Annotated in this window: 41 protein-coding genes; 19 read left to right on the top strand and 22 right to left on the bottom strand. The window is 73.1% G+C overall.

The features are described from left to right. Positions 1-17 precede the first annotated feature (17 nt). The 3 genes from C5508_RS08080 to C5508_RS08070 are packed head-to-tail and all read right to left on the bottom strand — an operon-like array spanning position 18 to position 3258. Positions 18-1139, bottom strand: coding sequence for an exosortase/archaeosortase family protein (locus tag C5508_RS08080; protein ID WP_104524430.1), 1122 nt, complete (start codon positions 1137-1139; stop codon positions 18-20). Continuing rightward, positions 1136-2566, bottom strand: coding sequence for a glycosyltransferase (locus C5508_RS08075; protein WP_104524429.1), 1431 nt, complete (start codon positions 2564-2566; stop codon positions 1136-1138). The genes C5508_RS08080 and C5508_RS08075 overlap by 4 nt, the downstream gene beginning before the upstream one ends. After that, a complete protein-coding gene (locus C5508_RS08070; RefSeq protein ID WP_104524428.1) occupies positions 2563-3258 on the bottom strand; it encodes a PIG-L deacetylase family protein in 696 nt (231 codons plus the stop codon). The genes C5508_RS08075 and C5508_RS08070 overlap by 4 nt, the downstream gene beginning before the upstream one ends. A 172-nt stretch (positions 3259-3430) precedes the next feature. Between C5508_RS08070 and C5508_RS08065 the strand changes: the two genes are divergently transcribed. Then, positions 3431-4657 (top strand): MFS transporter, encoded by a 1227-nt coding sequence (locus C5508_RS08065; RefSeq protein ID WP_104524427.1) that lies wholly within the window; start codon positions 3431-3433, stop codon positions 4655-4657. Between the two features lie 111 nt (positions 4658-4768). Here the strand turns inward: C5508_RS08065 and C5508_RS08060 are convergent, their stop codons facing one another. The 11 genes from C5508_RS08060 to C5508_RS08015 form a co-directional block, all read right to left on the bottom strand. Continuing rightward, entirely contained in the window at positions 4769-5803 is a 1035-nt protein-coding gene (locus C5508_RS08060) for an ABC transporter ATP-binding protein (RefSeq protein ID WP_104524426.1), read from the bottom strand. Next, complete coding sequence (locus C5508_RS08055) at positions 5800-6819, bottom strand: ABC transporter ATP-binding protein (RefSeq protein ID WP_104524425.1); 1020 nt, start codon at positions 6817-6819, stop codon at positions 5800-5802. Before C5508_RS08055 ends, C5508_RS08060 begins: the two co-directional genes overlap by 4 nt. Then, on the bottom strand, positions 6816-7778 hold the full coding sequence (locus C5508_RS08050; protein ID WP_104524424.1) for an ABC transporter permease: 963 nt from the start codon (positions 7776-7778) through the stop codon (positions 6816-6818). Before C5508_RS08050 ends, C5508_RS08055 begins: the two co-directional genes overlap by 4 nt. Further along, entirely contained in the window at positions 7775-8701 is a 927-nt protein-coding gene (locus tag C5508_RS08045; RefSeq protein ID WP_269801776.1) for an ABC transporter permease, read from the bottom strand. The genes C5508_RS08050 and C5508_RS08045 overlap by 4 nt, the downstream gene beginning before the upstream one ends. A gap of 11 nt (positions 8702-8712) precedes the next feature. After that, a complete protein-coding gene (locus C5508_RS08040; protein WP_104524422.1) occupies positions 8713-10236 on the bottom strand; it encodes an ABC transporter substrate-binding protein in 1524 nt (507 codons plus the stop codon). Positions 10237-10392: 156 nt separating this feature from the next. Then, on the bottom strand, positions 10393-10548 hold the full coding sequence (locus C5508_RS19870; protein ID WP_198597958.1) for a hypothetical protein: 156 nt from the start codon (positions 10546-10548) through the stop codon (positions 10393-10395). Between the two features lie 11 nt (positions 10549-10559). Further along, on the bottom strand, positions 10560-11297 hold the full coding sequence (locus C5508_RS08035; protein WP_104524421.1) for a class E sortase: 738 nt from the start codon (positions 11295-11297) through the stop codon (positions 10560-10562). Positions 11298-11372: 75 nt separating this feature from the next. Then, positions 11373-12587, bottom strand: coding sequence for an acyl-CoA dehydrogenase family protein (locus tag C5508_RS08030; RefSeq protein WP_104524420.1), 1215 nt, complete (start codon positions 12585-12587; stop codon positions 11373-11375). Positions 12588-12675: 88 nt separating this feature from the next. Then, positions 12676-13530 (bottom strand): MaoC family dehydratase, encoded by an 855-nt coding sequence (locus C5508_RS08025; RefSeq protein WP_104524419.1) that lies wholly within the window; start codon positions 13528-13530, stop codon positions 12676-12678. Beyond that, positions 13530-14900 carry a 3-oxoacyl-ACP reductase gene (locus tag C5508_RS08020; protein ID WP_104524418.1) on the bottom strand — a complete coding sequence of 457 codons (1371 nt, stop codon included), beginning with the start codon at positions 14898-14900 and terminating at the stop codon, positions 13530-13532. The genes C5508_RS08025 and C5508_RS08020 overlap by 1 nt, the downstream gene beginning before the upstream one ends. A gap of 119 nt (positions 14901-15019) precedes the next feature. After that, positions 15020-16327 (bottom strand): acetyl-CoA C-acetyltransferase, encoded by a 1308-nt coding sequence (locus tag C5508_RS08015; RefSeq protein ID WP_104524417.1) that lies wholly within the window; start codon positions 16325-16327, stop codon positions 15020-15022. A 60-nt stretch (positions 16328-16387) separates the two neighbouring features. On the opposite strand from C5508_RS08015, the gene C5508_RS08010 reads away from it, so the two are divergent. The 3 genes from C5508_RS08010 to C5508_RS08000 all read left to right on the top strand — a co-directional run bounded on the left by C5508_RS08010 (position 16388) and on the right by C5508_RS08000 (position 20035). After that, positions 16388-17131, top strand: coding sequence for a TetR family transcriptional regulator (locus C5508_RS08010; protein WP_104524416.1), 744 nt, complete (start codon positions 16388-16390; stop codon positions 17129-17131). Then, positions 17128-19179 (top strand): acyl-CoA dehydrogenase family protein, encoded by a 2052-nt coding sequence (locus C5508_RS08005; protein ID WP_104524415.1) that lies wholly within the window; start codon positions 17128-17130, stop codon positions 19177-19179. Before C5508_RS08010 ends, C5508_RS08005 begins: the two co-directional genes overlap by 4 nt. Before the next feature lie 124 nt (positions 19180-19303). Continuing rightward, positions 19304-20035 carry a trimeric intracellular cation channel family protein gene (locus tag C5508_RS08000; RefSeq protein ID WP_104524414.1) on the top strand — a complete coding sequence of 244 codons (732 nt, stop codon included), beginning with the start codon at positions 19304-19306 and terminating at the stop codon, positions 20033-20035. A 6-nt stretch (positions 20036-20041) separates the two neighbouring features. Here C5508_RS08000 and C5508_RS07995 read toward each other — a convergent pair whose 3' ends face one another. After that, positions 20042-22780, bottom strand: coding sequence for a SpoIIE family protein phosphatase (locus C5508_RS07995; RefSeq protein WP_104524413.1), 2739 nt, complete (start codon positions 22778-22780; stop codon positions 20042-20044). A gap of 165 nt (positions 22781-22945) precedes the next feature. Between C5508_RS07995 and C5508_RS07990 the strand changes: the two genes are divergently transcribed. The 4 genes from C5508_RS07990 to C5508_RS07975 all read left to right on the top strand — a co-directional run bounded on the left by C5508_RS07990 (position 22946) and on the right by C5508_RS07975 (position 26310). After that, positions 22946-24046, top strand: coding sequence for an EAL domain-containing protein (locus C5508_RS07990; protein WP_104524412.1), 1101 nt, complete (start codon positions 22946-22948; stop codon positions 24044-24046). Between the two features lie 51 nt (positions 24047-24097). Next, entirely contained in the window at positions 24098-24271 is a 174-nt protein-coding gene (locus tag C5508_RS07985; protein ID WP_104524411.1) for a DUF1059 domain-containing protein, read from the top strand. A gap of 189 nt (positions 24272-24460) precedes the next feature. Continuing rightward, complete coding sequence (locus C5508_RS20480) at positions 24461-24910, top strand: HU family DNA-binding protein (RefSeq protein ID WP_269801775.1); 450 nt, start codon at positions 24461-24463, stop codon at positions 24908-24910. A gap of 143 nt (positions 24911-25053) precedes the next feature. Beyond that, complete coding sequence (locus C5508_RS07975) at positions 25054-26310, top strand: serine hydrolase domain-containing protein (protein WP_104524434.1); 1257 nt, start codon at positions 25054-25056, stop codon at positions 26308-26310. A gap of 77 nt (positions 26311-26387) precedes the next feature. Here the strand turns inward: C5508_RS07975 and C5508_RS07970 are convergent, their stop codons facing one another. Then, entirely contained in the window at positions 26388-26849 is a 462-nt protein-coding gene (locus C5508_RS07970) for a MaoC family dehydratase (protein ID WP_104524410.1), read from the bottom strand. 70 nt (positions 26850-26919) lie between these two features. Between C5508_RS07970 and folP the strand changes: the two genes are divergently transcribed. The 5 genes from folP to C5508_RS07945 all read left to right on the top strand — a co-directional run bounded on the left by folP (position 26920) and on the right by C5508_RS07945 (position 31429). Beyond that, entirely contained in the window at positions 26920-27780 is an 861-nt protein-coding gene (gene folP / locus C5508_RS07965; protein ID WP_104524409.1) for a dihydropteroate synthase, read from the top strand. Positions 27781-27908: 128 nt separating this feature from the next. Continuing rightward, complete coding sequence (locus C5508_RS07960) at positions 27909-28334, top strand: PaaI family thioesterase (RefSeq protein ID WP_104524408.1); 426 nt, start codon at positions 27909-27911, stop codon at positions 28332-28334. 81 nt (positions 28335-28415) lie between these two features. After that, on the top strand, positions 28416-30008 hold the full coding sequence (locus C5508_RS07955; RefSeq protein ID WP_104524407.1) for a 4-coumarate--CoA ligase family protein: 1593 nt from the start codon (positions 28416-28418) through the stop codon (positions 30006-30008). A gap of 110 nt (positions 30009-30118) precedes the next feature. Beyond that, on the top strand, positions 30119-30409 hold the full coding sequence (locus C5508_RS07950; RefSeq protein WP_104524406.1) for a DUF1905 domain-containing protein: 291 nt from the start codon (positions 30119-30121) through the stop codon (positions 30407-30409). 33 nt (positions 30410-30442) lie between these two features. Next, entirely contained in the window at positions 30443-31429 is a 987-nt protein-coding gene (locus tag C5508_RS07945) for an NAD(P)H-quinone oxidoreductase (protein WP_104524405.1), read from the top strand. A gap of 79 nt (positions 31430-31508) precedes the next feature. Here the strand turns inward: C5508_RS07945 and C5508_RS07940 are convergent, their stop codons facing one another. Beyond that, positions 31509-32732 carry a cysteine desulfurase-like protein gene (locus tag C5508_RS07940; RefSeq protein WP_104524404.1) on the bottom strand — a complete coding sequence of 408 codons (1224 nt, stop codon included), beginning with the start codon at positions 32730-32732 and terminating at the stop codon, positions 31509-31511. A gap of 108 nt (positions 32733-32840) precedes the next feature. On the opposite strand from C5508_RS07940, the gene C5508_RS07935 reads away from it, so the two are divergent. Then, on the top strand, positions 32841-33392 hold the full coding sequence (locus C5508_RS07935) for a bacterial proteasome activator family protein (protein WP_104524403.1): 552 nt from the start codon (positions 32841-32843) through the stop codon (positions 33390-33392). Positions 33393-33517: 125 nt separating this feature from the next. Further along, a complete protein-coding gene (locus C5508_RS07930; RefSeq protein WP_104524402.1) occupies positions 33518-33790 on the top strand; it encodes a DUF4190 domain-containing protein in 273 nt (90 codons plus the stop codon). 133 nt (positions 33791-33923) lie between these two features. Here the strand turns inward: C5508_RS07930 and C5508_RS07925 are convergent, their stop codons facing one another. From C5508_RS07925 to serS, 4 genes are all read right to left on the bottom strand, one after another. Next, positions 33924-35570, bottom strand: a complete 1647-nt coding sequence (locus C5508_RS07925) for a methyl-accepting chemotaxis protein (protein WP_104524401.1) — start codon at positions 35568-35570, stop codon at positions 33924-33926. A gap of 76 nt (positions 35571-35646) precedes the next feature. After that, positions 35647-36456, bottom strand: coding sequence for an HAD family hydrolase (locus tag C5508_RS07920; protein WP_104524400.1), 810 nt, complete (start codon positions 36454-36456; stop codon positions 35647-35649). Between the two features lie 11 nt (positions 36457-36467). Then, positions 36468-37367, bottom strand: coding sequence for an HAD family hydrolase (locus C5508_RS07915; protein WP_104524399.1), 900 nt, complete (start codon positions 37365-37367; stop codon positions 36468-36470). Then, positions 37364-38665, bottom strand: a complete 1302-nt coding sequence (gene serS / locus C5508_RS07910; protein WP_104524433.1) for a serine--tRNA ligase — start codon at positions 38663-38665, stop codon at positions 37364-37366. Before serS ends, C5508_RS07915 begins: the two co-directional genes overlap by 4 nt. A 174-nt stretch (positions 38666-38839) precedes the next feature. Here serS and C5508_RS07905 point away from each other — a divergent pair, with 174 nt between their 5' ends. The 3 genes from C5508_RS07905 to C5508_RS07895 all read left to right on the top strand — a co-directional run bounded on the left by C5508_RS07905 (position 38840) and on the right by C5508_RS07895 (position 41144). After that, complete coding sequence (locus C5508_RS07905; RefSeq protein WP_104524432.1) at positions 38840-40285, top strand: GuaB1 family IMP dehydrogenase-related protein; 1446 nt, start codon at positions 38840-38842, stop codon at positions 40283-40285. A 91-nt stretch (positions 40286-40376) separates the two neighbouring features. Beyond that, positions 40377-40724 carry a metallopeptidase family protein gene (locus C5508_RS07900; protein WP_104524398.1) on the top strand — a complete coding sequence of 116 codons (348 nt, stop codon included), beginning with the start codon at positions 40377-40379 and terminating at the stop codon, positions 40722-40724. Between the two features lie 90 nt (positions 40725-40814). Next, positions 40815-41144 (top strand): GroES family chaperonin, encoded by a 330-nt coding sequence (locus tag C5508_RS07895; protein WP_232796997.1) that lies wholly within the window; start codon positions 40815-40817, stop codon positions 41142-41144. A 64-nt stretch (positions 41145-41208) separates the two neighbouring features. On the opposite strand, the gene C5508_RS19495 is transcribed toward C5508_RS07895, so the two are convergent. Further along, complete coding sequence (locus tag C5508_RS19495; RefSeq protein WP_157944027.1) at positions 41209-41427, bottom strand: hypothetical protein; 219 nt, start codon at positions 41425-41427, stop codon at positions 41209-41211. 183 nt (positions 41428-41610) lie between these two features. Between C5508_RS19495 and C5508_RS07890 the strand changes: the two genes are divergently transcribed. Next, on the top strand, positions 41611-42332 hold a 722-nt coding region (locus tag C5508_RS07890), incomplete at its 3' end, for a ketopantoate reductase family protein (RefSeq protein WP_104524397.1).

Below are 42332 nucleotides of genomic sequence, written 5' to 3'. Positions count from 1 at the left end.
TTTATTGTGGTTACGTGTTATGTTGTTGTGTGTCTGTTTTTTTTGCGTATGCGGCGCCCCGCGTAAGTAACACTGTCGTCTTCGTCGGCAGCGTCAGATGGGTATAATGGACAGGTCCGGACGACGTCGCCGTCCACTCGCACCGTCCGGCGGCTGAACAGCCAGCCGCGGGCCCACAGGCGCACGGCGGCGATCCGGTCGTTCGTCACCGGCTCCCACTGGCGCGCGGCGACCGCGTCGGCGAGGGCGTCCAGCACCTCGGGGTCCTCCTCGTACGTGGCGATCGCCAGCAGGGAGGCGGTGTGCGCGCCGAGGCCGTCGGCCACCAGCGCGCACGCGGTCTCCGCACGCTGCGCCGGCGGCAGGTGCCCGATGCGGTAGTCGATCCGGCCGGCCTCGCGGCGGCCGGCCAGCCGGCGGGATGCCCACCGGGGCAGCAGGTAGCGGTACACGTAGCTGGTCAGCGAGGCCCGCCGCTCGCCGCCCGCCGCCTCGACCTCCTCGGCGCGGTAGCCCAGGCCCGGGCGCGCCCAGCTGGTCGGCCGCCCGGCGGTGTGCCGCCCGACGACGTCCTGCTCGGCCCGCCCGGCGCTCGGCAGCGTGAAGTGGACCATCACGAGGAAGCCACCCAGGGTGGCGGCGAGCGTCCACACCGTGCCGACCCAGTCGTGGAAGAGCACCATGGCCGGCTCGCCCCAGTGCACGCCGGCGAGGGCGGAGGCGATCAGCCGGAGGTCGTTGGCGGCCACCACGGCGACCAGGCCGACCGCCAGCCCGAGCACCGCGTGCAGGCGCCGTCCGCGCAGTACCGCGAAGGTGAGCGCGGTGAGGCCGATGACGGTGAGGATGGACGAGCAGGACGTCGTCACCTCGCCGTCGAGCACCTCGCCGTCCCGGAACATCAGGATGTGGCCCGGGAAGACGTCGGAGACCCGGTCCTCGCCGAAGAAGCGCAGGATCGCCACGGTCCAGCTGGCCTCGTGCTCCTTGAACCAGGTCGCGCCGTAGTGATAGCCGAGCAGGCAGATGGCGACGGTGATGCAGAGCTCGACCAGCACCGCCGCGCGGCGCCGGGCACCACCGCGGACGACCACGCGGCCGCGGATCGAGCGGGGCAGGGGCGAGGTGGAGTCGCTCATGCTGATCCACCCGCCGGCGCCGGCGCGACCGTGGAGGTGCCGCCGGACCGGGTGGTCTTCACCCAGGTGTAGGAGCGCCCCAGCATGCCGTCGAGGTAGGCGCGGGTGGTGATCCAGATCGAGAGCGCGAACGCGGGCAGGAACCCCAGTAGGGACCAGGCGGCCCGGCGCTCCACCCGGCCCACCAGCAGGCCGACGGTGAGCTCGGCCAGCGGACCGACGAACAGCAGCATCGACAGCGGCAGCAGGCCGATGATCGGCTCGTCGCCGATGCCGAACGCCCGCAGGACGGTGAGCAGCACGCCGATGCCGCTGAGCACGGGCACGTGGTAGCCGAGCAGGAACAGCAGCGACTCCGCCTTCTCGAGCACCGTGAGGTGCCGCGAGCGGAGCATCGCCCAGGTGTAGTCGCGGAAGCACTTCTGGTGGCCGCGGGCCCAGCGGTAGCGCTGCGTCCAGAAGCGCTGGGCGGTGACCACCGCCTCCTCGTAGTCGATCGCCGAGACGTCGTAGCGGACCCGCTGCCCGGAGAGCAGCACGCGCAGCGTGAGGTCGGTGTCCTCGGTGACCGTCTCGGTGTTCCAGCCGCCGAGCGCGCGCAGGGTGGACATCCGCACGGCACAGTTCGCGCCGCCGTACGCGGGCAGCTCGAACAGCGCCTGCCGGCCGTACTCGTTGACGAGGTAACCGGACAGGAAGTCGACGAAGACCGTGGTGGCCATCGTCGACTCCTGGCCGTTGCGGATCACGCACCGGCCCATGACAGCGCCGACCGAGGGGTCGCGGAAGTGCCGGACCAGGCGGCGGAGCGCGTTGGGATCGGGCTCGTGGTCGGCGTCGAAGACGAGCACCACCTCGGCGTCGACGGTGGCCAGCGCGTCGTTGAGCGCGCCGGACTTGCCGCCACCTGAGTTCGGGGCCCGGTGCAGCACGCGGAGCCGGGGCTCCTTCGCCGCCCAGGCGTCCAGCCGCGCCCCGGTGCCGTCGTCGGAGCCGTCGTCGACCACGACGAGGGTGAGCTTGTCCGGCGGGTACTCGAGGCCGAGGAGTGCGGTGATCATCCCGTCGACGACGAGTTCCTCGTTCTTGCAGCCGACGAAGACGGCGACCTCGGGCGTGTAACCGTCCAGGTCGACGTCGGGGGCCAGCAGGTCGGCCTCGGCCCAGCGCGCGGCCGAGACGGCGAACGCGAGGTGCCGGAAGAAGAAGACGGCGAACACGATGTTCAGGGCGCCGGCGAGCACGCCGAACGTCGAATCGGCCCCGAAGGCGAGGATGGCGGCGGTCACCGCGACGACGTAGCCGGCCAGCACCAGCCGTCGTCCGTCGGGCCGCGCCCCGTGCGCCGACCCGCCCGCCGGCACGGGGCCGGCGGGCGGGGCAGCGGGGGCACGGCCGTCGGGGACGACCGCCTGGGCCGGGCTCATCGCGTGGCAGCCGCCGTGCGGTGAGGTGCCGGGACGACACGGGAGGACACCCGTCGGCGGTCGGCGGGCCGAGGCGCCGGGGCGAGGTCGAGGACCATGCGGGTGGGCTGGAAGGCCTCGGCGAAGCCGATGCGGGCCTGGGCCCCCCAGTGCCGGGCGGAGGCCTGAACCGCGTCGGGCTCCACCATCGGGGAGTTCTCGACTTGCGAGGTGTGGGCGGCCAGCGCCGCGAGCTTGCCCGACAGGTGGGCGGTGACGTCCACGAACACGGTCGGGGTGAAGCTGAGGGTCGAGGGGCTCTGGTAGTGCAGCACGCGGGCGAGCCGGCGGGCGGCGGAGAGCGTGGCCGCGGCGGCGGCACGGTGGTCCTGGTGGCTGTCCTCCGGAGCGTGCACGTAGACCAGGTCGGCCGCGGTCTCGGCCAGCGCCTGCTCGACGACCGCCACGGTGCCGATGTCGGCGACCATCGAGCAGTCGACCAGCCCACCCCATCGCAGGCCTGCGCCGAGCACGGCGGCCGCGGAGCGCTGCTCGAGGTGCCGGTTGGCCGTGCCGGGGCCGCTCTCCCCGCCGGTCATGACGAGCATGGTGACGAGGTCACCGGCGGCGGCGTGCGCGAGCAGCGTCGCACCGCACCCCAGCTCGACGTCGTCGGGATGTGCCCCGACGGCCAGCACAGACTTGCCTGCCATGGTCTCTTCCTGTCGACCAGATGTCCTGGGCGGACTGCCCAGTTCCTCACTCGCTCGGATGATCGACACATCGCGCGGGTTCCTGAAGTGCGAACTTCCCCCTGATCTGCGCGAACGCCCCGCCGCCCGACCCGGCGGTGCCGCGACCAGGGCCAGGGACCAGCATGGAGCCATGACGAGGGCCGGGACGCAGGACGAGAACCTCGCCACCGATCGCCGGCGCCCGGGCTGGCTGCTCGCCCTGCCCGCCGTCGTCCTCGTCCTCGTCGCGCTGTGCCTGCGCGCACCGTTCGCCGCCGTCGGGCCGCTGCTCGGCGAGCTGGGCGACGAGCTGTCGCTGTCCACCGGAGCACTCGCCGTCGTCACCGCGCTGCCTCTGGTGTGCTTCGGCCTGGTGTCGCCGTTCGCGCCGGCGCTCGCCAGCCGCCTGGGGGTCCACCGGGCGGTGCTGCTCGGCGTCGTCGTCCTCGCCGTGGGTGTGCTGCTGCGACTGGCGGGAACACCGGGGCTCTACGTCGGCACGGTGCTGCTGACCGGCGGCATCGCGATTGCCAACGTGCTGCTGCCCGCCGCGGCCCGCGCCGAGTACGGCGCCCGCAGCGCCCTTGTGCTGGGCATGATCACCGCCTCGATGGCGGCGTCGGCGAGCATCGGCGCCGGCTTCGCACAGCCGCTGGCCGACGCCGCCGGCAGCGCCGTCACCGGGCTGCTCCTGTGGGGTGTCCTCGTGCTCGCCGCCCTCGTCGCCATGGCCGCACTGACCCGTGCCCGGCGCGGCGCGCCCCGCCCGCCGGCCGCCCCGAGCGGCGCGCGCACCGCCGTGCTCCGCGACCGCGTGGCGCTGGCGGTCACCCTGTTCTTCGGGCTCCAGTCCCTGTCGTTCTACTCGATGCTCACCTGGCTGGCCGACATCCTCGAGGCGCAGTCCGGCACCTCACCCGTGGCGGCCGGCGCGATCCTGGCGCTCGCCGCCGCGCTCGGGGTGCCGGCGTCGCTCGTCGTCCCCCCGCTGGCGGCCCGCCGGCCGAGCCAGCGCACCTGGATCCTGGTCGGCACCCTGCCCGTCCTCGCCGGGCTCGTGGGCCTGCTGGTCGCCCCCGAGGCGGCACCGGTGCTGTGGGCGCTGCTCTACGGGGTGGGCACCGGGGTGTCGTTCCCGCTGGCGATGACGCTCATCCTGCAGCGCACCCGCGACGTCGGGCAGACCGGACGGCTGTCGGCGTCGGCGCAGAGCGTCGGCTACCTGCTGGCCGCCACCGGGCCGCTCGGCGTCGGCGTGCTGCACGAGGTCACCGGAGGGTGGGAGCCCGGGCTGGTGCTGCTGCTGGTCGTCGTCGCGGGCCAGCTGCTCATCGGCCTCGCCGCCGCGCGTCCCCGGCTGGTCGGCCCGGCCGTCTGAGTTCCGGCTCCCTCGGCCGAGTGAGCACTTGATGCCGAGGGACACGCCGCGCCATGGCATGTCGGCCGACGACAAGTGCACACTCGGCGGCCGTCCGAGCCGCCGCCGGGTTCAGGGCTGCGCGGTGACGCCGTCCGGCGCGGTCGCCGGCGTCCCGACGACGCCGTGCAGGTGGCAGGCCGCGAGCTGACCGGGCGCCCCGGCCGGCTGCAGCGCGGGATCGACGTCGTCGCACGGCTCGAACACGTACGGGCACCGGGTGCGGAACCGGCAGCCGCTCGGGACGGCGGACGGCGACGGGACGTCGCCGCGCAGCACGATCCGCTTCCGCTGCCGTTCCAGGGCCGGGTGCGGCAGCGGCACCGCCGAGAGCAGCGCCTGCGTGTAGGGCATCTGCGGGTCGGTACCGACCGCGGCCGCCGGGCCGATCTCCACGACCCGCCCCAGGTACATCACCGCGATCCGGTCGGAGATGTGCCGGACGGCGGACAGGTCGTGCGAGATGAACAGCAGCGTGAGCCCGAGCTGCCGTTGCAGTCCGCGCAGCAGGTTGAGCACCTGCGCCTGCACGCTCACGTCGAGGGAGGCGATCGCCTCGTCGCAGACCAGGAAGTCCGGCTCCCCCGCGAGCGCCCGCGCGATGCCCACGCGCTGCCGCTGGCCCCCGGAGAACTCGTGCGGGTACCGGCCGGCCACCGCCGGGTCCAGGCCGACCAGCTCCAGCAGCTCGCCGACCCGCTGGGCCCGCTCGCTGCGGCCCGAGCGCAGCCCGTGCACCTCCAGCGGCTCGCTCACCGTCTGGGCGACGGTGCGCCGCGGATCGAGGGAGGCGAACGGGTCCTGGAAGACCATCCCCGCCCGGCGCCGCAGCTCGCGCAGCCCCCGCCCGCTCAACGAGGTGATGTCGGTGCCCGCGAAGTCGATCGTGCCGCCGGTGGAGGGGATCAGCCGCAGCAGCGCGTTGCCCAGCGTCGACTTCCCGCAGCCGGACTCCCCCACCAGCCCGAGCGTCTCGCCGCGCAGGATGTCGAGGTCCACGCCGTCGACGGCGCGCAGCACTCCCGCCTGCTTCCGGCGCAGCCCTTGCCCGCGCACCGGGAAGTGCACCTCGAGCCCGCGGGCCCGCACCAGGACGTCGTCGCTCACCCCGCCCGCCCCCCTTCCGGACCTTCGGTGCACCAGGTGGCCGCGCGGTGCGGCAGCGTCGCGGCCGCGGAGCCGATGACCGCCAGCGGCGGCTGCTCGTGCTCGCAGCGCGCGTCCCCGCGCACCGGGCAGCGCGGCCAGAACACGCAGCCCTTCGGCAGGTCGGTCGGCGGCGGCGGGGTGCCCGGCACGGTCGCCAGGTCGGGGACGACGCCATCCACCGGTTCGGCCAGGTCGGGCAGGGCGCCCAGCAGCCCGCGCGTGTAGGGGTGGGCCGGCCGCTCGAGGACGTCGTCGACCGTGCCGTCCTCCACGCAGCGCCCGCCGTACATCACCAGCACCCGGTCGGCGATGCCCGCGACGACGCCGAGGTCGTGGGTGATCCAGATGACGCCGGTGCCGCGCTCGGCCTGGAGCTTCTCGACCAGGTCGATGATCTGCGCCTGCACGGTGACGTCGAGGGCCGTCGTGGCCTCGTCGGCGATCAGCAGCGCCGGGGAGTTGCTCAGCGCGATCGCGATGACCACCCGCTGCCGCATCCCGCCGGAGAGCTCGTGCGGATAGCGGTCCAGCGCGCGCTCGGGATCGGGCAGGCCCACCTCGCCCAGCAGGTCGGCGGCGCGACGGCGGGCGGCGGCCTTGTCGACGTCGCCGTGCGCGCGGATCCCCTCGATGAGCTGGCGGCCGATGGTGAGCACCGGGTTCAGCGAGGTCATCGGGTCCTGGAACACCATGCCCGCGCCCGGGCCGCGCACCTGGCGCAGCCGCTCCGGCTTCATCGTGAGCAGGTCCTCGCCCTGCAGCAGCGCCCGCCCGCTGACGGTCGCCACCCGCGCCGGCAGCAGGCCCAGCAGGGCCAGCACCGAGACGCTCTTGCCACTGCCGGACTCCCCGACGACCGCGACCGTCTCGCCCGGCCCCACGGTGTAGGACAGCCCGTTGACGACGTCGGCGGGGCCGCGCGGCGTGCGCAGCCGCACCCGCAGGTCCGACACCTCCAGCACCGGTGCGGTCACCGGTCGCCCCCCTCCTCGGAGCCGGCGGGAGCCGCCCCGGATGCCGCGCCCATCAGCGTCCGCTGCCGCGGGTCCAGGACGTCGCGCAGGCCGTCGCCGAGCAGGTTGAAGCAGAGCACCGTCAGGAAGATCGCCATCCCGGGGAAGAAGGCCAGCCACCAGGCGATCTGCAGGTACCCGCGCCCCTCGGCCAGCATCAGGCCCCACGAGGGGTTCGGCGGCTGCGTGCCCAGCCCGAGGAAGGACAGCGCCGCCTCGGCCAGGACGGCGAATGCCAGGCTGATCGAGGCCTGCACGATGATCGGCGGCGCGGCGTTGGGCAGCACGTGCCGGGTGAGGATCCGGAAGTCCGAGGCCCCCACCGAGCGGGAGGCGCGCACGTAGACCTCCTCGCGGACGCCCAGCACGCTGGCGCGGGTCACGCGGGCGAAGATCGGGATGTAGACGATGCCGATCGCCAGCGCGGTGTTGCCCGACCCGGGCCCCCGGACGGCGAGGACGGCGATGGCCAGCAGCACCGCCGGGAAGGCGAAGAGCATGTCCATGAACCGCATCAGGACGTCGTCCACCCACCTGCCGTAGTAGCCGGCGAGCAGACCGATGGCGCTGCCGATCACCAGCGCGATGCCGACGGCGAACAGCCCCACCCGCAGCGACACCGCCGCCCCGAGGATGACCCGGCTGAAGATGTCGCGGCCCAGGTCGTCGGTGCCGAACAGGTGCTCGCCGCTGGGCGGCTGCAGCCGCTCGTCGACGTCGATCTCGTTGGGACCGGTCGGCGCCAGCGTCTCGTCGAGGATCGCCACGAGGATCACGCCGAGGAGCAGGGCCGCCGCGACGGCGGCCGTCGGGTTGCGCAGCAGCAGTCCGAGGGTCTCCCGCCAGCGCGGCCTGGCCGGCTTCAGGGGAGCGGTGGGCTTCGGCGCGCTCGATGCAGCAGGACCCGGCTGGGAGGTCATCGGCGGATCCGCGGGTCGATGGCGGTGTAGAGCAGGTCGACCACCAGGTTGATGACGAGGAAGACCAGCGCGAACAGCAGGATCGCGCCCTGCAGCACCGGGTAGTCGCGGGCCTCGACCGACTGCAGGGCCAGCTGCCCGAGCCCCGGCCAGGAGAAGACGATCTCCACCACGACCACACCGGAGAGCAGGTAGGCCAGCTGGACGCCGGTCACCGTGACCAGGGGCAGCAGCGCGTTGCGCACCACGTGCCAGGTGAACACCTGCCGCGTCGGCAGCCCCTTGGCCTGCGCCGTCCGCACGTGGTCGGCGCCCAGTGCCTCCAGGACGCTGGACCGGACGAACCGGGTGATCACCGACCCGGAGACGACGCCGGTGACGACCGCCGGCATGACCAGGCGGGCCAGCCACCCGCCCGGGTCCTCGGACAGCGGCACGTAGCCGCCCGTCGGCAGCCAGCCCAGCGTTCCGGCGAACACGAGGATCAGCACGATCGCCATCCAGAAGTCCGGCACCGAGATGCCGATCTGGCTGAGCACTGTGGCCACCCGGTCCACGACCGAGCGGGGCCGCAGCGCCGACAGCGTGCCCAGCGGGATCGCGATCACCAGCGCCACCAGGATCGACGCGAAGGCGAGCGTCAGCGTGGCCGGCAACCGCTCGGCGATGAGCGAGGTCACCGTGTCACCGCTGCGGAAGCTCACGCCCAGGTCACCGCCGAGCGCCCGGGCGAACCAGGTGAAGAACTGCTCGACCAGCGGCCGGTCCAGGCCCGACCGCTCGCGCAGGGCGTCGTAGGTCTCCTGGGAGAAGCGGGTACCGAGGGCGAGCCGCACCGGATCGCCCGGTACGAGGTGCACCAGGGCGAACACGATGACGCTCACGCCGGCGAGGACGACCAGCGACTGGCCGACCCGCCGCAGCAGGTAACCGGTCAGGGCAGCTCCACGCCCTCGAAGTTGATGGCCTTGTCGGCCCGGATCTCGTAGCCGGACAGCCCCGGCGCCCAGGCCTGCACCACGTCGGGGTTGTAGAGGTACAGGTAGGAGACGTCGTCGACGATCAGCCGGGTGGCCTGGTCGTAGAGGTCCTTGCGGGACTTCTCGTCGGTCTCGGTCGAGGCGCGGGTGAGCAGGTCGTCGACCTGCGGGTTGCTGTACTTCTGGTAGTTGCTGGCCCCGCCGGTGATGTGCTGGGCGTGGTAGAAGTCGAACGGGTCCACGTTGCCCAGCCAGCCGAGCATGAAGGCGTCGAAGTCGCCCTGGGACTGGCGGTCCAGCCAGGTCGCGAAGTCCGTCGTCTGCACCTCGACCTCGATGCCGATGGGCTCCAGCTGGCTGGCGATGACCTGGGCGGCGGTGACCGTCTCGGGGTACTCGTCGGTGACCATCAGGCCCATCCGGATCGGCGTGGGGACCCCCGACTGCTCGATCAGCTGGCGGGCCGCCTCGACGTCGACGTCGAAGGGCGCGTAGTCGGTGTGGAAGAAGCTGTCCTCCGGAATGGCCGTCTGGTTGGGCTGCGCGGCGTCGAACCGGGCCGCCTGGGTGACCGCCTCCCGGTCGACGGCCGTGGCGATCGCCCTGCGCACCTGTGGGTTGTCGAACGGTGGCCGCGCGAAGTTCATGCTCATGTACCAGTAGTCGACGCTCGGCGTGGTGGCGAGCTCCACGGAGTCGTCACCGCCCAGGGCGTCCACCTGCTGCGGCGGGATGTTGTCGGTCCACTGGACCTCGCCGTTCTGCAGCGCGGTGAGCGCCGCCGCCGGCTCGGTGATGTAGCGGAACTCGACGCCGTCGATGCTCGGCGCCTGCCCCCAGTAGTCCTCGTTCGCGGTGAGCACCGTGCTGCTGGCGCTGGAGCTCTCCAGCCGGAACGGGCCGGTGCCGACGGCCTCGGTGGTGAGGTCGACGTCCTCGGCCGCGCCCTCGGGGATGATCGCCATGCCCTTGAACGAGCCGATCAGCGCCGGCAGGTTCGGAGTGGGCTGGGTGACCCGGATGACGACGGTCTGCGGGCCGTCGGCCTCGACCGACTCGACGGTGGCGAAGCGGTAGGAGTTGCTCAGCTCCTCGTCGATGATCCGGTTGTAGGAGTAGACGACGTCGGCGGAGTCGAACTCACTGCCGTCGTGGAAGGTGACGCCCTCGCGGAGGGTGAACCGCCACTCCAGGTCGTCCTCGCTGGTCGTCCACTCCGTCGCCAGGCTCGGCTCCATCGTGAGGTCCTCGGCGTTGGGGACCACCAGGGTGTCGTAGACGTTCTCCAGCACCTGGAAGCTCGCGTAGGCGTTGGTGACGTGCGGGTCGAACTGGTCGGGCTGGGCGCTGACCGCGGCGATCAGCACGTTGTCACCGCCGCTCCCGCCACCGGTGTCCACGCTGTCACCGCCCCCGCTGCAGGCGGTGAGCGACAGGGCGCCGACGGCGGCGAGGGCGAGCAGGCGGGTGGAACGCACCGGGGAACCTCCGAGGTCGAGGAGACGTCGTCCGTCCTCCGACCCTGGACCCGTCCGCGCTGGTCCGCGACCCGAGACCGGAGCTGCGGCGAATCGTTGCGCGGCTGTGACCGTTCCGTCACACCCGCCCGGCGCATCTCCCCGCGCCGGGGGGGCTCAGTCGACGGTGACGTCGTTGAAGGGCAGGTGCGGCTCCACCCACGGGAAGACGACGAACAGCAGCAGCGCGCACACCGCCGCGACCAGCACGAGCGCCTGCAGCGTCTTCAGCCCCGTCCCGCCGGGCAGGTGACGCCAGATCCAGCCGTACACGTGTGCTCCCCTCAGCCCTCGAACAGCGCCGGCGGGCCGTCGGGCAGGTCCGCCTTGGGCAGCGCCCCGCCCTCCAGCCGCGCGTGGATGATCAGCCGCTCACGGGCGGAGAACCGCGGATGACAGGTGGTCAGGGTCAGGTACGACCCGGTCGGCCCGGATGCCGCCTGGTTCGGCGTCGGGGCGATGACGTCGACGTCGGCCGGCCGGACGATCTGCCGGCCCGGGATGCCGCTGGGATCGGCGGCGAGATCGCCGGTGGCCGGGTCGCCGAGCACCCGGTAGACGAACCAGCTGTCCGCGGTCTCCACCACGATGGGGTCGCCGGGCCGCATCGCGTCCAGCTCGAGGAACGGTGAGCCCTTGCCGACCCGGTGCCCGGCCAGCGCCACGTTCCCGGCCTCACCGGGCATCGCCGTCCCCTCGTAGTGCCCGGGTCCCTGCGACAGCTCGGCCTCGCTGGTGCCCTCGAGGATGACCCGGGCGTAGTCCTCGCCCAGCCGCGGGATGCGCAGGACGCCGAAGGCGTCGCCGATCTCCACCTGGCGCAGCTGCCGGGTCTCACCCGGCGGCTGCTGCCACTGCTCGCGCAGCTCCTGGGTGAGCTCGTCCTGCCGCCGGCCGGTGAGGTAGTCGGTGACGTACAGCTCGTAGACGACGAAGAGCAGCAGCACCAGTCCGCCGGTGATCAGCACCTCGCCGATCCCCCGGACCACGGACCGCCAGCCGCCCGTCCCCTCGCCGTCCACCTGACTCCCCCGCGTCGTCCGTCTCGTCCGTCTCGTCCGTCTCGTCGCGCCGACTCTAGGCGGACCGATCCGCGATCAGCGGATGTGCACGCCGGAGATCGTGCGGGCGATGACCAGGCGCTGAATCTCCGAGGTCCCCTCGAAGATCGTGTAGATCTTCGCGTCGCGCGCCATGCGCTCGACCGGGTACTCGCGGGTGAACCCGTTGCCGCCCAGGATCTGCATGGCCTTCTCGGTGACCCGGACGGCCGTCTCGCCGGCCACCAGCTTGGACATCGACCCCTCGGCGGCGGTGAACTGCTGCCCGTTGCGCGCCATCCACGCCGCCCGCCACACCAGCAGCCGGGCGGCGTCGATCGAGGTCTTCATGTCTGCGAGCAGGAACGCGATCGCCTGGTTCTCGATGATCGGGCGACCGAACTGCACCCGGGTCTTGGCGTACTCCAGCGCGTAGTCGTAGGCGGCGCGGGCCACCCCCACCGCCTGGGCGCCGACCGCGGGGCGGGTGCGCTCGAACGTCGCCATCGAGGGCTGCGTGCGGCCGCTCTTCTGCCCCTCGCGGGCCCGCGCCAGCCGCTGCTCCAGCTTCTCCTTGCCGCCGAGCAGGCAGTCGCCGGGGATGCGGCAGTCCTCGAGCACGACCTCGGCTGTGTGCGAGGCGCGGATGCCGTGCTTGAGGAACTTCTGCCCCTGCGAGATGCCCCTGGTACCCGGCGGGACGACGAAGCTGGCGTGCCCGCGGGCCTTCAGCTCCGGGTCGACGACGGCGTTCACCACGTGGATGTCGGCGATGCCGCCGTTGGTCGCCCACGTCTTGGTGCCGTTGAGCACCCACTCGTCGGTCGTCTCGTCGTAGACGGCGCGGGTGCGCATCGCGCCGACGTCTGACCCGGCGTCGGGCTCCGACGAGCAGAAGGCGGCGACCTTCGGCTCGGACTCGGTGCCGAACATCGCGGGGATCCACTGCCCGACCTGCTCGTCGGTGCCGTTGGCCCGCACGCTGGCGGCGGCCAGCGTCGTCCCCACGATCGCCAGCCCGATGCCGGCGTCACCCCAGAAGAGCTCCTCCATGGTGAGCGGGATGCCGAGCCCGGACTCGTCGAACCACTGGGTGGCGAAGAAGTCCAGGCTGTAGAGCCCGATCTTGGCGGCCTCCTGCAGCACCGGCCACGGGAAGTCCTCCCGCTCGTCGTACTCGCTCGCCGCCGGGCGGACGACGTTCGCGGCGAACTCGTGCACCCACTTCTGCAGCTCTCGCTGGTCCTCGGTGAGGTCGAACGAGACAGGCATGGGAGGAGTCTTCCTTCAGTCCGGCTCGCTCGTCGGCCCCGTGGGAAGGCTCACTGCGAGCTTGCGAGTGGTGAGAGGAACGGGCCTTCTAGAGCGGGCGGACGGTGGCGAGCAGGTGCTCGGTGCCGCTCTTCGCGTTCCGGACCGCGGCGTCCCAGCCGCCGCCGGTCGCCGCCGTCGCCAGGGTGACCGTCGAGGGGAGGAACAGCGGCTTGCGGAAGCCGACGTCGACGGTGAACGCCTCCGGCAGCCGGTTCTCCACCGCCGCGAGCACGCGGGCCTTGACCCACATGCCGTGCGCGATCGCCCGCTTGAAGCCGAACGCCTTGGCGGTGAGGCCCGACAGGTGGATCGGGTTCACGTCGCCGGAGACCTTGGCGTAGCGGCGTCCCGCGTCGTCGGGGATCCGCCAGGTGGCCACCGGGTGGCCCAGGTCGCCGACGTCCACCGTCACATCGGAATCCGGTGCACCGGCCGGTGCCTTCGCGCCGCGCGCCAGGTAGGTGGAGCGGCTCCGCCACACCTCCGCGCCGCCGGCCGAGACCGACGCGCACAGGTCGACGGTCGCGCCGCTGCGGTGGCTCGCGAACCGCTCCGCCCACACCTCCAGGTCGAGGGTCTCGCCCGAGCCGATCGGCCGGACGGCGTCGATGCGGTTGCGCACGTGCACCAGCCCGGGGAGGGCCAGCGGGAACGCGCGGTCGCTCATCAGCGCCATCTGGAGCGGAAAGGTGAGCATGTGCGGATAGGTCGCCGGCAGCGTGTCGCTGAGCGGGAACCGGCACACCCGGGCGTAGTCGGCCAGGCTCCCGGGCTCGACGGTCACGCCGGTGCGGGCCAGCCGCGTGTCGGGCAGGTCCCCGCCGCGGCCGCGCGCGGTGAGCGCGGCCCTGGCGAAGAGCGCCGCCATGTTCGGCGGCGCGTCCAGCACGGTGGTGCCCATCAGGCGCCCAGCATCGACTGGCCGCAGACCCGCACCGTCTGGCCGTTCACGCCCGCGCTGCCCGGCTGCGACAGCCAGGCGATCGTCTCGGCGACGTCGACCGGCAGCCCGCCCTGCTGCAGCGAGTTGATGCGCGAGCCGACTTCACGGGTGCCCAGCGGCATCTTCGCCGTCATCTCGGTGATGATGAAGCCCGGCGCGACGGCGTTGATGGTCGCGTTCCGCTCCGCGAACTGCGGGGCCCAGGCACGCACCATGCCGATGACGCCGGCCTTGGACGCCGCGTAGTTGGTCTGACCGCGGTTGCCCGCGATGCCCGACTGGGAGGAAACGCAGACGATCCGGGCGCCGTCGTTGAGCACGTCGCCGTCGTCCAGCAGTGCCTGCGTGATGTCCAGCTGCGCCTGCAGGTTGACCGCCATCACCGAGTTCCAGCGGGCGGCGTCCATGTTCACCAGCAGCTTGTCGCGGGTGATGCCGGCGTTGTGCACGACGATGTCCACGCCAGGTCCTACGCCCGCGTGATGCCGCTCGCGCAGGTGCTCGACCAGCCGCTGCGGGGCGTCGGAGGCGGTGATGTCGAGCTGCAGCGCCGTTCCGCCGATCTCGTTCGCGACCTTCGCCAGGCTGTCGCCGGCGGCCGGGATGTCGACGGCGACGACGTGGGCGCCGTCGCGGGCCATGACCTGGGCGATGGCCGCGCCGATGCCCCGGGCGGCACCGGTGACGACGGCGACCTTGCCGGCCAGCGGCTTCTCGGCGTCCTCACCGGTGGGCACGTCGGCCGGCGACAGCGTGAGCAGCTGGCCGTCGACGTAGGCGGAGCGGCCGGAGAGGAAGAACTTCAGCGGGCTGGCGACCGACGCCTCGGCGCCCTCGGGCACGTAGACCGCGTTCGCCGTCGAGCCGTTGAGCAGCTCCTTGCCGATCGAGCGCACCAGCCCGTCGATCGCCTGCCGCGCCGCGGCCTGCGCCGGGGAGTCAGCGGCCTGCGGCGGGTCGGCGAGGATCAGCACGCGGCCACTCGGGCGCAGCCGCTTGATCGCCGGGGCCAGGAAGTCGTGCGCGCTGGCGAGGTCACCGGGCGAGGACAGGCCCGTGGCGTCGAGGACGACGGCGCCGAGCTTCTCCCCGTCGGTCGAGCCGTCGGCCGTCACCGGCGACAGCACTGTCACCCCGGCGTCCTTGAGGACGGCGGAGACGGTGTCGCGCAGCCGGCCCTGGCCGGCCGAGCCGATGACCACCGGGCCCGGCAGCAGCGGCTGTCCAGGCTCGTAGCGGCGCAGCACCGCCGGCCGCGGAAGGCCCAGCTGCTTGGTGATCGTGGTGCCGAAGCCGGAGTTCGCGAAGTTCGTGTACCAGTCAGCCACTGGATGTCCTTCCGGTCGAGTTGCGGTCGTCCGGGTCGAGCCGGGCGGCCGTCCGTGGAGCCGCGCCACGGCGCGGCTCCACGTCAGGTGTCGAGGGTTGAGCCGGTCAGCGGCAGGGATCAGGACTCGAGGATGGCGACGACGCCCTGGCCGCCGGCGGCGCAGATGGAGATCAGGCCGCGCTTGCCCGGACCCGCCTGGTGCAGCGTCTTGGCCAGCGAGGCGACGATCCGGCCGCCGGTCGCGGCGAAGGGGTGCCCGGCCGCCAGCGACGAGCCGTAGACGTTGAGCTTGGAGCGGTCGATCGAGCCCAGCGGGGCGTCGAGGCCGAGCTTCTCCTTGCAGTACGCCGGGTCCTCCCAGGCCTTCATCGTCGCGAGCACCGTGGAGGCGAAGGCCTCGTGGATCTCGTAGAAGTCGAAGTCCTGCAGGGTCAGGCCGTTGCGGGCCAGCATCTTGGGCACGGCGTAGACCGGGGCCATGAGCAGGCCCTCGCCGCCGTGCACGTAGTCGACCGCGGCGGTCTGCGCGTCGACGAGGTGGGCCAGCACCGGCAGGCCCTGCTCGGCGGCCCACTCGTCGGAGGCCAGCAGCACCGCGGAGGCGCCGTCGGTCAGCGGCGTGGAGTTGCCGGCGGTCATCGTGCCCTCGGCGCCGTCGGGGAGGGCACGCCCGAAGACCGGCTTGAGCTTGGCCAGCTTCTCCAGCGACGAGTCCGGCCGCAGGTTCTGGTCGCGGGTGAGGCCGAGGAACGGCGTCACCAGGTCGTCGAAGAAGCCGCGCTCGTAGGCGGCGGCCATGTTCTGGTGCGACCGCACGGTGAGCTCGTCCTGCTCCTCCCGGCCGATCTCCCACTCGTGGGCGGTGAGCTGCGCGTGCTCGCCCATCGCCAGGCCGGTGCGCGGCTCGGCGTTGCGCGGGATCTCCGGGGCGATCATGCCGGGGCGGATCCGCGCGATGGCCTTGAGCCGGTCCTGCAGCGTCTTCGCGCTGTTGAGCGAGATGAGGATGCGGCGCAGGTCGTCGCCCACGGCGAGCGGGGCGTCGGACGTGGTGTCCACGCCACCGGCGATGCCGGACTCGATCTGCCCGAGGGCGATCTTGTTGGCGACCAGGATCGCGGCCTCGAGGCCGGTTCCGCAGGCCTGCTGGACGTCGTAGGCCGGGGTGCTGGCGTCGAGCCGGGAGCCCAGCACCGACTCACGGGTCAGGTTGAAGTCGCGCGCGTGCTTGAGGACGGCGCCGGCGACGACCTCGCCCACCTGCTCACCCTGCAGACCGAAGCGGGCGACCAGCCCGTCGATGGTCGCGGTGAGCATGTCCTGGTTGGACGCCTGCCCGTACGTCGAGTTGGACCGCGCGAAGGGGATCCGGTTCCCGCCGACGATGGCGGCCTTGCGAGTCGCCGGCTTCGAGTTGCTCGCCATGGTGACCTCCGTGGTCGGTGGGGTTGGCCGGTACCGAGGGTACGCGGTACTGTGTGTCACATGAAAGCCGAGGCGGTGAGACGTACGTCGCAGGTCGGTGCCTCGCACGACAAGATCGCGCAGGACAGCGACCCGCGCGACTCGAAGCCGGCCGCTACCCGCGATCGACGGAACTCACGTTGGGACGAGCACCGCCGGGCCCGTCGCGAGCAGCTCGTCCACGCTGCTCTGGCGGCCGTCGGACGGCACGGCGCCGGCGTGGGCATGGAGGAGATCGCGGCCGAGGCAGGCACCAGCAAGACCGTCGTCTACCGGCACTTCGCCGACCGATCAGACCTGCACGTCGCCGTCTGCGGCCGGGTCGCCGCACAGCTCCTGCCCCGGCTGCGCGAGGCGATGGAGAGCAGCGACGACCCGCGCCGGATGACCGCCGCGGCGATCGACACCTACCTGACCTTCCTCGAGGCCGATCCGGAGGTCTACCGCTTCGTCGTCACCCCCCAGCCGGGGAGCGACGCGGTGGACCCCGTCGGCAGCCTCGCCGACCTCGTCGGCGACCAAGCGGCGGCGCTCATGGCCGTGGCCCTCGAACGGGCCGGCCGGAACCCGGCGGCCGCCGGCGCCTGGGGGCACGGCCTCGTCGGGCTCGTGCGCTCGGCCGCCGACTGGTGGCTTCGCGCCGGGCGCTCCATGCTCCGCACCGAACTCACCGCACACCTGACCGAACTCGCCTGGGCCGGAGTGTCCGGCGTCGTGACCCAGCAGCCCGGAACCGGGACCACCGCCACCTTGGAGGAACAGTGACGAGCACCCTTCCCGCGTCGGTCGACCCGAAGGTCCTCCAGGGGACCCTGGACGGCCGATGGGCCCACGTCCGGCGGGACGCCCGCGAGAACCTGGGCGACCGCGACTTCCTGCCGGTGTACGGCGAGTCGATGGCCGAGGCCCGCGAGCGGGTGACCCGGGCGGCCAAGAAGCTGGCCGACTCCGGCCGCGTCGGCTTCGGCTTCCCCAAGGAGTTCGGCGGCGAGGCCGACTCCGGCGCATCGGTGACCTCGATCGAGATGCTCGCCTTCGCCGACCTCTCCCTCATGGTCAAGGCCGGCGTCCAGTGGGGCCTGTTCGGCGGTGCGCTGGAGCTGCTCGGCACGCGCGAGCACCACGAGAAGTACCTGCGCGACGTCATGAGCTTCGACCTGCCCGGCTGCTTCGCCATGACCGAGACCGGTCACGGCTCCGACGTCCAGCAGCTGCGGACGACGTGCGTCTACGACCCCGAGACGCAGACCTTCGACCTGCACACCCCGCACCAGGCCGCGCGCAAGGACTACATCGGCAACGCGGCCAAGGACGGGCGGATGGCCGTCGTCTTCGCCCAGCTGGTCACCCGGGGCAAGAACCACGGCGTGCACGCCTGGCTCGTGCCGATCCGCGACGAGCACGGCAACCCGATGCCCGGCGTCACCATCGGCGACGACGGCGCCAAGGCCGGCCTGCTCGGCGTGGACAACGGCCGGCTGTCCTTCGACCACGTCACCGTGCCGCGCGACATGCTGCTCAACCGCTACGGCCAGGTCGCCGAGGACGGCACCTACACGTCGAGCATCGAGAACGAGACCCGCCGCTTCTTCACCATGCTCGGCACGCTGGTGCGTGGCCGCGTCAGCGTCGGTGGCTCCGCCGGGTCGGCCACGAAGCTGGCGCTGGACATCGCCGTCCGCTACGGCGACGTCCGCCGCCAGTTCGCCGCCCCCGGCGAGGACCGCGAGATCGTCATCAACGACTACCTCGTGCACCAGCGCAAGCTGCTCCCCGCGCTGGCCAAGACCTACGCCCTGCACTTCGCCCAGGGCGAGCTCGTCTCGACCATGCACGACGTGCAGACGGCGGTCCACGTGCACGGCCAGGAGATCGACGAGCAGGCCCAGCGCGAGCTGGAGTCCCGCGCCGCCGGGCTCAAGGCCGCCCAGACCGCGCACGCCACGGCCACCATCCAGATGTGCCGCGAGGCGTGCGGCGGCGCCGGCTACCTGCAGGAGAACCGGCTCCCCCACCTCAAGGCCGACACGGACGTCTTCACCACCTTCGAGGGCGACAACACCGTCCTGCTGCAGCTGGTCGCCAAGGGCCTGCTGACCGGCTACCGGGACGCCTTCGGCTCCCTCGACGGCTGGGGCCGGGTGGGCTTCGTCGCCGACATGGTGCGCGAGACCGTCCTCGAGCGGACGGCGGCGCGTGCGCTCATCCAGCGGCTCGTCGACGCCGTCCCCGGTCGGGACGACGAGGTGCCGATGCTGGACCGCGGCTGGCAGCTCAAGATGTTCGAGTTCCGCGAGAAGCACTCGCTCGAGGGCGCGATCCGCCGGCTGCGGAAGAACTCGACCACCGAGGGCATGGCCCCGTTCGACATGTTCAACTCGGTGCAGGACCACGTGCTCAAGTCGGCGCAGACGCACATCGAGCGGATCGTCCTGGAGGCGTTCGTCGCCGGTGTGGACCGCACCGACGACCCGGCCGCCAAGCAGCTCCTCGACACGCTGTGCGACCTGTACGCGCTCTCCACCATCGAGGCGGACAAGGCCTGGTTCCTGGAGCACGGCCAGCTGACGCCGGCCCGCGCGAAGACGCTGACCTCGACGGTGAACCAGCTGCTCCGCGAGCTGCGGCCGCACCTGGTCACGCTGGTCGACGCCTTCGCCATCCCCGCCGACTGGAAGGCCGCGGCGATCCTCGAGGAGGAGGCCGGCCGCCAGGAGGCCATGGCCGCCCGCGACGCCGAGCTCCGGGTGATCAACGGGGAGACCACGCCCGAGGGCACCGCCACCGACGTCGACGTCCCGCCCGGCCAGTAACGGCCCGAGTGGGCAGTTGCGGTCGCGCGACACGCCGTCTACCGGCGTGTCCCGCGGTGGCAACTGCCCACTCGGCGGGGACGCGGAAGGGGACGGCGAGGCGGGACCGGGAGAATGAGCGGTCGTGGAGATCGTCGCTGCGGCCGAAGCCCTGCACGTGCCGGCCGCCGTCGACCTCACGGCGATCGTCATCGGCGCCCTCACCGGCGGTCTGCTGGCCGCCCGTGAGGGGTTCGCCGTGTCCGGGGTGCTGCTGCTCGCCGTCAGCGGCGGGCTCGGCGGCGGGCTGATCCGCGACGTCCTGCTCGCCGAGGGCCCACCGGTCGCCCTGACCAACCAGGCCTACCTGCCGACGGTCGCCATCACCGCGATGGTGACGTTCTACTTCTCCGGCTGGCTCTCCCGGCTCACCGGGCTCCTCGTCGTCCTGGACGCCGTCACGCTCGGCTTCTTCACCGTGATCGGCGCCCAGAAGGCGCAGCTGGCCGGGCTGCCCAGCGCCTCGGTGGTCTTCGTCGGCACGGTGACGGCGGTCGGCGGTGCGGTCATCCGCGACGTGCTGCTGGCCCAGCGGGCGGAGATCGTGCAGCCGGGCCCCTACAACGCCGTGGCGGCGCTGATCGGCGCCACCGCGCTGACCCTGCTCGCCGGCCCCCTCGGGCTCGACCCGCTGCCGGTGGCGGCCCTGGTCATCGCGCTCGTGGCGGGCCTGCGGGTGTTGTCGGTGTGGCGTGGCTGGGAGGCGCCGGTCGCCGTCGACCTGCCCGAACGCGCCCGCGGACGCCTCGTCCGCCGTCGGCAGCAGCAGGGTCCCCGGCGCCGTGCGGGTTCGGCACTGTTCCGCCGCCGCGACTGAAGCCGGTCAGGCCTCGGGGCGCACGCGCACGGCCAGGACGGCGACGTCGTCCTCCGCGCCGGGCAGGAACATCTGCTCCAGCACGCGGTCGCACAGTTCGCCCAACTCCAGCCCGGCGCACCGGCCCAGCACCTCCAGCAGCTGGTCGGTGCCGGCATCGATGTCGCGGTCGCGCCGCTCCACCAGGCCGTCGGTGTACAGCAGCACCGTGGAGCCGGGCGCCAGGACGGCGACGTGGTCCTCGCGGACGGTCTCCGGCGCCACCCCGAGCAGCAGGTCGGCCTGCTTGCCGTCGAGCAGCACCACGCTGCCGTCGGAGGCCAGCAGGACCGGCGGCGGGTGCCCGGCGTTCGCCCAGCGCAGCCGCATCCGGCCGGCGTCGTCGTCGGTGTCGGGCTCCAGCTGTGCGAGCAGCGCCGTCGCCATCGTGTCCAGCGCCAGGCCCTGGACGGCGCGGTCGAGCTCGGACAGCACCTCGGCCGGGGACCCGCCGCTGGAGTAGCTGATGCCGCGCAGGAGGCCGCGCACCTGCCCCATGGCCGCGGCGGCCCGGGTGTCGTGGCCGACGACGTCGCCGATCGCCAGCACCGTCGTGCCGCCGCGCTGGAGGAAGGCGTCGTACCAGTCGCCGCCGATCTCGGCGCCCTCGGCGGCCGGCACGTACCGCACGACGATCTCGCTGTGCTCCGGCTGCGGTGGGTCGGTGAGCATGCTGCGCTGCAGCGCGTCGGCCAGGTCGCGCTGCTGGCTGTAGAGGCGGGCCTGGTGCAGCGCCAGCCCGGCGCGGCGGCCGATCTCGACGGCGGTGTCGACCTCGGCCGGGCCGAGCGGGCCGCGCTCCTCCCCGGCGAACAGGCCCATCGCGCCGAGCGCCTGGCCGCGGGCCACCAGCGGGACCACCACGCTGGAGGCGGCCCCCAGCCGGGCGAACCGCTCGCGCACGGCGGGATCGGGCAGCGCCCGCGTCACGTGGTCCCAGTCGATGTGCGGCATGAGCACGGGACGGCCGGTCGCGGTGACGGTGCGGGCGGCGGCATCCTCGGTCATCCCCGCCACCATGCCCCGCACGTACTCCTCGACCTCGGGACGGCGGGCGGGGTCGCGGTGGCCGGTGGCGACGTCGTGCAGGCGGCCCTGCTCGTCGGTGACGACGATCCAGCACCAGTCGCCCAGATCGGGCACGACCAGCGAGGCCAGTTGCTCGATCTGCTGGTCGATCTCCAGCGTGCCCGACAGCATCCGGCCGGCCTCGGCCAGGAGCCGCAGCCGCTGGTTGGCCTCGGACATGGCCGAGACTGCGGCGTCGCGCTCCGCGTCGGCCTGCAGCCGGGAGACGCTGAGCGCGATCTGCGCCGCCAGCGCCTCCAGCACCTCCACGTCGTCAGGGACGAACTCGTGGTCCACGGTCCAGACCGCCAGGAAGGTGCCCAGCACCCGCCCCTCGACGCGCAGCGGCACCGCCGCCATGGCCCTCGGCCCGAGCAGCTCCACGACCGGCTGCAGCGCGGGGAAGCGTGTGACCGCCGTGGGCATGTCGCTCAGCAGCAGCCGCCGGCCGTGCCGGGCCACGTGCTGGGCGGGGAGGGCGTCGTCCAGGGGAAGGATGACGCCATCGGCCAGGTCGGGGGCGTCCGGGTGCTCCGCGCGCACGACCGCGAGCAGGTTGCCGGTCATGTGCAGGCGGAGCGGCCCGCCCGGCGCGTCGAAGACGGCGAGCGCGCTGGACTTCGCCCCGAGGACCTGTGCGCCACGCAGCACGACGTCGGCCAGGTGCTCCATTCGGGCGGCGTTGGCCAGTTCGGCGGCGACCTCGGCGACGGCAGCGGCACGCTGTACCGCGGTGAGGCGCTGCTCGGCCTGCCCGCGGGCCTCGGTGATGTCGAGCGCCGTCCCCAGCACCCGCGCGGCCGCACCGGTCGCGTCGGCCACCACGCGGCCGCGCGCCAGGACCCAGCGCACCACGCCGTCCTCGCGCAGGGCGCGGAACTCGACGGTGTAGTCGGCGCGCTGCTCGACGGCGACGCGCATGGCCTCGTCGATGGCGGCGTGGTCGTCGGGGTGGACGTGCGTGGCGAGGACGTCGTCGAGCGAGTTCAGCTCGACCGCGGAGTCCAGGCCGAAGATGGCGGCGCACCGGTCGTCCCAGTGGATGACCTCGGTGCGCAGGTCCCGCTCCCAGATGCCGACGGAGCTGGCCTCCAGGGCCACCTCCAGCCAGGCGCGGGAGGTGCCGACCGCCGACTGTGCGGCGGAGAGCTCCAGCTCGGCCACGACGGAGAGGGCCAGCTGCTCGAGGAGCTCGGCGGCGTCGGCGGACCAGTTCCGGGGTTCCGGGTCGTAGACCGCCAGCGCGCCGATGACCTGTCCGGAGGCCGCGACGAGCGGCGCGCCGAGGTAGGACAGGACCTCTCCCGAGGTGACGGCGGGCAGGTCGCGCACCCGCTCGTCCTCGGCCGCCGCCGGGATGACCAGCGGCACACCCTGGCGCACGGTGATGGCCGACAGCGCCCCGGTCAGCAGCGCCGGGCCGCCCACCATGCCTGCCGGGAGACCGTGCCCGCCGACGACGACGTCGTGATCGGTGAAGAGCGTGACCTTCGCGTGCCCGACCCCGAGGACGCGGGCGGTCAGCGCGGAGAGCCGGTCGAACGCCGCGGGTCCGGGGACCTCGAGCAGCAGCCGACGGGCGGCGGCGACGCGGAGGGCATCGGTGAGCGGGTCGACCGCGGGCTCGGGCGTGGACACCGCGCTCCCTCCGCCGGTCGCGCCCCCCAGCGGGGCGTCGGACCCACATGCTGGCACGCCGGGGCAGCCTCCCCCGAACGGTGGGCGTGGAGCGGCAGGTCCCCCCTCCGGGGGAGGGCACGACGGGGGCTCAAGTCCGCCGGCTCATCGCCCGATGACCTGGGCATGATCGGCACGCGGACGGCCCGCCTCCCTGACTGCCGCCCGCTGCTGGCCGACGCCGACGACCTCACCCTCGTCTTCCAGCCGATCGTGGACCTCGCCGCCGCCTCCGTGGCGGGGTACGAGGCGCTGGCTCGTTTCCCCGGCGCCGCCGGTCCGGACGTCTGGTTCGCCGCCGCCGCCGACGCCGGCATCGCCGCCGAGCTCGAGGCGCTGGCGATCCACAAGGCGCTGGCCGTCGTCGACCGGCTGCCGGCCAACACCTTCCTGACGGTCAACGTCAGCCCCCACCTGCTCGGCGCCGACGTCATCCAGCGCGCCCTGGCCAGCCGGGACGACCTGCGGCGCGTCGTCGTCGAGCTCACCGAGCACACCCCGGTCGACGACCTGACGGCCCTGCTCCGGCAGACCGAGGCGCTGCGCGAGCGCGGAGCGCTCATCGCCCTCGACGACACCGGCAGCGGCTACTCCGGGCTCCAGCAGATGGCCGCCCTGCGCCCGCAGCTGGTCAAGCTCGACCGCGCCCTGGTCGCCGACGTCGACTCCGACCCGGTGCGCGTCGCGCTGGCCGAGATGGTGGGCGAGTTCGCCGGCAAGATCGACGCCTGGCTGCTGGCCGAGGGCATCGAGACGCCCGCCGAGCTGGCCGCCTTCAGCCGCCTCGGCGTCCCGCTGGCCCAGGGGTGGCTGCTCGGCCGCCCCTCCCCGGACTTCCTGCCGCTGGCCCCCGAGGTCGAGCGGCTGGTGCGCACCCAGGTGGCCCGCGCGCGGCTGACCGAGAGCGTCGCCAGCCTCCTGCGCCCGGTGCGCCAGTGCGTGATGGGCGTGGACGAGCTCCCCGAGGTGCCCCCCGCCGTGCTCGTCGGCGAGCACGGCGAGCCGACGGCACTGCTGCTCTCCGACCCGCGGACCCTCGAGGTCCACACGGCTCCGGTGTCGCTGCGCGTCCACCCCTCGACCGACATCGGCGACGCGCTGCAGCGGGCCCTGACCCGACCGCCGGCGCAGCGGTTCGACCCCGTCGTCTGCACCGACCCGGCCGGCTCCGTGCTCGGCCTGGTGCGGATCGAGGACCTGGCGACGGCCGTCCTGGCCGCTCGCTGACCCCTGACCCCGGCGACCGCCCGGCCGCCGGCCCAACCCCTGAGGAGACCCATGAAGCGATTCGCCTGCGGCGACGTCATCCCTGGCTGCGACGCCACCTTCACCGCCCCCGACGAGGGCGGCATCTTCGCGCAAGTGGGGCCGCACGCCGCATCCGCGCACGGCGTCACCGATGTGACCCCGGAGCTGCAGTCCGCCGTCCGGAGCCTCATCCGCACGGCCTGAGTGCCCGGTGGCCCGCTCCCCGCCCCCTGACCCGGGCAGGAGGCGGGCTCCGTTCTGTCCGGGCTCGACACCCTTGCCCGAGGCCGGGCCCCGGAGCGCCGCGACCGTCGACCGGCGTGAGACGGGTGTGACCTCCGTGGTGTTCCGCGGCCCCCTGAGCACCCCCCACTGGCCAGATGACCGGGCGACATGGCAGCGTTCCTCCCGATTCGGCCCCGGCGCACGGGGTCGGATGCCCGGCCCCTGGCGCGCCCCGCGCCGACCCGGGCCCCCACCGGCGCTCCGTGCGCCGGGGGGAACGAGCCGGCTGCGTGCCCAACCCGTGGCACCGCCACCGCCTACGAGAGGAAGCACATGAACAAGGCCGAACTGGTCTCCGCCATCGCCAAGCGCGCCGATGTCCCCGCCTCGACGGTGGACTCCGTCCTGGCCGGGCTGCAGGACGAGCTCGTCGACGCCATCACCCGCGGCGAGAAGGTCGCCGTCTCCGGTCTCCTCACCGTCGAGCGCACCCAGCGCTCCGCGCGGACCGGCCGCAACCCGCAGACCGGTGAGTCGATCGACATCCCGGCCGCCAACACCGTGAAGGTGACCGCGGGCTCGAACCTGAAGAAGGCCGCGAGCTCCGTCCCGGTCTGATCCGGACGGCTCTCCCCGCACTCCCGTCGTCCGCCGCCGGGCGGACGCCGCGACCCTGTGTCCGGGCTCACGACGACGTGAGCCAGGATGCCGGTCGAGGCGTCGCCCGGCGGCGGACGGCGTCCGGAGACCCGGAGGTGGACGTGAGCGACGTTCTGCAGGTGGACACAGATCCGGCCGAGGTCGGTATGGATGCCGGCCGGCTGGCCCGCGTCGACCAGCGGATGGCCCGCTACGTCGAGGACGGCCAGCTCCCGGGCTTCCTGCTGACCGTCGCCCGGCACGGGAAGCTCGTGCACGTCGGCTCCGGCGGCTCCCGGGACGTGGAGAACGGCCGCCCGGTGGAGCTCGACACCCGCTGGCGCATCTACTCGATGACCAAGCCGGTCACCTCGGTCGCGGCGATGATGCTCTACGAGGACGGCGCCTTCCAGCTCACCGACCCGATCTCGCGGTGGCTCCCCGAGTTCGCCGAGAGCCGCGTCTACGTGGCCGGGTCCGACCAGAAGCCGATCACCGAGCCCCTGATGGAGCCGATCCGGGTCTGGCACCTGCTCAGCCACATGTCCGGGCTGACCTACGGCTTCCACCGCGCGACCGTGGCGGACGCGATCTACCGCAACAACGGCCACGAGTGGGGCACCCCGCCCGGTGCGGACTCCGCCGAGGTCTGCCGGCAGTGGGCCTCGATGCCGCTGCTGTTCCAGCCGGGCAGCGAGTGGAACTACGGCGTCTCCACCGACGTCCTGGGCCGGCTGGTCGAGGTCGTCTCCGGGCAGCCGCTGGACGAGTTCTTCGCCGAGCGGATCTTCGCCCCGCTCGGCATGACCGACACCTCCTTCGGGCTCCGCCCGGACGACGACGTCGACTCCCTCGCCCGCCTCTACGCCGCCGTGCCCGGTTCACCGGGCGGCGCGGCGACCGGCTTCGTGCCCATCGACGCCATGGGCGAGGCCGCGCACTCCAAGCCCGCGTTCCTCTCCGGCGGAGGCGGCCTGGTCTCCACGGCCGCGGACTACCTGCGCTTCGTGGAGATGCTGCGCCGCGGCGGCTCCTACGACGGCGGTCGGCTGCTGGGTCCCCGCACGCTGGCGCACATGCTGCGCAACCACCTGCCCGGCGGCCTGGACCTGGAGAGCTCCGGGCGGCCGCTGTTCGCCGAGACGCCGCTGCGGGGGGTCGGGTTCGGCCTCGGGTTCTCGATGGTCATCGATCCGGTGCGCTACGGCGTCGTCTCCAGCGTGGGCGACTACAGCTGGGGCGGCGCGGCCTCGACGGCGTTCTACGTGGACCCGGTCGAGGACCTCACCATCACCTTCTACACGCAGCTGCTGCCCTCGAGCACCCTGCCCATCCGCAACTACCTGCGCCAGCTGGTCAACCAGGCGATCGTCATCTGACGGCCCTGGGGCATGGGAAGCGATACACCCGTTCTCGCGCTCGAAACGGGTGTATCGCTTCCCATGCCTAGGGCCCGTTACAGGTAGCGGCGGTAGACGACGGTGGCGACCATCGCCGGCTTGCTGCCGCCCTCGATCTCCACGGTGACGGCGAGGCTCATCTGGATGCCGCCCTCGAAGGGGGTCGCGGCCTCCATCGTCGCGCCCGCACGCACCCGGCTGCCCACGGGCACCGGCGAGGGGAAGCGCACCTTCTCGGTGCCGTAGTTGACGCCCATGCGGAAACCGCTGATCTCCACGATCTGCGGTACCAGAGAGGGCAGCAGCGACAGCGTCAGGTAGCCGTGGGCGATCGGGCCGCCGAACGGGCTCTCCTTCTTCGCGCGCTCCGGGTCCACGTGGATCCACTGGTGGTCACCGGTCGCGTCGGCGAACTGGTTCACCTGCTCCTGGGTCACCGTCACCCAGTCGCTGTGGCCCAGGTGCCTGCCCACCAGGCCCTGGACCCCCTCCACGCCTTCGGCCGTCGTCTGCGCCATCAGCTCTGCCTCCTCGGGTACGACTACGTTGGCGAACTCCACCACACGCCACGATCGGACGGGGAGCGGGTTGCTGCGACTGGGGGCCCTCGACGTGCCCGACGGCCGGTTCGTGGTGATGGCCATCGTCAACCGCACTCCCGACTCGTTCTACGACCGCGGCGCCACCTACGAGCTGTCGGCCGCCGTCGAGCGGGTGGGCCAGGTGGTGGCCGAGGGCGCGGACATGGTCGACGTCGGCGGCGTGAAGGCCGCACCGGGCGAGGACGTCTCCCCCGCCGAGGAGGTGCGCCGCACGGTCGACCTGGTGGCCGCCATCCGCGCCGCGCACCCCGCGCTGCCGATCTCCATCGACACCTGGCGCGCGGAGGTCGCACGGGAGGCGCTGGCCGCCGGCGCCGACGTCGTGAACGACGCCTGGGGCGGGGTGGACCCGGAGCTCGCCGCCGTCGCGGCCGAGGCCGGGGCCGGGATCGTCTGCACGCACGCCGGCGGGCTGCCGCCGCGCACCCGCCCGCACCGGGTCACCTACGACGACGTCGTCGCCGACATCGTGGCCCGCACGACGGCGCTGGCGTCGGCCGCCGTCGAAGCCGGCGTGGACCGCGACCGGGTCATGGTCGACCCGGGGCACGACTTCGGGAAGAACACCCGGCACTCACTGGAGGCCACCCGGCGCCTGGGCGAGCTGGTGGGGACCGGCTGGCCGGTGCTGATGGCCCTGTCGAACAAGGACTTCGTCGGCGAGACCCTCGACGTCCCCCTCGAGGAACGGCTCACCGGCACCCTGGCCGCGACGGCGGTCAGCGCGTGGCTCGGCGCCCGGGTGGTCCGCGTGCACGACGTCGCCGCCACCCGGCAGACCCTGGACATGGTGGCCTCGATCCAGGGGACGCGACCGCCGGCGCGCACCGTCCGCGGGCTGGCGTAGAGCGCTGACGATCAGGTGACCTGATCATCATGGGTCCTGGATCACGGTCGACGGTGATCCAGGACCCCGCACGGTGAGCCAGGATCCAGGCGGACCGGCGGGGCCGACGGCGGCTAGGTTCCCCTTCCATGGCCGCAACCGGGTTCCACACCGCCGACGAGCTCAACGACCTGCTGCCGGGCACCTTCCCCGGCCTGCTCGGCATCGTCGTCGACACCCACGAGCCCGGGCGGCTGACCTCCCACCTCGACATCCGCCCGGAGCTGCTCGCACCCAACGGGTACCTGCACGCGGGCACCGTGGTCACGCTGGCCGACACCAGCTGCGGCCTGCCGACCCGGGCGCTGCTGCCGGAGGGGTCCAGCGGCTTCACCACCATCGAGCTCAAGAGCAACCACCTCGGCACCGCGCGGGAGGGCCGCATCGCCTGCACCGCGACCAACGCGCACGCCGGGCGGACGACGCAGGTGTGGGACGCCGTGGTCACGAACGCCGACTCCGGGAGGACGATCGCGCTGTTCCGCTGCACGCAGTCGGTGCTCTGGCCCCGCTGATCGGGCGAACCCCCTTGTGAGCGGGGACACGGTGGGTGTGAGACTGGCGCCACAAGACCGTTCTCCGAGGAGGTTCCACCTGTGGCCCTGGCCAGCCCTTTTCCCGACGTCGAGATCCCGAACGTCTCGGTCCCGGAGTTCGTCCTGGCCGCCGGCAAGGACCGCCCCGACGCTCCGGCCCTGATCGACGGCCTCAAGGGTGACGTGATCACCCACGGCCAGCTGGCCGCCTACGTCGACCGCGTCGCGGCGAACCTGCACGCCCGCGGGCTGCGCAAGGGCGACGTCGTCGCCGTGTTCTGCCCGAACACCCCCTGGTTCCCGGTGGTCTTCCACGGCATCGCCGCAGCCGGCTGCGTCATGAGCCCGATCAACTCGCTCTACACGCCCGACGAGATCGCGTTCCAGCTCAAGGACTCGGGCGCGAAGATGCTGATCACCATCTCGCTGTTCATGGACCGCGCACAGGCCGCCGTCGAAAAGTCCCCGGTGGACGAGGTGATCGTCCTCGACGGGTTCGAGGGCAAGGCCAACCTCTTCGACCTGCTGGGCGCCGACGCACCGAGCGTGCAGGTCGACATCGACCCGGCCAACGACCTGGTCACCCTGCCCTACTCCAGCGGCACGACCGGCCTGCCCAAGGGCGTCATGCTCACCCACCGCAACCTGGTGGCGAACGTGGCGCAGTGCCGTCCGCTGATCGCCCTCGGCGAGGACGAGCGGATCATCGCCGTCCTGCCGTTCTTCCACATCTACGGGCTGACCGTGCTGATGAACCAGGGCCTGGCCTGGGGCGGCGCCGTCGTCACCCTGCCCCGGTTCGACCTCGAGGACTTCCTGCGCACGATCCAGGACCACAAGATCACCCGCGCCTTCGTCGCGCCGCCCATCCTGCTGGCGATGGCCAAGCACCCGCTGGTCGACCAGTACGACCTGTCGTCGCTGACCTCGATCCTCTCTGGTGCCGCCCCGCTCGACGAGCAGCTGGCCCTCGCCGCCCAGGAGCGCCTGCGCAAGGGCAACCCGGACGGCGTGAGCGTGGCCCAGGGCTACGGCATGACCGAGCTGTCCCCCGTCTCCCACACCACGCCCGACATCGGTCGCGAGCCGGCCGGCGCAGGCCAGCCCCCGAAGGGCTCCGTGGGCTACGCGGTGCCGAACACCGAGTGCCGCCTGGTCGACCCGGCCACCGGCGAGGACGCCGCCACCGGCCAGTCCGGCGAGCTGTGGGTCCGCGGGCCGCAGGTCATGAAGGGCTACCTCAACAACGAGGAAGCGACCCGGAGCACCGTCGACGCCGACGGTTGGCTGCACACCGGTGACGTCGCGATCGTCGACGAGAACGGCGCTTACACGGTCGTCGACCGCGTCAAGGAGCTCATCAAGTACAAGGGCTACCAGGTCGCTCCGGCGGAGCTCGAGGCCGTGCTGATCAACCACCCGGAGATCGCCGACGCCGCGGTCATCGGCGTGCCGGACAAGGACAGCGGCGAGGAGCTGCCCAAGGCCTTCGTCGTCCGCTCGCCCGGTTCGGAGATCACCGAGGACGCCGTCATGGCCTACATGGCCGAGAAGGTGGCCCCGCACAAGAAGATCCGGTTCGTCGAGTTCATCGAGCAGGTGCCGAAGTCCGCCGCCGGCAAGATCCTGCGCAAGGACCTCAAGGCCCGCTGACGAAACGCACTCATCGGCCCGGTCCCCCGCGGGTGCCGGGCCGATGAGTTTCGGGCACCGTCCCGGTCCTTCACCGTGTGCCGCACGGTGCGGCCGGCTGGAGGACGACGATGCCCCATGACCCCCGGACCCCGGGCCCGCTCGACCTGGAGTTCACCGCGCCCCTCGTCCGCAGCCCGGCGAAGGGCGGCTGGACGTACGTGCAGATGCCCGGCTCCGCGGAAGTGTTCGGCACCCGCGGGCTGGTCAAGGTCCGCGGGACGATCGACGGACGCCCCTTCCGCAGCTCGTTCATGGCGCTGGGCGACGGCACGCACAAGCTGCCCATCGCCGCCGACCTGCGGGACGGCAAGGATCCCGGGGACGGAGTGACCGTCCACCTGGAGGAACGCCTCGGCTGACCCGGGTCGGCCCGGCGCGCTTAGGGTCGGCACATGCGTGCGGTGACGATCAGCGAGCCCGGTGGCCCCGAGGTCCTGGCCTGGACCGAGGTCCCCGACCCGGTGTGCGGCCCCGGCGAGGTGATCGTCGACGTCGCCGCTACCGCGGTGAACCGGGCGGACCTGCTGCAGCGGCAGGGCTTCTACCCACCGCCGAGGGGGGCCAGCGAGATCCTCGGGCTGGAGTGCAGCGGGATCGTCAGCGAGATCGGGGACGGCGTTTCCGGCTGGTCGGTCGGCGACGAGGTGTGCGCGCTGCTCTCCGGCGGCGGGTACGCCGAGCGGGTCGCCGTCCCGGCCGGGCAGTTGCTGCCCAAGCCCGCCGGCGTCGAGCTGGCCACCGCTGCGGCGCTGCCCGAGGTGGTCTGCACCGTGTGGTCCAACGTGTTCATGCTCGCGGACCTGCGGGCGGGCGAGACCTTCCTGGTGCACGGCGGTTCCAGCGGCATCGGCACCATGGCGATCCAGCTGGCCAAGCGGGCCGGCGCGCGCGTCGCCACGACCGCCGGCACGCAGGCCAAGCTCGACTTCTGCCGCGAGCTGGGCGCCGACGTGCTGGTCAACTACCGGGACGAGGACTTCGTCGAGCGGGTCCGGACCGAGACCGGCGGGGCCGACGTCGTCCTGGACAACATGGGCGCCAAGTACCTGGGCCGCAACGTCGACGCCCTCGCCGTCGGCGGCCGGCTGGTGGTCATCGGCATGCAGGGCGGCACGAAGGCCGAGCTGGACCTGGGCAAGCTGCTGGGCAAGCGGGGCGCGGTGCATGCCACGACGCTGCGCTCCCGGCCGGCCACGGGACCCGGCGGCAAGGCCGAGATCGTCGCGGCCGTCCTGCACGACGTCTGGCCCGACGTCGAGCGCGGGGTCGTGCGGCCGATCGTGGACCGCCGGCTGCCGATGTCCCGCGCCGCGGAGGCACACCGGGTCGTGGAGTCCAGCGAGCACATCGGCAAGGTCCTGCTGCTCCCCGGCCAGTGAGCGCCGCGCGATGTGCGTGCAGGATGCCTTCCGATCCGCGGGAGGCGCCCCGTCGCACACCGCCGCCGGGCGTCGGCAGTCAGCGGGGGCGCAGGGCCGCCACCGCGTCGATGATGCGGCCGACCTCGTCGCCGGTGTTGTAGTGCATCAGCCCGAGCCGCACCGCTCCCCCGGTCTCGTTGACGCCGAGGGTGTCGAACAGCTCGCGGGCGTAGAAGTCGCCGTCCCACGCGCAGATCCCGGCGCGGGCGAGCTCGGCCGCCACCTGCCGGGGCCGCATGCCGGCGACGGTGAACGACAGCGTCGGGGTGCTGCGCTCGGGGCTGCCGAGCACCTGCACGTGCCGCATCACGCGCAGCGCCTGGTCCATCCACTCGAACAGGTCGCCCTCGTGCCGGGCGACGGCGGCCATCGAGGCGCGTAGCCGCTCGCGGCGGGACCCGGTCGCCTCCCCGCAGAGGGTGGCCAGGTGGTCGACGGCGGCGGTGACCCCCGCGAACAGCTCGAACGGCGGAGTGCCGGTCTCGAAGCGCTCGGGCACCTTGTCCGAGGAGGGCTCCAGCTTGTCCGGGCGCAGGTACTCGAGCAGCTCCGGGTCGGCGACGACGGCGCCGACGTGCGGCCCGCACCACTTGTAGGCCGACACCGCCACGAAGTCCGCGCCCAGGGAGCGCTTGTCCAGGAAGTGGTGCGGGGCTGCGTGGACGGCGTCGACGTAGACCAGCGCGCCCACGGCGTGCGCCTGGGCCGCGATGCCGGCCACGTCGGGCCGGGTGCCCAGGGCATTGCTGGCCGCCGTGACCGCCACCAGCCGGGTCCGGCGGGTGATCAGGTCGGCGTACTGCCAGGCGGGCAGCTCACCGGTCTCGATGTCCACCTCCGCCCAGCGCACCTCGGCGCCCACGGCGGCGGCCAGCTGCACCCACGGCCGCACGTTCGCGTCGTGGTCGAGCCGGCTGACGACGATCTCGTCGCCGGGCCGCCACGTCCGGGCCAGGGCGCGGGCGAGTGCGTAGGTCAGCGTGGTCATGTTCGCGCCGAGGATCACGCCCCCGGACCGCCCGCCCACGAGGTCGGCGACGGCCCCCCGCGCACCGGCGACCAGCGCCTCGGAGCGCCCGGATGCGGGGAACACCCCGCCCCGGTTGGCCACCGGCATCCGCATGGCCGTGCCCACGGCGTGCGCCACGGTCTCCGGGAGCAGCGAACCCGCCGGCCCGTCGGCGTGCACGTAGCCGTCGGCGAGGGCCGGGAAGAGGCCACGGACGCGCGCGACGTCCAGCCCCCCCGGCCCGTTCGACATGCGGGCACCCTAGTTGCTGCGACCGTCCGGAACGCGCGGTGGCCGGTCGGGTCGCGAGCGTCGCCCTCCCGGCGGTTCCCGTCACAGGTACGAGGCAGGATGGGGCGCATGACAGCACCGGAGAACGGCACCGATCACCCGCGCCAGGTCGTCGTGGTCGGGCCCGACGGCCGCCCGTTGGGCGCCGTGCCCATGCCGCAGGCCGGCGAGCAGGACGACGACGGCGCCACGCACGTCGGCGAGCTCGTCGAGCAGCCGGCGAAGGTCATGCGGATCGGCACGATGATCAAGCAGCTGCTCGAGGAGGTCCGGGCGGCCCCGCTGGACGACGCGAGCCGCAACCGCCTGCGTGACATCCACGCCTCGTCGATCCGCGAGCTGGAGCAGGGGCTGGCGCCGGAGCTCCGCGAGGAGCTGGCGCGCATCACGCTGCCCTTCACCGAGGGCGAGACGCCGTCGGACGCCGAGCTGCGCATCGCTCAGGCCCAGCTCGTGGGATGGCTGGAGGGCGTCTTCCACGGCATCCAGACGGCGTTGTTCGCCCAGCAGATGGCCGCCCGCGCCCAGCTGGAGGAAATGCGCCGGAAGGCCCTGCCGGGCGGTTCCCCGCAGGCCGCGCCGGCCCCCGACTACCGCCCGGGCGGCGGCCAGTACCTGTAGGGCGCGATCAGACCGGAACCAACCGGTTCCCCTGTGCGGGTGAACCATGATCATCTGCGACGTCGAAAGGGCACTGACGGGGCTCCGAGGCCGGGACGACCCGGCCCCACCCCCGGGAGGACCCCGTGACCACTCAGCAGTCGACCACCCCGTCCGTGAAGAGCGGCCAGAACGGCCTCGCGATCGCCTCTCTCATCACGGGCATCGTCGGCGTCGTCTTCGCGATCCTGTTCGCGATCATCGGCCTGGCGTTCGGCATCGTGAGCGTCGCGCTGGGCGCCGTCGCGCGCCGCAACGGCACCCGGACCGGCCAGGCGACGGCCGGCCTCTGGTTCGGCGTGGTGGCGATCGTCGTCGCGATCGTGAACATGGTGATCGCCTACAACATCCTCACCTGAGCCTCCGCTCCAGCACGACGACGGCGCCGCCCCCCCGATCCGGGGGACGGCGCCGATCGTGACGTGATGGAACGGCCTCGCTGCAGGGTCCCGGTGCGAGCCTGCGAGCGCCGGGGGGCAGCGAGGTCCTTGCTCAGATCCGGAAGCGGCCGACCGCCTCCTGGAGCTCCCCGCTCATCCTGGCCAGCTCCGAGGCCGCGCGCTGCGCCTCCTCGACCCGCTGGTTGGTCTCCGCGGTGCCCGCGGCCAGCCCGGTGATCGCCGCGGCGATGCCCTGGGAGCCACTGGCCGCCTCGGCGACGTTGCGGTTCATCTCGTTCGTGGTCGCGGTCTGCTCCTCGACCGCCGCGGCGATGGTCGCCTGGAAGTCGTTGATCTCGCCGATGACCGTGCTGATCCGGCTGATCGCGTCGACCGCCCCGGCGGTGTCGGCCTGGATCGCCTCCACCCGCTGGGAGATGTCCTCGGTCGCCCGCGCGGTCTCCTGCGCGAGCTCCTTGACCTCGCTCGCGACGACGGCGAAGCCCTTGCCCGCCTCGCCCGCCCGCGCCGCCTCGATCGTGGCGTTCAGGGCCAGCAGGTTGGTCTGCTCGGCGATGCCGTTGATCAGCTTGATGACCGTGGCGATCTCCGCCGACGAGTCGCCGAGCTTGCCGACCGTGCGGGTGGTGTCCTCGGCGACGTCCACGGCCTGACCGGCCACGCGCGACGCCTGCGACGCGTTCTGCGAGATCTCCCGGATCGCGGACTCCATCTGCGAGGAACCCGTCGCCACCGTGTCGACGCTCGAGGCGACGGCACCGGCCGAGGCCACGACCTCGTCGGCCTGACCCGCGGCGGTCTGCGCGTTCTGGCGCATGCCCTCGGCGGCACCGTTGAGCTGTTGGGACGCAGCGGCCAGACGCGTCGAGGAGTCGCTGACCAGCAGCAGGACGCTGCCGATCGAGTCCAGCGTCTCATCCAGCGACGCGGCCATGTCACCGAGCTCGGCGCCACCGGTCCGGCCGGCGCGCACGCTGAGGTCACCCTCGGCGACCTGCCCGAGCACCTCGCGGATGCGCTGCACCGGGCGGGTCACGCCGCGGGCGACGACGAGTGCGAGGACGACGGCGATGGCCAGGCCGGCCACGATCATCGTCAGCGTGAGCGTCCGCGCCGTCTCGTAGGCGTCCTGCGCCTCCACGGTCGTGGCCTCGGCGGTCGAAGTGGCCGACGCCGTGGCCGCCAGGAGGGACTCCCCGATCGTCGCCTCGAACTCGTTCATCGGCGTGATGATCGCCATCTGCTGGGCGGGCGTCAGCTTGCCCGTGCCCGCGACGAGCTGGCCCAGGAGAGCCAGGTACTGCTCCGCGGCGCCCGAGAACTCCTCGAACGCGGCGCGGGTCTCCTCGGACATGGGCAGCTCAGCAGCGGCAGCCGTGTTCGCCGAGAGCTGCTCGGCCACCACGCCGGCCTTCTGCTGGGACGAGGCCCGGCTCTCGGGCGGCAGGGTCGCGATGTTGGCCCGCGCGGTGCTGGCCGAGAACTCCCACCAGTTGACCTGGAGCTCACGCAGGGCGTCCACCGGGACGGTGCCCTCGTCGTAGACGTTCTTCGCCTGGTCGCTCAGCACCGACATGCGCTGGATGCCGAACGCGCCGACGCCGATCGTGGTCAGCGCGACGACCAGGATCGCGCCGAGGAGCCGGCTGCGGAGCCCCACGCCGGACAACCCGCGGCCCGGCCCGGCCTCGTCCGCGCGGTCCTCCGACCGCGCACCTCCCTGGTACGCCTGCTCCATCGACTGCCTGCTCTCCTCAAACCGGTGGTGCTACTACCGGTCTTTCTCGGCAGGCCGGGTCCGATGTTGACCCGGGTCAGCTCCGCAGCGAGGCCAGGAAGGCGGCGACGCCGTCCTCGTCGTTGCCGCCGGTGACGTCGGTGGCCACGGCCATCAGGTCAGGGTGCGCGTGGGCCATGGCCACCGCTCGCCCGCCCCCCTCGCGGACCCACTCGAAGGCGGCGATGTCGTTGGGCATGTCCCCGAAGACGACGACGTCCTCCGGCCCGATCCCGTGCCGGGCCGCGACTTTCGCCAGGCCGCTGGCCTTGGTGACCCCGGGCCCGGAGATCTCCGCGAGCGCATCGGTGGAGGAGTTGGTGACCGTGCCGCGGTCGCCGACGACCTCCTCGACCAGCCGCACGAAGGCGTCCCGGCCCATCGACTCGTGGCGGGCGAGCAGCTTCGCCACCGGCACGGCGGTCATCTCGTCGAGGCCGGCCGGGGCCACGCCCGGCGCGTCGACGTCCCACCGCGGCCGGTAGACCGGCTCGTGGCGGAACTCCCAGCCGTACTCGACGGCGAACCAGGTCGTCGGCTGGCGGGCCCGGAGCCCCGCGGTGATCGACTCCAGCGCGTCGGGATGCAGCGGGGCCTCGTCGATGATCTCCATCGGCTCCAGGTCCAGCAGCACCGCGCCGTTGCAGCAGACGGCGGTCCCGGAGCGGAGCACCTCGCGGACGCCGTGCATCCAGCGCGGCGGCCGGCCGGTGGCCAGCACGAGCGGGACGCCGTCGGAGCGCCAGCCGTCGAGCTCGGCGACCGTTGCGGAGCTGACCGACTCGTCGGAGCGCAGCAGCGTGCCGTCCATGTCGCTGGCGATCAGCCGGGGCAGCCAGTCAGACATCGTGGCTCCGGTCAGGCATCGAGCAGGGCCTCCAGGTAACGGGCGACGCCGTCGACGCGGTGTCCGCTGGTGACGCCCTGCACGACGGCGCGCACCTCGGGGTGGGCGTTGGCCATCGCGATCGCCCGCCCGCCCGCTCCGGCCACGGCGGTCAGCATGGGCAGGTCGTTGGGCATGTCGCCGAAGACGAGGACGCTCCCGAGGTCCACGCCGTACCGCTCCAGCGCGATCCCCAGTCCCGAGGCCTTGGTGATGCCGGGCGGCAGCACCTCGATGAACCCCAGCCCGGCGTGGGTGACCTCGGCATCGGCCGGGTCGAGGGCGGCGCGGGCGCGGGCCAGGAGTTCGTCCTGCCCCAGCTGCGGGGAGCGCAGGAAGACCTTGAGGACGGCGCCCGGCGGCAGCACCTCGCCCCGGGTCAGCACCTGGGCCGGCTCGGGATAGGGCCACTCGAAGCCGTGCTGCACGCGCAGCGCCCCACGCACCTCGCCCTGCTCGGCGGCCTCCTCGACGGCGACGAGCAGGTCGCCGGTGGCGGCCTCGATCCGCTCGACGGCGGCCACGGCCTGCTCGCGGGGCAGGGCGACGGCACGGAGCACCTCGTCGCGCTCCAGGTCGACGACGAAGCCGCCCTGGGAGAGCACCGCGATGCCCCGGCCGTCGAGGGCGTCCCGGACGCTGTCGAGCAGCCGGGGACCGCGGCCGGTGACGCCGACCACCGGGATGCCGGCGTCCCAGCAGGCGGTCAGCGCCGCCCGGGTGCGCGGGGTGACCTCGCCGGCCTCGTCGAGCAGCGTGCCGTCGAGATCGGTGGCCACCAGCTTGGGACGCCAGGGACCCAGGTCCGGCAGCTCGACGACGGTGTCGGCACCCGGTAGGACGCCGTATGCCTGCAGGGACTCCGGGCTCATGCGGGAACCGGGGGGACCGGGGCCGCCAGCGTCATGCCCGGGGTGATGGCCTCGACGCCACCGAGCCAGGGACGCAGCGCCACGGGCACGTGCACCGAGCCGTCCGCTCGCTGGTGGACCTCCAGCAGGCAGGCGATGGTGCGGGCGATCGCGCACAGCGTGCCGTTGAGCGTGGCCGCCGTCTGCGTCCTCCCGTCCTCGTCGCGATACCGGATGTTGAGCCGGCGCGCCTGGAAGGTGGTGCAGTCCGAGGTCGAGGTGAGCTCGCGGTAGGTGCCCTGCGTGGGGAACCAGGCCTGGATGTCGTACTTGCGGGTGGCGCTGGTGCCCAGGTCGCCGGCGGCGATGTCGACGACCCGGTAGGGCAGCTCGAGCGCGGAGAGGAACTCCTCCTCCCACGCCAGCAGCCGCAGGTGCTCGGCCTCGGTGTCCTCGGGCCGGGCGAAGCTGAACATCTCGACCTTGTCGAACCAGTGCACCCGGATGATGCCGCGGGTGTCCTTGCCGTAGGAGCCGGCCTCGCGGCGGAAGCAGGAGGACCAGCCGGCGTAGCGCTTCGGCCCCGCCGAGAGGTCCAGGACCTCGCCCGCGTGCATGCCCGCCAGCGCGACCTCCGACGTCCCCACCAGGTACAGGTCGTCGCGCTCGACGCGGTAGACCTCCTCGTCGTGCTCGCCGAGGAAGCCGGTGCCCTCCATCGCCTCGGGGCGGACGAGCGCCGGCGCGATGACCGGGGTGAACCCGGCGGCCACGGCGCGGCTGATGGCCAGCTGGGCGAGGGCGAACTCGAGCAGCGCGCCGGGACCGGTGAGGAAGTAGAAGCGGGAGCCCGAGACCTTGGCGCCGCGCTCCATGTCGATCGCGCCGAGCAGCTCGCCGATCTCGATGTGGTCGCGGACCTCGAAGTCGTAGGAGGGCACCTCGCCGACGGTGCGGATGGTGACCGCGTCGTCCTCCCCGCCCGGGGGCACCTCGTCGGCGACGACGTTCGGAATCCTCGTGTGCGCCGCCCGGAGGGCGGCGTCGGCGGCACGCTGCGCCTCCTCGGCCTCCCTCACCTCGGCGGCGAGCGCCTTGGCCCGCTCCAGGACGGCCGGCCGCTCCTCGGGAGTGGCCTTCTTGACCGCCTGGGAGGCGTTCTTCTGCTCCGCCCGCAGGTCGTCGGCCCGGCGGACCGCCTCCCGGCGCGCGGTGTCCGCGGCGAGCAGCTCGTCCACCAACGACTCGTCGGCACCCCGGGCCCGCTGGCTGGCACGGACGAGGTCGGGGTTCTCGCGCAGGAGCCGGAGGTCGATCACGCCGTCGATCGTACGGACGCGCCGCCGCGGCATCCTCCGCAGCGCGGGCTCCCGTGCCCCGACCGGGTCAACCCGCGCCGCCGGCTGTCGAGCCGGGCCGTGCCACGGCTCCCCGTCGTGCCGATCGGGTCGACCCGCCGCACGGTGGGGGCCGGGTCGGGGACAATGGCGGCCATGCGGTTTCTCGAGGGTTCGCGTCCGGCGCACGACCTGACGTACTCCGACGTCTTCATGGTGCCGGCGCACTCCACGGTCGGATCCCGGCTCGAGGTGGACCTGACGACGCCGGACCGGGTGGGGACCACCATCCCGATCGTCGTCGCCAACATGACGGCGATCTCCGGACGGCGCATGGCCGAGACCGTCGCGCGCCGGGGCGGCCTGGCCGTCCTGCCGCAGGACATCCCGGTCGACGTCGTCTCCGAGGTCGTCTCCTGGGTCAAGACCCGGCACCCGGTCTACGACACCCCGATCACCCTCTCCCCCACCTCCACGGTGGGCGAGGCGCTGTCACTGCTCACCAAGCGGGCGCACGGGATCGTCGTCGTCGTCGAGGGCGGCTCCCCCGTCGGCGTCGTCACCGACGGCCAGTGCCAGGGCGTCGACCGGTTCACCCAGCTCTCGGAGGTCATGACCCGTGAACCGCTCACCCTCCCGGCCGGCACCGACCTCCCGAAGATGTTCGACGTGCTCTCCGACGAGCGGGTGAGCGCGGCCCCCGTCGTCGAGGGCGACCGGCTGGTCGGCGTCATCACGAAGAAGGGTGCGCTGCGCTCGGCGATCTACACCCCGGCGGTGGACGACTCCGGCCATCTGCTCACCTCGGCCGCCGTCGGCATCAACGGGGACGTCGCCGGCAAGGCCGCGGCCTTGCTGGCTGCCGGTGTGGACGTGCTCGTCGTCGACACCGCGCACGGACACCAGGACAAGGCGATCGAGGCGCTGCGCGCGGTGCGCTCGGTGGCAGGCTCGGGTGGGCGGGCCAAGCCGGTCGTGGCCGGCAACGTGGTGACCGCCCAGGGCACCCGCGACCTGATCGAGGCCGGGGCCGACGTCGTCAAGGTCGGTGTGGGCCCGGGCGCCATGTGCACCACCCGGATGATGACCGGCGTCGGCCGCCCGCAGTTCTCCGCCGTCGAGGAGTGCGCCGCCGAGGCCCGCTCGCTGGGCAAGCACGTGTGGGCCGACGGCGGCGTGCGGCACCCGCGCGACATCGCCCTCGCGCTGGCCGCCGGTGCGGCGAACGTGATGGTCGGCTCCTGGTTCGCCGGCACGTACGAGTCGGCCGGCGACGTGCACGAGGACGGCACCGGCCGGCTCTACAAGGAGTCCTTCGGCATGGCGTCGGCACGCGCGGTCAAGGCGCGCACGGCCACCCAGAGCGGGTTCGAGCGGGCGCGGGCGGGGCTGTTCGAGGAGGGCATCTCGTCGTCCCGCATGTACCTGGACCCCGCGCGCCCGGGTGTGGAGGACCTGATCGACCAGATCGTGGCCGGCGTGCGGTCGTCCTGCACCTACGCGGGCGCGCGCACGGTCGACGAGCTGCACGAGCGCGCGGTGCTCGGGGTGCAGAGCTCGGCGGGCTACGAAGAGGGCCGGCCGCTGCCGACCAGCTGGTGACGCCTCGCGTGCTCACGGCCGATTGCGCCCGGAAGGACCGCTCACGAGGCGTCCAGGGGTACTTCTGGGCGCAACGGCGCGGGAGTGCCGGGTGAAGCCGCTGCCCCTGCCGGTGTTCGAAGGGCTCGTCGCCGACGCCCTGGACGAGGTGCCCGAAGAGCTGATGGCGCTGCTGGACAACGTCGTCGTCCTGGTGGAGGACCGGAACCCCGACGAGCCCGAGCTGCTGGGGCTCTACGAGGGCTACGCGCTGACCGAGCGCGGCTGGGAGTACGGCGGGGCGCTGCCGGACCGGATCATGATCTACCGCGAGGCGATCTGTGACATCTGCGAGACGGCCGACGACGTGGTCGAAGAGGTCACGATCACCGTGGTGCACGAGATCGCGCACCACTTCGGCATCGAGGAGGACCGCCTCCACGAGCTCGGCTGGGCATGAGGACCCGCTCCTCCCCACCACTCGCAAGCTCGCGGCGGGCCCCGGGAGCGGGCCGTTCCAGCGCGTCACCTGCGGGTAACGTCGCGGGACGTGCCTGAGGACAACGCCGGCAAGCTGCCGATCAAGATGCTGCACGACCGCATCCTCGTGGCGCTGCGCAAGGAGGACGGCGACCGTCGCTCCAGCGGCGGCATCCTCATCCCCGCGACCGCCCAGGTGGCCAAGCGGCTGGTGTGGGGCGAGGCGAAGGGCGTCGGCCCGAGCGTCCGTCAGGTGAAGCTCGGCGACCAGGTGCTCTTCTCCCCCGAGGACCAGCACGAGGTCGAGGTGCACGGCGAGGACCTGATCATCCTGCGCGAGCGCGACGTGCACGCCGTCGCCGCCGAGCGCATCGAGGAATCGACCGGCCTCTACCTCTGACCCGCCCCGGCGACTGTGCGCAGATCGGGCTCATGACGCCGGCATCACCACGATCCGCGCACACTCACGGCGCCGGTGAGTCCGAGTCACGGTTGTGCCGGGTGATGACGGCGGTCATGTCCTCGAGCCAGCGGCGGACGACGGCGAGCTCCTCGCCGGTGTAGCCCTCCATCGCGGCGGTGAGGTCGCGGGCGAGGCCGCCGAAGTGCTCGGCGCCGGCTCCCATCGCCGACTCGGAGGCGGCCGGGCAGGTGGACGGCGTCGGCGACGTCGCCCCCCTCACCGGCAGCAGGCAACGGGTGCACCGGGGCCCCGGTCGAGGTGGACGGACTCGTCCGTCTCGACGCCACGCTCACCGACGCCCCCGCCGTGTGAGCAGCTGCGGTCCCCGACACGCGCCGGCGCGCCGGGGCGAACGGCGACAACTGCTCACTCGGCTCACCCGCCCGGGTGGCAGGCTGCCTCCGTGACCTTCCTGCGGATCGCCGTGCTCGGACCTGGTGGCGTCGGCGGGCTGCTGGCCGTGCTGCTCGCCCGGCAGGGGCACACCGTCACCTGCCTGGCGCGCCCGGAGACCGCGGAGCACCTGGACCGTTCCGGTCTGCGGCTGACCAGCGACCGGTTCGGCGAGCTCTCCGCGGAAGTCCGCGGTGCCGAGCAGCTGACCGACGCGGTCGACGTCCTCCTCGTGACGACCAAGGCCACGCACCTGGACGCCGCCCTCGACCGCGTTCCGGCCGAGGTGCTGGGCGACGCCGTCGTGGTGCCGCTGCTCAACGGCGTGGAGCACATGGCGGTGCTGCGCGAGCGCTATCCGAGTGCCCGCGTCGTGGCCGGCACCATCCGGGTGTTCGCCTCCCGCCCCGCGCCGGGCGTGATCCGGCACGACGGCCAGCTGGTCGCCGTCCAGCTGGCGCCGGGAGCCGAGAGCCTGGCCGACGCCCTGTCCGCGGCCGGCGTGGACGCCACCGTCCGTCCCGACGAGGCCGGGCTGCTCTGGGACAAGCTGTGCTTCCTGGCGCCCATGGCCCTGATGACCACCCGGGCCGGCTCGCCCCTGGGCCCGGTGCGGTCACCCGGTTCGTGGTGGTCGAGCGTACCGGCCCGCTGCCCGCACCCACCGGCAACGACAAGACCTCGCTGGTCGACGTGGTCGGCGACCGGACCGGCGCGCTGCTGGACCTGCTG

Source organism: Blastococcus atacamensis, from assembly GCF_002938425.1.
Classification (GTDB): domain Bacteria; phylum Actinomycetota; class Actinomycetes; order Mycobacteriales; family Geodermatophilaceae; genus Blastococcus; species Blastococcus atacamensis.
The sequence above is the reverse complement of the archived record's forward strand: the minus strand, read 5'-3'. Positions and strand labels throughout refer to the sequence as shown.

What these genes read in the sequence shown, in the direction of transcription:
- C5508_RS07935 (WP_104524403.1), top strand. Translation starts at nt 32,841, where the DNA reads ATGACAGCACCGGAGAACGGCACCGATCACCCGCGCCAGGTCGTCGTG.
- C5508_RS07925 (WP_104524401.1), bottom strand. Translation starts at nt 35,570, where the DNA reads ATGGAGCAGGCGTACCAGGGAGGTGCGCGGTCGGAGGACCGCGCGGAC.
- C5508_RS08050 (WP_104524424.1), bottom strand. Translation starts at nt 7,778, where the DNA reads ATGACCTCCCAGCCGGGTCCTGCTGCATCGAGCGCGCCGAAGCCCACC.
- C5508_RS08075 (WP_104524429.1), bottom strand. Translation starts at nt 2,566, where the DNA reads ATGAGCCCGGCCCAGGCGGTCGTCCCCGACGGCCGTGCCCCCGCTGCC.
- C5508_RS08025 (WP_104524419.1), bottom strand. Translation starts at nt 13,530, where the DNA reads ATGGGCACCACCGTGCTGGACGCGCCGCCGAACATGGCGGCGCTCTTC.
- C5508_RS08080 (WP_104524430.1), bottom strand. Translation starts at nt 1,139, where the DNA reads ATGAGCGACTCCACCTCGCCCCTGCCCCGCTCGATCCGCGGCCGCGTG.
- C5508_RS07945 (WP_104524405.1), top strand. Translation starts at nt 30,443, where the DNA reads ATGCGTGCGGTGACGATCAGCGAGCCCGGTGGCCCCGAGGTCCTGGCC.
- C5508_RS07940 (WP_104524404.1), bottom strand. Translation starts at nt 32,732, where the DNA reads ATGTCGAACGGGCCGGGGGGGCTGGACGTCGCGCGCGTCCGTGGCCTC.
- C5508_RS08030 (WP_104524420.1), bottom strand. Translation starts at nt 12,587, where the DNA reads ATGCCTGTCTCGTTCGACCTCACCGAGGACCAGCGAGAGCTGCAGAAG.
- C5508_RS07970 (WP_104524410.1), bottom strand. Translation starts at nt 26,849, where the DNA reads ATGGCGCAGACGACGGCCGAAGGCGTGGAGGGGGTCCAGGGCCTGGTG.
- C5508_RS08015 (WP_104524417.1), bottom strand. Translation starts at nt 16,327, where the DNA reads ATGGCGAGCAACTCGAAGCCGGCGACTCGCAAGGCCGCCATCGTCGGC.
- C5508_RS07905 (WP_104524432.1), top strand. Translation starts at nt 38,840, where the DNA reads ATGCGGTTTCTCGAGGGTTCGCGTCCGGCGCACGACCTGACGTACTCC.
- C5508_RS08070 (WP_104524428.1), bottom strand. Translation starts at nt 3,258, where the DNA reads ATGGCAGGCAAGTCTGTGCTGGCCGTCGGGGCACATCCCGACGACGTC.
- C5508_RS07920 (WP_104524400.1), bottom strand. Translation starts at nt 36,456, where the DNA reads ATGTCTGACTGGCTGCCCCGGCTGATCGCCAGCGACATGGACGGCACG.
- C5508_RS07915 (WP_104524399.1), bottom strand. Translation starts at nt 37,367, where the DNA reads ATGAGCCCGGAGTCCCTGCAGGCATACGGCGTCCTACCGGGTGCCGAC.
- C5508_RS08065 (WP_104524427.1), top strand. Translation starts at nt 3,431, where the DNA reads ATGACGAGGGCCGGGACGCAGGACGAGAACCTCGCCACCGATCGCCGG.
- C5508_RS07990 (WP_104524412.1), top strand. Translation starts at nt 22,946, where the DNA reads ATGATCGGCACGCGGACGGCCCGCCTCCCTGACTGCCGCCCGCTGCTG.
- C5508_RS20480 (WP_269801775.1), top strand. Translation starts at nt 24,461, where the DNA reads ATGGCAGCGTTCCTCCCGATTCGGCCCCGGCGCACGGGGTCGGATGCC.
- C5508_RS07985 (WP_104524411.1), top strand. Translation starts at nt 24,098, where the DNA reads ATGAAGCGATTCGCCTGCGGCGACGTCATCCCTGGCTGCGACGCCACC.
- C5508_RS07960 (WP_104524408.1), top strand. Translation starts at nt 27,909, where the DNA reads ATGGCCGCAACCGGGTTCCACACCGCCGACGAGCTCAACGACCTGCTG.
- C5508_RS07950 (WP_104524406.1), top strand. Translation starts at nt 30,119, where the DNA reads ATGCCCCATGACCCCCGGACCCCGGGCCCGCTCGACCTGGAGTTCACC.
- C5508_RS08010 (WP_104524416.1), top strand. Translation starts at nt 16,388, where the DNA reads ATGAAAGCCGAGGCGGTGAGACGTACGTCGCAGGTCGGTGCCTCGCAC.